At 60.3% G+C, this 54,973-nt stretch carries 55 protein-coding genes and 1 tRNA gene (1 of these 56 only partly in view); 33 read left to right on the top strand and 23 right to left on the bottom strand.

Features of this window, described 5'->3' with window-relative positions; translation table 11 throughout:
- The 3 genes in view from HMPREF1022_RS16410 to HMPREF1022_RS00630 are tightly spaced (at most 27 nt apart) and all read right to left on the bottom strand, a layout consistent with a single transcriptional unit that may run on beyond the window.
- Nucleotides 1–533, bottom strand: partial view of a hypothetical protein gene (locus HMPREF1022_RS16410; protein WP_009301430.1) — the 5' portion only. Its footprint begins 478 nt before the window's first position; only the first 533 of its 1,011 coding nucleotides appear in the window; its start codon is at nt 531–533; its stop codon lies off the left edge, out of view.
- 27 nt (nt 534–560) lie between these two features.
- Nucleotides 561–779, bottom strand: a complete 219-nt coding sequence (locus HMPREF1022_RS00635) for a hypothetical protein (protein WP_156802782.1) — start codon at nt 777–779, stop codon at nt 561–563.
- Nucleotides 752–1,285, bottom strand: a complete 534-nt coding sequence (locus HMPREF1022_RS00630; protein ID WP_009301428.1) for a phage regulatory CII family protein — start codon at nt 1,283–1,285, stop codon at nt 752–754. The genes HMPREF1022_RS00635 and HMPREF1022_RS00630 overlap by 28 nt, the downstream gene beginning before the upstream one ends.
- Nucleotides 1,286–2,323: 1,038 nt before the next feature.
- Between HMPREF1022_RS00630 and HMPREF1022_RS00620 the strand changes: the two genes are divergently transcribed.
- Entirely contained in the window at nt 2,324–3,058 is a 735-nt protein-coding gene (locus HMPREF1022_RS00620) for a LexA family transcriptional regulator (protein ID WP_009301425.1), read from the top strand.
- Nucleotides 3,059–3,102: 44 nt separating this feature from the next.
- A complete protein-coding gene (locus HMPREF1022_RS16860; protein WP_009301424.1) occupies nt 3,103–3,354 on the top strand; it encodes a hypothetical protein in 252 nt (83 codons plus the stop codon).
- Here HMPREF1022_RS16860 and HMPREF1022_RS17865 read toward each other — a convergent pair.
- Nucleotides 3,345–3,575: a hypothetical protein gene (locus HMPREF1022_RS17865; protein ID WP_035060160.1), complete on the bottom strand. Its 231-nt coding sequence runs from the start codon at nt 3,573–3,575 to the stop codon at nt 3,345–3,347. The genes HMPREF1022_RS16860 and HMPREF1022_RS17865 overlap by 10 nt on opposite strands.
- Before the next feature lie 434 nt (nt 3,576–4,009).
- Between HMPREF1022_RS17865 and HMPREF1022_RS00610 the strand changes: the two genes are divergently transcribed.
- From HMPREF1022_RS00610 to HMPREF1022_RS00520, 18 genes are all read left to right on the top strand, one after another.
- A complete protein-coding gene (locus HMPREF1022_RS00610) occupies nt 4,010–4,411 on the top strand; it encodes a hypothetical protein (RefSeq protein WP_156802781.1) in 402 nt (133 codons plus the stop codon).
- Between the two features lie 80 nt (nt 4,412–4,491).
- Nucleotides 4,492–5,364 carry a hypothetical protein gene (locus HMPREF1022_RS00605; protein WP_009301421.1) on the top strand — a complete coding sequence of 291 codons (873 nt, stop codon included), beginning with the start codon at nt 4,492–4,494 and terminating at the stop codon, nt 5,362–5,364.
- 91 nt (nt 5,365–5,455) lie between these two features.
- A complete protein-coding gene (locus HMPREF1022_RS00600; protein ID WP_009301420.1) occupies nt 5,456–5,641 on the top strand; it encodes a hypothetical protein in 186 nt (61 codons plus the stop codon).
- A 138-nt stretch (nt 5,642–5,779) separates the two neighbouring features.
- On the top strand, nt 5,780–6,334 hold the full coding sequence (locus tag HMPREF1022_RS16850; protein WP_009301419.1) for a pentapeptide repeat-containing protein: 555 nt from the start codon (nt 5,780–5,782) through the stop codon (nt 6,332–6,334).
- Between the two features lie 9 nt (nt 6,335–6,343).
- Nucleotides 6,344–6,682 (top strand): hypothetical protein, encoded by a 339-nt coding sequence (locus HMPREF1022_RS00590; RefSeq protein ID WP_009301418.1) that lies wholly within the window; start codon nt 6,344–6,346, stop codon nt 6,680–6,682.
- A 376-nt stretch (nt 6,683–7,058) separates the two neighbouring features.
- Entirely contained in the window at nt 7,059–7,727 is a 669-nt protein-coding gene (locus HMPREF1022_RS00585) for an ERF family protein (RefSeq protein ID WP_009301416.1), read from the top strand.
- Nucleotides 7,728–7,729: 2 nt separating this feature from the next.
- Nucleotides 7,730–8,152: a single-stranded DNA-binding protein gene (locus tag HMPREF1022_RS19115; protein ID WP_232221515.1), complete on the top strand. Its 423-nt coding sequence runs from the start codon at nt 7,730–7,732 to the stop codon at nt 8,150–8,152.
- Between the two features lie 9 nt (nt 8,153–8,161).
- Nucleotides 8,162–8,659: a siphovirus Gp157 family protein gene (locus HMPREF1022_RS19110; RefSeq protein ID WP_009301414.1), complete on the top strand. Its 498-nt coding sequence runs from the start codon at nt 8,162–8,164 to the stop codon at nt 8,657–8,659.
- A 123-nt stretch (nt 8,660–8,782) separates the two neighbouring features.
- Entirely contained in the window at nt 8,783–9,142 is a 360-nt protein-coding gene (locus HMPREF1022_RS16405; RefSeq protein ID WP_156802780.1) for a hypothetical protein, read from the top strand.
- Between the two features lie 393 nt (nt 9,143–9,535).
- Nucleotides 9,536–9,829, top strand: coding sequence for a hypothetical protein (locus HMPREF1022_RS00565; protein WP_035060156.1), 294 nt, complete (start codon nt 9,536–9,538; stop codon nt 9,827–9,829).
- Complete coding sequence (locus HMPREF1022_RS00560) at nt 9,819–10,199, top strand: hypothetical protein (protein ID WP_009301410.1); 381 nt, start codon at nt 9,819–9,821, stop codon at nt 10,197–10,199. Before HMPREF1022_RS00565 ends, HMPREF1022_RS00560 begins: the two co-directional genes overlap by 11 nt.
- Entirely contained in the window at nt 10,186–10,563 is a 378-nt protein-coding gene (locus HMPREF1022_RS00555) for a hypothetical protein (protein ID WP_009301409.1), read from the top strand. The genes HMPREF1022_RS00560 and HMPREF1022_RS00555 overlap by 14 nt, the downstream gene beginning before the upstream one ends.
- A 56-nt stretch (nt 10,564–10,619) precedes the next feature.
- Entirely contained in the window at nt 10,620–11,063 is a 444-nt protein-coding gene (locus tag HMPREF1022_RS00550; protein WP_232221514.1) for a class I SAM-dependent methyltransferase, read from the top strand.
- Nucleotides 11,060–11,626 carry a hypothetical protein gene (locus HMPREF1022_RS00545; RefSeq protein ID WP_009301407.1) on the top strand — a complete coding sequence of 189 codons (567 nt, stop codon included), beginning with the start codon at nt 11,060–11,062 and terminating at the stop codon, nt 11,624–11,626. The genes HMPREF1022_RS00550 and HMPREF1022_RS00545 overlap by 4 nt, the downstream gene beginning before the upstream one ends.
- A 2-nt stretch (nt 11,627–11,628) precedes the next feature.
- Complete coding sequence (locus HMPREF1022_RS00540; protein WP_009301406.1) at nt 11,629–12,087, top strand: hypothetical protein; 459 nt, start codon at nt 11,629–11,631, stop codon at nt 12,085–12,087.
- A complete protein-coding gene (locus HMPREF1022_RS00535) occupies nt 12,084–12,557 on the top strand; it encodes a hypothetical protein (RefSeq protein WP_009301405.1) in 474 nt (157 codons plus the stop codon). Before HMPREF1022_RS00540 ends, HMPREF1022_RS00535 begins: the two co-directional genes overlap by 4 nt.
- Nucleotides 12,558–12,574: 17 nt before the next feature.
- Nucleotides 12,575–13,414, top strand: a complete 840-nt coding sequence (locus HMPREF1022_RS16400; protein ID WP_009301404.1) for a phage antirepressor KilAC domain-containing protein — start codon at nt 12,575–12,577, stop codon at nt 13,412–13,414.
- Nucleotides 13,415–13,751: 337 nt separating this feature from the next.
- A complete protein-coding gene (locus tag HMPREF1022_RS00520; RefSeq protein WP_009301402.1) occupies nt 13,752–14,840 on the top strand; it encodes a tyrosine-type recombinase/integrase in 1,089 nt (362 codons plus the stop codon).
- A gap of 21 nt (nt 14,841–14,861) precedes the next feature.
- On the opposite strand, the gene HMPREF1022_RS00515 is transcribed toward HMPREF1022_RS00520, so the two are convergent.
- From HMPREF1022_RS00515 to HMPREF1022_RS00460, 12 genes are all read right to left on the bottom strand, one after another.
- Nucleotides 14,862–14,938: transfer RNA gene (locus HMPREF1022_RS00515), tRNA-Arg, on the bottom strand.
- A 168-nt stretch (nt 14,939–15,106) separates the two neighbouring features.
- Nucleotides 15,107–15,376 (bottom strand): 30S ribosomal protein S20, encoded by a 270-nt coding sequence (gene rpsT / locus HMPREF1022_RS00510; protein WP_008684500.1) that lies wholly within the window; start codon nt 15,374–15,376, stop codon nt 15,107–15,109.
- Nucleotides 15,377–15,529: 153 nt separating this feature from the next.
- Nucleotides 15,530–17,626 carry a glycine--tRNA ligase subunit beta gene (glyS, locus tag HMPREF1022_RS00505; RefSeq protein WP_009301401.1) on the bottom strand — a complete coding sequence of 699 codons (2,097 nt, stop codon included), beginning with the start codon at nt 17,624–17,626 and terminating at the stop codon, nt 15,530–15,532.
- Between the two features lie 3 nt (nt 17,627–17,629).
- Complete coding sequence (gene glyQ, locus HMPREF1022_RS00500) at nt 17,630–18,511, bottom strand: glycine--tRNA ligase subunit alpha (protein WP_008684504.1); 882 nt, start codon at nt 18,509–18,511, stop codon at nt 17,630–17,632.
- A gap of 186 nt (nt 18,512–18,697) precedes the next feature.
- Nucleotides 18,698–19,453: a DNA repair protein RecO gene (gene recO, locus HMPREF1022_RS00495; protein ID WP_008684506.1), complete on the bottom strand. Its 756-nt coding sequence runs from the start codon at nt 19,451–19,453 to the stop codon at nt 18,698–18,700.
- Nucleotides 19,453–20,484: a RodZ domain-containing protein gene (locus tag HMPREF1022_RS00490; protein WP_009301400.1), complete on the bottom strand. Its 1,032-nt coding sequence runs from the start codon at nt 20,482–20,484 to the stop codon at nt 19,453–19,455. The genes recO and HMPREF1022_RS00490 overlap by 1 nt, the downstream gene beginning before the upstream one ends.
- 40 nt (nt 20,485–20,524) lie before the next feature.
- Nucleotides 20,525–21,463, bottom strand: coding sequence for a SurA N-terminal domain-containing protein (locus HMPREF1022_RS00485; protein ID WP_009301399.1), 939 nt, complete (start codon nt 21,461–21,463; stop codon nt 20,525–20,527).
- 209 nt (nt 21,464–21,672) lie between these two features.
- Nucleotides 21,673–22,770 carry a peptidylprolyl isomerase gene (locus HMPREF1022_RS00480; RefSeq protein ID WP_232221513.1) on the bottom strand — a complete coding sequence of 366 codons (1,098 nt, stop codon included), beginning with the start codon at nt 22,768–22,770 and terminating at the stop codon, nt 21,673–21,675.
- Nucleotides 22,771–22,796: 26 nt separating this feature from the next.
- Complete coding sequence (locus HMPREF1022_RS00475) at nt 22,797–23,156, bottom strand: MmcQ/YjbR family DNA-binding protein (RefSeq protein ID WP_009301397.1); 360 nt, start codon at nt 23,154–23,156, stop codon at nt 22,797–22,799.
- A 25-nt stretch (nt 23,157–23,181) separates the two neighbouring features.
- Complete coding sequence (gene mfd / locus HMPREF1022_RS00470) at nt 23,182–26,622, bottom strand: transcription-repair coupling factor (protein WP_035060149.1); 3,441 nt, start codon at nt 26,620–26,622, stop codon at nt 23,182–23,184.
- 376 nt (nt 26,623–26,998) lie between these two features.
- Entirely contained in the window at nt 26,999–27,319 is a 321-nt protein-coding gene (locus tag HMPREF1022_RS00465) for an IscA/HesB family protein (protein WP_008684518.1), read from the bottom strand.
- A gap of 112 nt (nt 27,320–27,431) precedes the next feature.
- The gene (locus tag HMPREF1022_RS00460; protein ID WP_083823196.1) at nt 27,432–27,755 is read right to left on the bottom strand and encodes an IscA/HesB family protein; all 324 of its coding nucleotides are present in this window, start codon (nt 27,753–27,755) and stop codon (nt 27,432–27,434) included.
- Nucleotides 27,756–27,888: 133 nt separating this feature from the next.
- Here HMPREF1022_RS00460 and pyrR point away from each other — a divergent pair, with 133 nt between their 5' ends.
- From pyrR to HMPREF1022_RS00435, 5 genes are all read left to right on the top strand, one after another.
- The gene (gene pyrR, locus HMPREF1022_RS00455; RefSeq protein ID WP_009301393.1) at nt 27,889–28,422 is read left to right on the top strand and encodes a bifunctional pyr operon transcriptional regulator/uracil phosphoribosyltransferase PyrR; all 534 of its coding nucleotides are present in this window, start codon (nt 27,889–27,891) and stop codon (nt 28,420–28,422) included.
- A 284-nt stretch (nt 28,423–28,706) separates the two neighbouring features.
- Complete coding sequence (gene yedE, locus HMPREF1022_RS00450) at nt 28,707–29,801, top strand: YedE family putative selenium transporter (protein ID WP_009301392.1); 1,095 nt, start codon at nt 28,707–28,709, stop codon at nt 29,799–29,801.
- Nucleotides 29,801–30,019: a sulfurtransferase TusA family protein gene (locus HMPREF1022_RS00445; RefSeq protein WP_008684524.1), complete on the top strand. Its 219-nt coding sequence runs from the start codon at nt 29,801–29,803 to the stop codon at nt 30,017–30,019. The genes yedE and HMPREF1022_RS00445 overlap by 1 nt, the downstream gene beginning before the upstream one ends.
- A gap of 134 nt (nt 30,020–30,153) precedes the next feature.
- Nucleotides 30,154–30,759, top strand: a complete 606-nt coding sequence (locus tag HMPREF1022_RS00440) for a DUF3343 domain-containing protein (protein ID WP_009301391.1) — start codon at nt 30,154–30,156, stop codon at nt 30,757–30,759.
- Complete coding sequence (locus tag HMPREF1022_RS00435; protein ID WP_009301390.1) at nt 30,750–31,685, top strand: NAD(P)H-hydrate dehydratase; 936 nt, start codon at nt 30,750–30,752, stop codon at nt 31,683–31,685. Before HMPREF1022_RS00440 ends, HMPREF1022_RS00435 begins: the two co-directional genes overlap by 10 nt.
- A gap of 69 nt (nt 31,686–31,754) precedes the next feature.
- On the opposite strand, the gene HMPREF1022_RS00430 is transcribed toward HMPREF1022_RS00435, so the two are convergent.
- Nucleotides 31,755–33,302, bottom strand: a complete 1,548-nt coding sequence (locus tag HMPREF1022_RS00430; RefSeq protein WP_009301389.1) for a lysylphosphatidylglycerol synthase domain-containing protein — start codon at nt 33,300–33,302, stop codon at nt 31,755–31,757.
- A gap of 325 nt (nt 33,303–33,627) precedes the next feature.
- On the opposite strand from HMPREF1022_RS00430, the gene greA reads away from it, so the two are divergent.
- A complete protein-coding gene (greA, locus tag HMPREF1022_RS00425) occupies nt 33,628–34,116 on the top strand; it encodes a transcription elongation factor GreA (RefSeq protein WP_008684532.1) in 489 nt (162 codons plus the stop codon).
- A 470-nt stretch (nt 34,117–34,586) separates the two neighbouring features.
- On the opposite strand, the gene HMPREF1022_RS00420 is transcribed toward greA, so the two are convergent.
- Nucleotides 34,587–37,460 carry a glycosyltransferase gene (locus tag HMPREF1022_RS00420; protein ID WP_009301388.1) on the bottom strand — a complete coding sequence of 958 codons (2,874 nt, stop codon included), beginning with the start codon at nt 37,458–37,460 and terminating at the stop codon, nt 34,587–34,589.
- A 311-nt stretch (nt 37,461–37,771) separates the two neighbouring features.
- Here HMPREF1022_RS00420 and HMPREF1022_RS00415 point away from each other — a divergent pair, with 311 nt between their 5' ends.
- From HMPREF1022_RS00415 to HMPREF1022_RS00400, 4 genes are all read left to right on the top strand, one after another.
- The gene (locus HMPREF1022_RS00415) at nt 37,772–38,878 is read left to right on the top strand and encodes an AI-2E family transporter (RefSeq protein ID WP_008684535.1); all 1,107 of its coding nucleotides are present in this window, start codon (nt 37,772–37,774) and stop codon (nt 38,876–38,878) included.
- Nucleotides 38,871–39,797, top strand: coding sequence for a D-alanyl-D-alanine carboxypeptidase family protein (locus HMPREF1022_RS00410; RefSeq protein ID WP_009301387.1), 927 nt, complete (start codon nt 38,871–38,873; stop codon nt 39,795–39,797). Before HMPREF1022_RS00415 ends, HMPREF1022_RS00410 begins: the two co-directional genes overlap by 8 nt.
- A 124-nt stretch (nt 39,798–39,921) precedes the next feature.
- The gene (locus tag HMPREF1022_RS00405; RefSeq protein WP_008684539.1) at nt 39,922–40,131 is read left to right on the top strand and encodes a twin-arginine translocase TatA/TatE family subunit; all 210 of its coding nucleotides are present in this window, start codon (nt 39,922–39,924) and stop codon (nt 40,129–40,131) included.
- A gap of 29 nt (nt 40,132–40,160) precedes the next feature.
- On the top strand, nt 40,161–40,592 hold the full coding sequence (locus HMPREF1022_RS00400; RefSeq protein WP_008684540.1) for an ACT domain-containing protein: 432 nt from the start codon (nt 40,161–40,163) through the stop codon (nt 40,590–40,592).
- 72 nt (nt 40,593–40,664) lie between these two features.
- Here the strand turns inward: HMPREF1022_RS00400 and HMPREF1022_RS00395 are convergent, their stop codons facing one another.
- Entirely contained in the window at nt 40,665–41,882 is a 1,218-nt protein-coding gene (locus tag HMPREF1022_RS00395) for an alkyl/aryl-sulfatase (RefSeq protein WP_232221512.1), read from the bottom strand.
- A 798-nt stretch (nt 41,883–42,680) separates the two neighbouring features.
- Between HMPREF1022_RS00395 and groES the strand changes: the two genes are divergently transcribed.
- The 3 genes from groES to HMPREF1022_RS00380 all read left to right on the top strand — a co-directional run bounded on the left by groES (nt 42,681) and on the right by HMPREF1022_RS00380 (nt 47,143).
- Nucleotides 42,681–42,968 carry a co-chaperone GroES gene (gene groES, locus HMPREF1022_RS00390; protein WP_008684542.1) on the top strand — a complete coding sequence of 96 codons (288 nt, stop codon included), beginning with the start codon at nt 42,681–42,683 and terminating at the stop codon, nt 42,966–42,968.
- A gap of 42 nt (nt 42,969–43,010) precedes the next feature.
- Nucleotides 43,011–44,657, top strand: coding sequence for a chaperonin GroEL (groL, locus tag HMPREF1022_RS00385; RefSeq protein ID WP_008684543.1), 1,647 nt, complete (start codon nt 43,011–43,013; stop codon nt 44,655–44,657).
- Between the two features lie 680 nt (nt 44,658–45,337).
- A complete protein-coding gene (locus HMPREF1022_RS00380; RefSeq protein WP_009301385.1) occupies nt 45,338–47,143 on the top strand; it encodes a methyl-accepting chemotaxis protein in 1,806 nt (601 codons plus the stop codon).
- A gap of 315 nt (nt 47,144–47,458) precedes the next feature.
- On the opposite strand, the gene HMPREF1022_RS00375 is transcribed toward HMPREF1022_RS00380, so the two are convergent.
- The 4 genes from HMPREF1022_RS00375 to HMPREF1022_RS00360 form a co-directional block, all read right to left on the bottom strand.
- Complete coding sequence (locus tag HMPREF1022_RS00375) at nt 47,459–49,237, bottom strand: formate--tetrahydrofolate ligase (protein WP_009301384.1); 1,779 nt, start codon at nt 49,235–49,237, stop codon at nt 47,459–47,461.
- 143 nt (nt 49,238–49,380) lie between these two features.
- Nucleotides 49,381–51,675 carry an FAD-dependent oxidoreductase gene (locus tag HMPREF1022_RS00370; RefSeq protein WP_009301383.1) on the bottom strand — a complete coding sequence of 765 codons (2,295 nt, stop codon included), beginning with the start codon at nt 51,673–51,675 and terminating at the stop codon, nt 49,381–49,383.
- A gap of 21 nt (nt 51,676–51,696) precedes the next feature.
- Nucleotides 51,697–53,328, bottom strand: a complete 1,632-nt coding sequence (locus HMPREF1022_RS00365) for a glutamate synthase-related protein (protein ID WP_009301382.1) — start codon at nt 53,326–53,328, stop codon at nt 51,697–51,699.
- Nucleotides 53,316–54,422, bottom strand: a complete 1,107-nt coding sequence (locus HMPREF1022_RS00360; protein WP_008684549.1) for a glutamate synthase — start codon at nt 54,420–54,422, stop codon at nt 53,316–53,318. The genes HMPREF1022_RS00365 and HMPREF1022_RS00360 overlap by 13 nt, the downstream gene beginning before the upstream one ends.
- Between the last annotated feature and the right edge of the window lie 551 nt (nt 54,423–54,973).

The raw sequence follows: 54,973 nt of genomic DNA, 5'->3' as shown, positions 1-54,973 counted from the left end.
GAAGCAATTGAAGGCGTGTGCTCCGCGCCGCCGTCAGGCGGTGCGGGCTGAGGTTGCTGCGGTGCGGATGCGGTATATATATTATTATTCTTAAATTCTTTAATTCTTGTATCTAAGCTGACCGGCGGAGTCTGCTGGTCGCCTGCTGGTCGGGTGCTGGTCGACTGCTGGTCGATCGGCTGGTCATTCTGCTGGTCGCCTGCTGGTCGATCTCCGTTGTATCTATGCCAATTTACAAGAGAAACTATGGTACATTTGTTGGTCGCTTTGCTGGTCAAAATTTCGAGCTTTTCGAGCAGTAAAAACGCGGTACGAATTTGGCGCTCACTGAGGTCCAGTTTTGCGGCGGCTTTCGCGCGGCTGAAGACAACCTGTCCCGGTTGTAGGTCGAAGACTACACCGCCTACGATTTTACGATGTGGTCTGTGTGCCGCATTGAGCAGGAGATAGCCGAAGAGCTGCCAAGCCGGGCCGTTTTCAAGCAACCCGCTGTCCAGCGTCTTTCGCCATAATTTGACATATCCGCGTTCCACAGCTATTTCCCACCCGTTATTTTGATTTTACCGGCATGTGTCGGAGCCCGGCTTCCCCACAGCCTTTTTCAGCAGGTCTTCCCAAATCTCTTGCTCGTAGGCCCGCACAAACGCTTCCAGCCCTTCTCGCCTTTGGGGATCGCGTATCTCTACCTTTCCGCCCGGCAACGCCGTAAGACGCAGATCAGGATAATAGCGGACAAGAAAGGTGGCGCGGTTCATTTTTTGCAAAACAATCGCCGCCACCAAGGACGCTCCCGTTTCATCAAGCAGCACAACGGGGCGGCCTTAGTAACGTCCCGCGCCATGGCCTGCTGGTAGAGCATACCTTGGGCGTGCTGCGCTTCGGCCACCACATCTCCCAATAGGCCGCGCACATCTCTCGCGCAGGCTGGGTCAATGCCACGGCCTTCGCTGTCGGCCAGACAGCGCTGAACGTCGCCTACGCTGGCAGCTACACGAGCTAGGGCCGTCAGCACTTGCGCCATACTGGTGGCAGGCGGTACAACTCGCGGTTCAGGTTCGGACTTGGCTTGCAGCCAGTGCAAGAGAATGTTGTTGCCCAAAGCCCGCGCCAAGGGCGGGATGCGTTCCAGGCTTGGGAGATAGGCCTCTTCTGTCGGCTTGAAGTAGCGGCGCAGCACATGCACGCTGATTCCGGTGCGGGAAGCGATTTCTTCGGCTGTCAGTCCCGAGACCTCTTTGGCCAAAGCCAAAGCCTCTTGAGCACTCATGGTCTTGTAATCGGGCATCGTCTTCACCCTCAGTTTTTAGGACGCTGACGCGCGCCCATGTCCATGTCATGCTGTGTCATGGTTAATGTCTTGCTTCGACTCACCGCCCGTCCCACCTACTGGCGTATTGCCGTTATCCTTCCGGGTCGCATCCTCTGGCGCACCTACAGCCGGGATGAGTATCCGACGCCGGATGACGCTGTACGGCGGTGCATGGCGGGACTGGCCGAATCATCCCATCAGCAGCATGAGCCATGCCCACGCGCAGCCGGTCAGAATCGTGAGCTCACCCCGGCAGAAGGACATCAGTCATCCCCACAGAGTAAAACAGGCCAGCAACACGTTGAGAATGACCATACAGAACGAGTACAACGCGAAGACCGCAAATTTCTGTTGTGTCGCGCTCTGTCTAGCCGGAATCCTTCTGCGAACCCAAAGAGCCGAACAGCCCAAACAGAGAAACACCACGGCGACGATCAAGGACGCAGCAGCGTAAAACTGGTTACTCATCCGTGCCCCCTTAATTCAGTTTCGCATTATGATTCAAACAACCGCGACTATCATCGCCATTGTGGATACCCAGATGATGACTACTTCCACGATTTACCCCTTCCCAGCGGCATACAGCCACAGACAGGCCAGTGCCCCGAAGAAGGCCGCCACGGACACGCCGAACCACAGCGCGGCTTCCCAGCCGTAGAAGGCGATGAAGCTATGCAGCATCGTCTCCCCCTTCGCCAGACACGCCTGCGGGCGGCGTGGTGGGGGTGGCTGTAGGCTGAACAAGGTCCGTAAGTGGAATTTTTAACCGCTCTGCATATCTAAACGCGGAGCTCAGAGATAAGTTCCTGATGCCATAGTAGTGCGCGCAGGCAGTCCCCTTGGGAATTCCACGCGCGATAACTTCAGAGAGTGTAAGACCGTGGGCATCCAAAACCTTTTGGAAAACAGTTTTAGCTTTCATGCTTCTATTTTATACAAAAGTAAATGTAATATGCAAGAAATTTTTACATATAGAGATTTGACAAATGTATAAACATAGGGTTTTTAAAAAATATGGGAAATTTCTTTGATACCGCGATGTTAGCTATCAAGCAGGCTATAGAGAAAAACTATAATGGAAATGTTACCCAAGCGGCACGCGCGTTAAACGTCAGTGTGCCGACTCTTCATACATGGATAAAGGGAGACAGGAAGCCAAGCTTAGAAAAACTTTCCCCTCTCCTTGATGCTATCGGAGCAACAATCTCATTGCCGCAAACCGAAGCATCTCGTGACGTCTGCTTCGTCAACACTAAGATCGTACCCGCTGGGGAATACGCAGCACCGCCGGTTGCCGAAGACTATGTCGCCGCTCCACTTGTGGGCGAAGTGGGGGCCGGACCTGGCTATCTGCCGGAAGATGAGATCAAAAGCTGGTTCCTGGCCTACAAGAACCTTCCCGCTATCCGGCACCGCAGAAATTTGATCGCCGTGGAAATCGGGCCGACGTCCACGTCCATGCAGCCCACGCTGAACCCCGGCGACATCGTGCTTGTTGACCGCGATGATCGCGACGTGACCAAACCCGGCCATATGATGTTGGTGCTTGATCCTGACGACGGGTCAGGCATGATCAAGCGCGTCAGTGTCACAGAACGAAAAGATGACTTCCAGGTCACCTATTACAGCGATAACGGGTCAAAATGGCCGCCTATGATTTACAGCCTGAAGCAAGACTTCTGTGGCGACTGGGACAAGGCCATTGTGGGCCGCGTGATCTGGGCCTGGGCGGACGTGCGGGGGAAGTAACAGAACCAATGGCCCTAGTGGTGTACATTAAGTGGAGAATCGCTATGAACCAGAAAAATCATCTCTCTTCTATAGATAATGAAAAAATTCTTCAAAAATATATCAATGAAGAGAAAAGTGTATGGATTACAGATAGCAAGTGGGGAAAAAGAAAAGTGATCCCCAAGGCAATAATCAGTGATCTTATTAGTGGCAAAAATCTTTCCTGCTACGTTTTGTTGGTTGAGAAACTTGGAGATCACGGCAATAGAATGGACACCATTCCTTTTCATTCTATTCAGAACATTCAAGAATGATTGATTTGTTTTTCTGCCTCCTGCCAAGTCTGATCATTTTGCTCTTCACGGTCCATAAGGCCTGTGTAGTTGTGCCCATGATATCTTTCAATCAGTCCGTATACACATTCAACAGCAGTGCGCAACGCCCCAAACGGTGTCATGCCGTTTTGTTCAAGAAATTCTGTCAATTCCTGAACTTCCTCAACCCGCATTGATACAGTTTTTTCTAATTTCTTCATAAAGTTTTCCTTTCCTCCCGCCCCTCGTTTGAGGGGCTTTTTTGTGCCCATTGACCGGGGCGCCATCACGCTGAAACTTGCGGCGTGATTTTTTATAAGACATATTTATACTCTTGTAAATTTTTATTGACTCATATTCTACGTTTGTATATTCTGACTTTGCCAACGGGGAAGAGCAGCGAACACGGGCCACGGCCCAGAGTAGCCACGAAGCCCGGACCCGGAGGCGACCGCCTGGAGCAGGATTCCAGAGGCCCGAACGACGCGGAGCCCTATACGGAGGACGTGGATCAGTAGGAAACCGCGAGAGAAGCTCAGAAAGGCGGAAGGATCGAAAAAGAAAGCTGGCCCGGCAGGAAGGGGCAGGGGCGAAAAGATGTCGTCGTACACCGCCAGCGCGGAACGGCGTCACCAGAAATGGCGCAAGGTAGCTGTTGACCGACCATAGCAGCGACGACAACAAATTTTGTTTCACACCGCCACGTTCCCAAGAAGGTGGCGGAAATGGAGCAGAATTACCTGTCAACCAACAAAACGGAGAAATTAAGATGAGTAATGGCCTGAAAGAACTTTTTGAAGGTCTGGCCGACGGCGGAAAAAAAAAGTTTGATGCCTGCGTAAAGTTCGACACGGAAGACGAGGCGATTGCCCACTTCAAACGGTGCTCCACCTTGAAGATGGGAGATGAGGTCAAGTTCTACGGAATGGATAGTGAGAAAAAACGTGGGGTGTTTTGGGGATGGGACAAAGGGCGCGCCCAAATCATGTTAATAGATAAAGACGGAGATTGCTGCCGCGCACGGATGGCTCTCTCCGAAATTATTTTCAGCGACTAGTGGAGCAATACCAAATTTTGTTTCTGACCAGTCGCCAATTCTGGCGGCTGGAACTGAAACAAAAAGAGGGAGCGGATAACATGAATTATGAAAAATTGACCGCTGAAGATTTTGACTATGAAAGAATTCGCCGCTCATACTGTGGCACAAGTTTTATGCCTGAAAAACGAGCACAAAATGAAATTGCAATGTGTGTTGAATGGTTCAATGCACAAGTGCAGAAATTTGAGCAGTTGTGTACCAACAACGAGCAACGTACCTATCTGGCCGAGCAATTGACCAGGTTCAAGGTGCGTTTTCTCGAACTTCGTCGCAGACTTACTGCGGCCCGTAGCAACTGTATCTCAACTATGATCGCCGGTCCTTCCAACTTTCCTGTACGGCGAGCAGAGAAAGCGAACAGGGCAGAATTAAGATGCATGAACGAATGCGAGGCATGGGCAAATAAGGCCATTGCCGCCATTCAAAAAGGCATCTTTGCCCGTAAAACTGCTGTTCAGATTGAACAAGAAAGTATGGACGCTGTAAAAGATATGATCATGCGATCTTATCTTGATACACCATTCGGCCGCCAAAACTGCTATGGCCGCTTGCAGACCTGGGCCAAGCACAATACTCCTGAAATGGTTCAGAATACACTGAATTTTCTGAAAAAATGGCAGTCTGAACACCTCGACGGGAAAGGTTTTACGCAACGCCATAAGGTATGGTCTCTCACCGGTATGATGCCGCAGGAACCACAGGAAAGCACCAGCGAAATCCATGATGGTATCGAAATCATGAGAAATGTTGAACTCGACCGAGTGCAGATATTTTTTCCCGGTAAACCTGATTCGGATACCATCACCACGCTTAAACAGTATGGCTGGAAATGGAGTCCGAAAAACGGAGCGTGGCAAAGAAAAAATACAGCTAACGCCTACATTTCAGCAAAAGAAATTATTTCAGCGTAGTTGCGTGCGACTATGCAGATTCGATATTGCAGGCCCCTCGGAATCCGGGGGGCCTTTTCTTTTGACCTCAGTAGTTCTGGAGGATTTTTCAATGCTCAGAGTGTGCATCTACCTCTACGACATGGGCGCGTTCCGCCGTGCATGGATTGAGTCCGTCACTCCGGCCGAACTTGCGAAGCTTCAGAATTCCAAGTTTCGCCGCGTCATCATGCTGTCCGAGGATGACTGGTACGGCGAAAAAGCGCCGTCCGTGCTTGTCGAAAGGTACACATGGTGAGTGGTGATCAAACAATCGTAAATATCAGGGCGGTTCTTTGAGCCGCCCTTTTCTTTCGCCCTCTCAACCCGGCAGCCCATGCTGCCTCTTCCACACCCGTCGCCACTTAGGTGGTGGCTGGGAATGGAGGAATTTACCATGCGAGAACTGACCAAAGACGAAATTGCCATTTTGCAGCGTCATGCGAACTGGATTCAATCGAACGGAAAATACGGCGAAAGGGCCAACCTGCGCTGTGCCAACCTGCGCGGTGCCGACCTGTGCCGTGCCGACCTGCGCGGTGCCGACCTGCGCGGTGCCGACCTGTGCGATGCCGACCTGTGCGATGCCAACCTGTGCGATGCCAACCTGCGCGGTGCCAACCTGCGCGGTGCCAACCTGCGCGGTGCCAACCTGTGCGATGCCAACCTGTGCGATGCCAACCTGTGCCGTGCCGACCTGTGCCGTGCCGACCTGCGCGGTGCCGACCTGTGCCGTGCCGACCTGGACTTTTCTTGTTGGCCGCTTTGGTGCGGGAGCAAAGACGTCAAAGCTGATGACAGACTTGTGGCGCAACTATTTTTTCACGTCACAAGACTTGATGTGTCGCAGTGCTCCGGCGGCGTGAAAGAAGCTATGGAGCATGTCCGGGAAATGGCCATCAGCAATCTGTTTTGCGAGTATCGTAACGATATCTTAAAAATCGAAGAGTAGGAGGCCATCATGCCCATACACGACACATTGCTGGCTAAGCTGGCCGAGGCCGAAGAGCGCATCCGACAGCTTGAGAGCGACAACCGCAAGCTGCGGCGTATGCTGCTGGCCCATGAACAGGAGCTTGGAATGCTGGAATGCGGCCACTATGTCGTCACGAGCGACGGCTGGAACGGCCCCTATCACAACCAGAAGCAGGCCCTTGAACAGGGCAAGGACTTTTCCCAGGAAGATTTCAGCCTGACGGTGGAGATTGTGGCCCGGCATGAGGCTCAAGAGCAGCCTGACGACAACGCTGGGCTGTATACGCCCTGGACCATGACCCCGCCCGCCCGCGTGGCCGCGTGATGTGGGCCGAAATATCACCGTGCCGCAACTGGCGCGGCTGGCTTTGGGCCGTTGGCACTGTTCTGGTGCTGGCGGCTTTCAACTTTTTGGAGGCTGTGACATGGCCGTAATCACTCATTTCAGCTTCAGGTGCCGTCGCGTGATCGGCGTGCTGCCCATGCCAGATGGGGCGCGCAGGGCTTTTCAGGGAACCAGTGTGGCCCAGGTGTTACGGCAATGGCAGGAGGCAATGATATGTGCAGATTCGCGGGCGAATGCCCCAGTGTGGATATGGGATGCGGGCGGGCAATGATATGCCCCCTGATTCCAGACGATGACAACGCCTATGTCGGCCCCGTGCAGGGGTCGTTTTTGTTCCAGCAAGGAGGCTGTGAAGATGGACAACATGATGAGCGCGTCTATCGGGACGTTGGCCAAGGCATTGGCACAGGCGCAGGCAGAGCTTTCCCCGGCCGTTAAAAATTCCACCAATCCGCATCTCAAAAACAGGTATGCGGATATCGCGGCGGTATATGAAGCCATCCGGGAGGTACTCCCCAAATATGGGCTTAGCGTCGCGCAAATGATCCTGCCTGCCGACGGCAAAGCCCATGTGCGTACAATACTGATGCACGAAAGCGGGGAATGGCTGGCCAGCGAATGCGTTTTGCCCCCGGATAGAGCCGGGGGCCCGCAAGGCATGGGGAGCGCCATTACCTATGCCAGACGCTACAGCTTAAGTGCCATGGTCGGTGTTGTCAGTGAGGAGGACGATGACGGAGAGGCGGCGCAAGGCAAAAACAGGCAGCGCTCGGCATCCGTGCCCAAGCAACAAGCGCCGCAGACGGAAAGTTCAAATCCTGACGCCATGACCCCGGCTCAAAGTAAAATGCTCATGGCCTACCTGACCAAACGTCACGGCAATGACCGCACAGCATACCTTGCCGAATTGTCCAGCTTCTTTGGCCGCGAAGTCAAAAGCTCCCGCGAGCTGACAAAAGCGGATGTTTCCGACTTTCTCGACGCCGTGAACAGCGGCAGGGAGACAGCGCAATGGCGTCTTTGAACATGGTCCAGATTATTGGCCGCCTTGGCCGTGACGTTGACCACCGGTACAGCCAAGGCGGCACAGCGATATCAAATCTCTCCATCGCCACGGACGAGTCCTACACGGACCGCGACGGCAACAAGGTGGATCGCGTGGAATGGCATCGAATCGTTGCCTACGGCAAGACCGCTGTGAACTGCGCCAACTTCCTGGCAAAGGGCAGTCTTGTCTATGTGGAGGGAAGCCTTCAAACCCGCAAATGGACTGATCAGCAGGGACAGGAGCGCTTCACAACGGAAATCAAGGCCCAGCGCGTGCAGTTTCTTGACCGCAGGGGCGACGGACAGCCCCAGGGCGCGGGACAACAGGGGCCGCCACGGCAGCAGGCGCGGCGGCAAAGCAATCCGGCCCAGGATGGTGACATGGATACTATACCATTTTAGGAGAGTCTGATGCCCTCATTCGACGCCATCCAACAAGAAATTGCCGGGATGCTGTCTGTCCCAGACGAAGAGCTTACCGATGAACAACAGGCCATGATGAACGCTTACCTTGACGAACTCGGCCAGCAGGAGGCCGCCAAGGTTGACGCCTTCGGGCAGTTCCTTCGTATTCAGTCCGCCACGGCGGAAGCCTGCAAAAAAGAGGCTCAACGCCTTGCAAGCAAGGCCAAGACCGCAGAAAGCCGCATAGCCTGGCTTAAGGCCAAATATCTGAACATCATGCAAACAAATGGGCTCCGGAAAGTGCAAGGTAACTCCTACACCCTGAGCGTGAGGGAAAGCGAAGCCGTGGCCGTGCCACAGGATGTCAGCGGGCTACCTGAACTCTATCTGCGTCGCAAAGAAACCATCGAAGCGGACAAGGCTGTCATCAAGGAAGCCCTCGCGGCCGGTCAGGAAGTACCCGGGTGCGAGCTGCGAAAGTCGTACAGCCTGCAAGTACGCTGACATATCTCCCCCCCCTCATCCCGCGCCCGCCCGGCGAAAGGCTGGTAAAACAAAATGGCAGACCGCACGCCTAAGGCCGCGTCTATTTTGCTCAAAAAAGATGGCAAAACGCGGTCAATTTTTTTGTTTAATTTTGAGCGTTTTTCCGGGCAAAGCGAAGATGCCGGAACTTTCCGCGCCAAGATAGACGGCTGCTGGCACTGCCCGGACGGCAAGTACACGGCCATCGGTCCGGACGCCGTAGCTGAGCTCGTGCGGGGCTGGCTGACGGACGACAATCCAGCGCCACGCCCCGAAGGCCTCGACAAGCCCGTGCGCGTCTTCGCTCACTGGGAGCCTGATGAGGAAGATCCCGGCTGCGGGAGGGCATGGACAAAAACGCCGCCGCATCTGGGCGCAGACGGGCGGTGGTGGATATGGATAGACGGCCCGCGCCTGGTGCGCTGCGAAGACGTGCGCGTGCTGGGGCGTGGCGAGTTGTAGCCCGGCTTTACGGCAGGCGCGGCGCGGGCGAACCGCGACGAACTGAGCAGATAGAGTCCACGGCTAAGCCTGCTCTAGCGCGCGTAGTTAGGCTTACACGACGTGGTGCCGTGCGAATCGGCAGCCTGCCATTCAAAATCACATAGGGAGCAACCATGCGAGGCGCAATTGAACAATGGAGAGACGCCGCCGAGTTTGAGGCGCGAGTGACGGAAAAGATGGCTGGAGGGGAACCCTTCTGTCCACCACCTAGCGAGCCGGTTAAATGCGCCTGGGATATCTGGGGGGAGTCATACGAAAAAGACTTCCCCGAAGAAAAAGCAATACAGGTTTGCAGATGGTGCTCGCTTAGAGCTGGCCGCCTTGCGGTGGAAGCAGAAATGGAGGCTGAAAATGATGTTTGATGAATTTATACAAACGAAATTCTTTGGATTTCTGTCCTGCTGTCTCGCCTTTGCTATGCTTTGCTATTTTATTTGGAAAACTGGTTATGCAAGTGGGTATCAAAACGGAATTAAGGATAACCCAAAGAACAGAGAGATCCACACATATGTATATGAAGATGGCCGGATGTTGCGCTTTATCCCCGGAGTAGATCGCCCAGTCCTCATCAATCTAAATAACAATAGCGTCATATTTATTGATATAGAGCCGAAGCAAAATCATGAGGCTGAAAATGACCGTTGAACAATGGCTGGCCGACCTGGAGGGCAAGGCGAAGGCTGCGACGCCGGGGCCTTGGGAAATCGGCGTATGTTTGGATATGGGAACGGTTCGGCAAATAGACGGCAGTATCCTCGCTGACTGTCGCTTAACGACGGATGACGGCATACACAATGCCGCTTTCATCTCCTCCGCCGACCCCACCACCGTCCTACGGCTCGTGGCTATGGTGCGCTGGCTGGCGGACTGCATCCCCGATGAACTTCGTCCCTGTGCTGGATTTTCTCGTAAATGCTCCCGTGGAGACATTACCAAATGCGAAGGCGACGCAGACGCGGAATGCTGGATTACAGCCGCCTACGTCGCCACGGAGGACCGCCATGATCAAGACTGACCTTTCCACAGAAGCCCTGCTGGCCCGCCGTGAGGTGGCCGAAAAGGCCGCAAAAAGAATGCCATTTGAAGTTGCTCGTATAGTATTATGTATGGGCGAAGAAGAGCGCGAGGGGAACCACAAAGATGAAGACGACTTCCTCACAAGCAACGATCCTGAGAAGGTCATCGCCACCATCGACGAACTTCTACGGCTGCGGAAAGAGAACGAGCGGATGCAAAGCATGATTGCCGCTCTGGCGAGAAAGGTTGCAAATCTTACTCGGGAATGGGCCAAGGCGGGCAACGTAGACAATAGTGCAGAATATTGGGTGTCATGGGCGAGACATGACGCCAAAGCCGCCCGCCGGGCCGTGGAGGAATGATGCTGACACAATGCTCTTTACTGCCTCAAATTCTCGATCCCTGCTGCGGTGGCCGCATGTTCTACTTTGATAAGCATGATCCTCGCGTCATGTGCAGCGACATACGCTGTGAGGAACATGTGCTTTGCGACGGGCGCGTGTTCACCGTCTCTCCTGACTCCATAGTCGATTTCAGAGCGCTTCCCCACCCTGACGACAGCTTTCATCTTGTGGTCTTTGACCCTCCCCACCTCGAACGGTGTGGCCCCCGATCATGGCAGAGAAAGAAGTACGGAAAGCTCACAAAGGGCACATGGCGCAAGGATCTGGCCGATGGTTTTTCCGAATGCTGGCGGGTACTCAAGCCAGGCGGGACTCTGATTTTCAAATGGGCTGAAACGCAAATCAGCGTGCACCAAGTCCTGGCGTGCTTTCCGCAACGCCCGATTTTTGGGCACACGACCACGGCGAATCTAAAAACGCATTGGATGGTATTTTACAAGGCCTTGGAGAAAGCATGAAAGAGCGCCCCATCCTGTACAACAGCGACATGGTTCGGGCCATCCTGGCCGGGCGGAAGACGCAGACGCGGCGGCCTAGATTGAGAGGGAGTCATGTGCTCCCCTGCCCATTCGGGCAACTAGGCGACCGCTTGTGGGTCAAGGAAACTTTTTACAAATACTACCCGGAAGAAGGATGGCCATCGCCCAAAGCCCTTTACAAGGCTGACGGGCTTACTCTCGCCAAAGTGGACAGCGAAGGCAAAAAACAGCTCTGGACGCCCTCCATCCACATGCCCCGCATCCTGTCCCGCATCACCCTGGAGATTACCGATATCCGCGTGGAGCGGCTGAGGAATATGACAAGCGACGACGCAATTGCCGAGGGCGCATATGAGGTCAGCCGCGTCGGTGATGGACCGGCAAGCGCCACATGGGCAATGGGCGTGAGTCAGGAATGGCGCTATGATTCCCCTCTGCAAGCATTTGAGGCCACGTGGAATTCCATTTACGCTCGGCGCGGTTTTGGCTGGGACGTAAACCCGTGGGTATGGGTCATCATTTTTAAGCGTGTGGGAGATTAGAAATGCCCGAAGAATTGAAACCATGCCCGTACTGCGGTAATGATTATCCAGCCAAATGTTTCGATCCATCCTTGGGCTGGAAGTACTCCATCATATGTAATGTCTGCGGGATGCAAGGGCCACGAACGAAAGCCAGCGACGAAGCACATGCCGCATGGAACGCCCTTCCCCGCTCCCCGCACATCACCCCCAACGACGCCGACTGCAAGGGCTGTCCTGAGCGCAGGCCGCTGGTGTGGCGCAAGGAGCTGCCCACATTGCCGGGCTGGTATTGGTGGCGCTACGACCGCGACACTTTCTCACACATGGTCTATGTGGTTCAGGAAAGCACCCTGCGGAAAACTGACAATGACCGTTTCCTGATGCTGTATCCGAATTGCATGGATAAGGAATTTCCGGTCAGTGAAAGGGGCGGTGAATGGGCTGGCCCCATCCCCATGCCGGAGGAACCCGTATCATGACCTACGCGCCCACCTACCCCAATCCCGGCGTCCAACACACGCGCGCCGTCTTGGCCTTGACGGCTACCCAGGCTTGCCTCGAAGTCTTTCGACCAGCTGCGAATTGCGGAACGGCCCTCAAGCGTCAGCTGGACAAGATCAGCCGGTGGATCGCGGACTGTGCCCAGCAGACCAGAAAAAAACCGCTGTCCGCAGGGGCCAAACGCGATCTAGACAAGAGATTCCACGCCCTCGAAGAGTACATGATCACTGAGGACATGGACGACGAAACACGCTTCCGCAGATGGGCCGCTCTGGTATGGGCGGCACTTACTTTTGTGGAGGACGTTTGCAACACCTGTCCGGTCTATGCCCGGTGCCCTGAGTGGAGATACCTACGCCAGACGGTCAACACGCTGGCTGAAGGGCTTCGGAAACTAGAACCGGGCATGGATGAGGAAGGGACACGAATCTATGAGGAGGCGGCATGACCGTCGAAGGATAGCTTATGAACGAACTGAAAATTTTCCAGAATAAGGCTTTCGGCGCGGTTCGCGTGGTTGAGCACAACGGCGAACCATGGTTTGTAGCGAAGGATATTGCCAGGGCGCTGGACTATGCCGAGCAGAGCAACCCCGCACGCCTATTTCGGTCCGTGCCCGAAGAATGGAAGGGGGTGAAACAGATTCACACCCCTGGAGGTGAGCAAGACATGCTCATCATCTCCGAGCAGGGGCTCTACTTCTTCCTTGGCCGCTCCGACAAGGAAGCCGCCCTTCCCTTCCAAAAGTGGGCGGCTGGCGAAGTCTTCCCTACTCTCCGGCAAAAGGGCTTCGTCGGCACGCCGCCCGCCCTCTCCCGTGAAGAAATCCTGTCGCAGGCCCTGGAGATCATCGGCGGCGAAAACGCGGCGCTGAAACAGCAGCTTGCCATTGACGCCCCCAAGGTTGAATTTGCCGAAGCCGTCAGCGAAGCCGAAGGTGGCATGAGCGTCAATCAGCTGGCAAAGGTTCTCCGGCAGCGCGGCATCAAGCACATGGGACCGCACAATCTGTTTCAGGAGATGCGCAAGCACGGCTTTCTCATGCGCCAGCGCAAGCACTGGAATGTCCCCCGGCAAAAATATATCGAGAAGGGCTGGTTCAAAATCACGGTGCATCTGTCGCCGGAAGACGACGGCATACAGTATGAAACAACCGACTTTGCCATCACCGGACCGGGCCAGCTTGGACTGCTGGCCTTTTTCATGGATAAATACGGTATCAGCCGCCAGCTTTCTTTGCTGGACGGAAGACGGAGCAGCGGGGCAAGGACGGTCCCGGCTCCAAAGGGAGGCATGCCGCAGTGACAGACCACCTCCTGAGACGCAAAGACATCGCGGCCATGCTGGGCACAAGCCCCGGTGTGGCCGCTTCGATTTTGGCGCAACGCGGCGTCCATCCTATCGACTTCGGCTTGGGGCGTGGCCGTGGGCCCCGCTGGCTAGAATCCGCTGTGCGTCAGGTCATCCTTGAGATGCACCAAGACGCCCAGCCCAAGCCCAAAGAGGCACGGCAGCCCAAGCGGAATTCTACCCCGCCCGTTTCGCTCACGTCCATGTCCATCAATGACATTTACCAATTGACCCAAGGCCCATGCGTCCAGTAGCCTGTTCCGGGCACATTTGGCGCATGATGGAGGACATCATGGCCATACGGTACCGGAAAGGCCGCGCGTCGCCGTGGCAGTGCTACTGGAACAATCCGCTGACCGGAAAACGCGAGTGCGCGAATTTTATCACTCAGCACGAGGCGGAAAAGCACGACTCCCTGATCAAACATCGCATCAAGTTTGATAGGGAGTCGTTTAAAAAGGGGGAAATGGAATCTGAAGAACCGCAGACAATAACGCTTGAAGCATGCTACCTACTCTATCTGCGCGAGAAACAGTTTAGCAAAAAGAGTTTATTGTGGCAAATGGACAGCATGCGCAGGCCGTTGGAGCAATTCGGTATGCTACCTATCGCAGACATATCACGGGAGCACATAACCAAGGTCATGGACGACATGGCCAAGACGGGAGTCAAGCCCGTCACCGTGCGTAAACGTCTATCCGTCCTGAAAACCGTTTTTCGCTGGTGTGCCGGGAATGGATATTGCTCCATGCCGGATTTTCCTAAACTTCCCTCCGGGCATTATGAAAAATTCATACCGCCAACTCCTGAGGAAATCACTGCAATTCTGTCTGTTGCATCACCGCATATCGCGCGGACTGTGGTTCTTGGAGCGCAACTTGGCGTCCGCGTCGGTCCGTGCGAGCTATTGCAACTAACATGGGATGACGTTGATCTCGAGCAGCGCATTCTACGTGTACATGGGGCCAGGAAGAATCTACAAGCACTGTGGCGCGAAGTACCGATCCGAGAAAGTTTACTTCCGATATTTAAGACTTGGAAAGTACAGGACATACGAGATGGAGCACAGCACATTATCCACTATCGAGGGAAGCCGGTTCAGAGTCTCAAGACGGCCTGGCGCGCTGCCCTGCGCCGTGCTAAAATTACACGGAACATCCGCCCCTATGACCTTCGTCACGCATTCGGAACGGAGATGATTGCTGCGGGAGTGGATGTCGGTACTGTGGCAAAACTCATGGGGCACAGCACTCCCATCATGCTCTTAAGCCACTATCAGTATGTCATGGACCGGCAGAAGAGGGCTGCCGTTGAAAGCCTCCCAGACATCGGACATGTGCCCAACGGTATGTGCCCAATAGAAAAGGCACCCACGGAGTAGTCCGTAAGTGCCTGAAATCTATGGTGCGCCCGAAGAGATTCGAACTCCTGACCTACAGGTTCGTAGCCTGTTGCTCTATCCAGCTGAGCTACGAGCGCGTAACAAAGGAAACTATACTAAGCGGCATGCTTCGTCAAGAATTTTTTGTAACTATTTTTGCTTGCATGCCGGATAAATTTTCAAATCTACTACCGCCTTGGCGGCATCCACATAAACCATGCCCTGCCAAAAGCCCAAAGACAAACGGCAAAAGACATCACACCGTTTTATTCAGCTTCAATGCCGTTAACGGCGCGGGCCAGACGCGAGATCTTACGCGCGGCCTTTTTCCAATGCAGAGCACCCTTTCCGGCGGCTTTGGCCAACACAGAAGTGGCGAGAGTCAGGGCGTTGTCGGCCAGGCTCTTGTCCTTGCCCTGGATGGCGGCGCGCACGTCCTTGATGGCGCTTTTCACGCGGGTACGGGCGGCACGGTTGCGGGCGGCCCTGTTGAGGCTCTGCTTGTGACGTTTGATGGCTGACTTATGGTTGGCCACGGTATTCCTCCACTATGTTGGGCTTGCCCGCGCAAGCCATGATCCCGGATCAGCGGCACTGCCGCCGGATGACAGCAACAGAGATGTTGTGAATCAGCGTTATTAGCGCAAGCCTCGCTGCCTGTCAAGCAATTTTGCCGTCGCCGACGCCATTTACAACTGCAAGGCCGCGAAATCGGCCAGCCGGGCGAAGCGCGATCCCAAGGCCTGGAGCATGGCCAGGCGGTTGCGGCGCAAGGCCGCGTCTTCGCACATGACCATCACGCCGTCAAAAAAGGCGTCCACAGCCGGGCGCACCTCTCTGAGGGTCGCCAGAGCCGCGTCGTGATCGCCGGAAGCCCGGAATGCGTCCAGACGGGGCAGCAAGGTTTCCAGGGTCTCGGCCAGAGCCTTTTCCGGCGCTTCGCGCAACAGGGCCGCATCCCAATACTCGGGCAGAGTTTCTGCGGCGGCCTGCTTACGCACGATATTGGCCACCCGCTTAAAGGTCTGCACGGCCTCGGCATAGCCCGGTTCACGGCTGAAGGCCGCCAGCGCCGCCAGGCGCGCGCCGCTGTCGGGCACCTGGGCCGCGCCAGCGTTCAACGCCGCGTCCACCAGCAGGGTATCCTGGCCCCGGCTCAGGAAATAATTGCGCAGCCTGGCCGCGAAGAATTCCATGAGTTTGTCCAAAGCCTCGTCCGGCGGCAACTTCCACTGCCGTGTGCCGTAGAGTTCCCGCGCCTTGGCGAAGAGCTCGCGCACGTCAAGGTCAAGGCCGAAGTCCAGCAGAATACGGATGATGCCCAGCGCGCAACGCCGCAGACCATTGGGGTCCGCCACGCCGGTGGGGATCATGTTCAGGCCGAAGCAGCCCACAAGGGTATCGGCCTTGTCCGCCATGGAGAGCAGCGCGCCCACAGGGCTTTGCGGCAGCGGCGAATCCGGACCGGCGGGCAGGTACTGCTCTTTCAGAGCGTCGGCCACAGCCTGGGCTTCGCCCTTCTGCACGGCATAGATGCCGCCCATGATGCCCTGAAGCGTATCGAATTCGCCAACCAGACCGGTAACCAGGTCCGCTTTGGACAGCCGTCCGGCCCGCGCGGCTTCCGCCGTCAGGTCCGCGCCCAGCCGAGGGGCGCAACGTTCGGCCAGCCAACGGCAGAGGGCCCCCAGGCGGCGGGTTTTGTCGCCCATGCTGCCCAACGCGCCGATAAAGATGACATGGTCCAGCTTTTCCAGCCAGAGGTCGAAGTTCTCCCGCAGATCCGCGCGCCAGAAAAAGCGGGCATCGTCCAGACGGGCGCGCAGCACGCGCTCCCAGCCGTGTTTGACCACTTCTATGTCTTCGGGGCTCAGATTGAGCACAGTGAGAAAATGCGGCATGAGCTTGCCGTCCGGCCCCTCAATGCCGAAGCTCTTCTGATGGCTTTCCATACTGGTCAGCAGCACCTCACGCGGCACTTCCAGGTAGGCGGGATCAAAATCCGCCAGCAGGGGCACTGGATGCTCGGCCAGACCCTGCACCTCGTCCAGCAGGCCGTCGTTCCAGAGGACCCTGCCCCCGGCCCGCGCGGCCTGGGCGTCGCCGCCTTCCACGATGACGGCACGGCGCGTGGCCGGATCAAGGGTCACGGCACAGGAATCAGCCGCAATTTCCAGATAGGCGTCGGCATGAGCCACGCTGAAGGGACCGGAACCGTGCACGCGGTGGCCGCGGGTTTCGCGGCCCGAAGCCACGGGCCCGAGGTCGAAGGGGACCACTTCCTCATTCAGCAGAGCCAGAATCCAGCGGATGGGCCGGGCATAGGCCAAGGCATACGCGCCCCAGCGCATGCGCTTGGCGAACGGCAGGGACGTGATCACGGCAGGGCAGATCCCGGCCAGCAGAGCTTTGGCCGCCGCGCCGCCGGTGCGCTTGCGCACGGCCACATATTCGCCTTTTTCCGTTTCCAGGCGAAAGACGTCCGCCACGCTCAGGCCGTGGGTGCGGGCGAAACCCTCCAGGGCCTTGGTGGGCGCGCCGTCAGGCCCGTAGGCCACGCGCGCCGGAGGTCCGGGAATCACTTCTTCCTTTTCCCGCTGCACGGGATTGAGATCCTCCACCAGCACCACTGCCCGACGCGGCGTGCTCATGACGCGCACCGCGCCGTATTCCAGACCGGCCTCGTCCAGGGCGGTGCTGAAGCGGGCCCGGAGTTCCGCCTCTTCCGGGGCCAGAAAACGGGAAGGCAGTTCCTCGCTGCCGATTTCAAGCACAAAGGTCGCCATGCCTTACCTCGCATCCTTGTTGTCGAGCATGGGATAGCCCAGTTCCTCGCGCTGCGCCGCGTACAGACGGGCCACGCCCGCGGCCAGAGCCCGCACCCGGCCGATGTAGCCGGTGCGCTCCGTAATGGAAATAGCCCCGCGCGCGTCCAGAAGATTGAACGTATGCGAGCATTTCAGGCAATAATCATAGGCGGGCCAGGGCAGCCCCAGTTCCAGCATGGCCTTGCATTCCCGCTCGAAGTCGCTGAACTGGCGCAACAGCATTTCCGCGTTGCTGGCTTCGAAGTTGTGCCTGGACTGCTCCACTTCGTTCTGATGATAGATATGGCCGTAGGTCACATCCTTGTTCCAGCGCAGGTCATAGACCGATTCCACGCCCTGCAGATACATAGTCAGGCGTTCCAGGCCGTAGGTCAGCTCCACACTGATCGGCGAAAGGTCAATGCCGCCCACCTGCTGGAAGTATGTGAACTGACTCACTTCCATGCCGTTGAGCCAGACCTCCCAGCCCAGGCCCCAAGCGCCAAGGGTGGGCGACTCCCAGTCGTCCTCCACAAAACGGATGTCGTGGCGGCCCGGATTCAGGCCCAGCGCTTCCAGGCTTTGCAGATAGAGATCCTGCACATTGTCCGGCGAGGGCTTGAGCACCACCTGAAACTGGAAATAGCGCTGCAGGCGGTTGGGATTTTCGCCGTAGCGGCCGTCCGTGGGGCGACGCGAAGGCTCCACATAGGCCACCTTCCAGGGTTCGGGACCGAGAACCCGCAAAAACGTGCTCGGATTGAAGGTACCGGCCCCGCACTCCACGCCCGAAGGCTGCTCAATGACGCATCCCCGGCTTGCCCAGTAGTTTTGCAGGGTAAGAATGACATCCTGAAAGTACATGCGCTGTCCTTTGTTGTGCCGCCACAAAAAACAAAAAAGCTGAGGCAGCCCTGAAAAGATGGATTTTGTTCCCTGGCAAGGAAGAAGCCGTTCGCTGACCAGGGATAGTACTCTTCCGGTACAGACCTGGACAGCGAACGGCTTCTGACGCGGCCCAGGGGACAAAAGACGCTTTTCAGGGCTGCCTCACACGCGGCGGAAGTAGCCGCCTTCCCAGGCCAACCCCAGATGATACTGCACAAATCCGTCAATAGCCCTGGCACAGGCCCGGCGGTCCATGGACGGCAGATCCTCCACCGGCCAGGCAGAGGGAAATTCTTGCTGCACGCGGCGTAAAAGGTCAAGCCCCGCCATGGAAAGCTCCACGCCATAGCGCGCGGCCAGGGCGGGTTCCCGCGCCCGGCAGGCGGCACAACGCATCTGCCCCTCGTCCACCACAAACAGCGCCCTGTCGGCCAGGGGCGCGCCGCACGCGCCGCACTGGCCCAGATTGGGCGCAAAACCCAAGGCACCGGCCAGACGCAGACGGAAAAACAGCGGCAGCAAAGACGGCAGGCGGGGTTCTTCCTCCAGAACGCGACGCAGATCCTCCACCAGGGCGAAGGTTTCGTCCGCGCCTTCCTCATTGACGCCCAGAGCCTCCACAAAGCGCAGGCAGTTGGCGGCCAGCCCCATGCGCTGCCAGTTGCCGCGCAGGCACTGCGGCCCGGACAGCAGCACGGCCTCTTCCAGATTAAGAAAATTTTCCCTGCCCGAGGTTTTGACCCGGCATTGCAGGGTGTTCAGCACGTCCAGACAACCGCAGAAACGCCGACGGCTGCGGCTGCCGCCGAAAGCGAACAATGTCAGCAGGCCGCGCCCGCGGCAGAGCAGTTTCAACCAGAGATCAGACTCGCGAAAATGCCCGATGCGCAGCACCACGGCCTGATCGGCCCACTCCATCACTGCCGGGCCACAGGCGGGAAGGTCAGAGTCCGCACCTGGCCAGACTGGCCGGGCGCGGGCATGTCCTCCCCGTTGTAGCGGATGCGCACGCCGCCGGCATTGCCCAGCTTCAGTTCCAGACTTTTGGTGAAGGTCAGGGCAAAGGTGTCGCCCTTGCGCAGGGAGAACTGCCGGGTATCGGTATTATCGGCATTGGAATGGATCCAGCATTCTTCCGTGGCGGTGATGATGACCTTATGCTGTCCGGGGGGCAGCGCGCCGTCCGCCGGCTGGGCGGGCTGGGTCGCGTTCTGCCCGATCGCGGGCTGCGCCGGAGCGGCCGTTGTGGAGCTCAACCCCCAGGCAGAGGCCGGGGCCGCATTCTGCGCGCTGCCGCCCGCGCCGCCGAAGGCCGGGGCTGGGGCGGATGAGGGCGTATTCACCCCGCCGGTGGACGCGGCAGACGCGGCGGAAGCCTGAGCCGCCACAGGCGCGGCCTCAGGAGACGGAGAAGCCGCCGGGGCAAAAGCCTCGGACTTGGCAGCCGGGGTTTGAGCCGAATCCGCAGCCGGAGCGGAAGTCTCCCTGCCCGGCACGCTTTCGGCGGAATCCGGCGTTTGCAACGGCGGCGAGGGCTGGGCCAGACGCCGCGTCTGACGGCTCAGAATTTCCAGAGCGCCCTGTTGCCAAGCCACATACGCGCCTCCGGCCACCAGGGCCAGCACAATAAGCACGCCCAGCCATTTCAGGCTTCGGCCGGGGGCCAGGGATTCCTCGGGCGTGTATACGGGCTGGGGTACGGCCGGGCTCGTGCCGCCCAAGGCGCAAACGGCTTCGTTCACTTCCTCGGCGGCCATGCCGAGATAGGATGAATATGAACGGATAAAGCCCTTGGCATATGCCAGATGGGGCAAAGACGAGGCGTCGCCTTCCTCCAGAGCGCGCAGAAGACGGGCCCCGATTTTCAGATGGTTGGCCACATCTTCGATGCTCAGGCCGCGCTTTTCGCGTTCGGCGCGCAACGCCGCGCCCAGTTCCTCTAAAGTCATGTAAGCCTCGTGCATGGTCCGCCGCGCGGGGCGCGGCGGCTTACAGCCGGATGTCGATAACGGCTTTGTTCCGCAGCTGGCTGGTGTAGTCCTCAAAGCGCTCCATGGCCTTGGGCTGACGCAGGATGGCGTCGATCTGCGGAGTGGCCTGTTCCAGGGTAAGCTGTTTTTCCGCGTTGTCGCCGCCGGGCCGGAACAAATGGACCTGAGCCTTGCGGCCCTGCAGGTCGAAAATGTCGGTCACATCGCCGGGTTTCATTTTGATGAGCCGCCCTTCCCATTCCGGATTCAGGCGGTCCCATTCCACGGGCCCCATGTCGCCGCCCTTGTCTTTGTTGGGGGCGATGGAATACTTGGCCGCCGCCTCCTCAAAACTCAGCTTGCCGGATTTGATCTGGGCGGCGATGGATTTGGCATTGACGTTGGGCGCATAGACCAGCACGCCCATGTGCAGGCCGCCGCGATCATAGAGATTGTCTTTATGGGCTTCGTAATATGCCTTGATTTCGGCGGGGGTCACCACCACCTTGCGGCCCACTTCCATGCCCATGATTTTCTGGCGCAACAGAGATTTTTCGAAGTTCTGGCGGATTTCATCAATGGAAATCTTCTGCTGGGCGAGCTGGGCTTCGAACTGCTGCTTGGTCAGATTGCGGGCCTTCATCATCTTGGCGATCTCGTTGTCCACCTCGGAGGGGGAAACGCTGATCTTGAGACGCTTGGCTTCCTGCCCCAGCAGGATGTCCATGATCATCATGTCCAGCACTTTGCGGAAGACCTTGTCCACTTCCTTGGCCTGCGCGGGGTTATTGGGATTGAGTCTGGCGCGTCCCAACTCCGGCAGGGCCGTTTTCTGCAGGTCGAACATGGTGATGACCTGACCGTTGACCACCGCCGCCACCTTATTGAGCTGAGCGGCCTGCACGCCGCAGACGCCGCAAAGCCAGATTGCCAACAGCAGAATAAACGTTTTCTTCACTGCGAGTCTCCCTTTGAAGCAAGGAAATTACCGAAAGCGACGCTGACGGCGCAACATCCGACCCCCAAAACACAGGCGGGCGCTCTCTCCCACGCCGCCGACCACGGGCGGCACGCGGGCTTTGTCTAGAGATTTGCAAAATCGCTGTTATGGGCATCTGCCTACCGTAAAACGGCCTGAGATGCAACGCCCGGCGGCTCAGACGGAAATCAACGCCGCCCGGTACCGGCCGCGTCGTCCTGTCGCGGATTGCGCGCCATGTCCCGCTCCGACTTTCGACCACTTTTTTCTTCCCGCCCCGCCTGTCCGCCGGACACGGCATCCGGGCCCGGAGACGCGTCAACGGCATCGGTCCGGGCCTCTTCGTCATCATTCTCATCCGGCTGGGCCTGTCGGCCCGAGGCCGGGGTCAGCAGCTCTTCCTTGAGCAGGGGCGAAACCTTGATTACAGCCCTGGACAGACTGCCTTCCAGCCATTGCTCAAAGGCCGCGTTCTTTTTCCGCTCCAGCAGAATGTGTTCTATCAGCGGATAGGCGTCGGCCATGTCCAGGCTGTGGGCTTTCTGCCGTTCCACCAGCGCCACGGTCTGCCAGCTTCCGTTCTGGGGGCGGGCCGGGGCGCAGGCGCCCGGTTTGAGCGCCGACGTATCTTTGTTCCAGGGGGGCGGCACTTCATCGCCACGGACTTCCAGGCATTGTACCAGCAGGTCGGAACGCGGCGTTTTTCTGCCCGCCGGAAAGGCCGCGCAAAAGACATCCAGAGCCGAGCGCTCTTCTCCGGAAATCAGACAGAGGTCAAGCGTTTCAGGCAGCTGAAAATCCGCCTGATGCTCCCGGTAATAGGCGCGCACCTCATCCAGACTTACCCGGATGCCGGGCAGCAGCACCCGCTTTTCAAAGGTCAGCATGGCCAGATGGTCGCGCATCAAGGCCTGCCAATCCGCTTCGTCCAGGGATTCGTCGGCCAGAAACTTGGAAAGGCCGCCGGGCTCATAGTCCCCGCGCACCTGGGCCACGGCCAGCTCCAGAGCCGCGTCGCCCACGGGAATCTGGCGGTGTTCCAGTTCCTGGCGCACCAGGGCATGGATGATCAGCGTGCCCAGGGCTTCGCCATATCGGCGTTTCATATTTTCCAGGGAAGAGCTCTGCAAAGTGCCCAGCGCGGCGGAACGGCTGTCCAGCAAAGACTGCACGGAACGCAAATGGACAGGTTCGCCGTTGACCGTGGCCACCACCCCCTCGGGCAGACGGCTCTCCAGGCAGGCCGCGAGCAGGAAGCAGCAGAAAAACAGCGGAATGAACCGCACAGGTCGCGCAGGCCGCAAGATGCCCCTCACCGGGTCAACCCGTGGCTTTCATCAATAAGCCCGTACAACTCGCCTGCCGGAAATTTACCGTCCAGCACAATGGTAAGCCAATGTTTCTTATTCATATGATATGCGGGTAATACAGCGCCCGGCTCACTGTTTAAAAGCACATCCAAAACATGATCGCATTTCAGATTGACGACCTCGACATCGCCCTTGCCTGCCAGGCCAAGCGTCGCCCTGGGCAGATTCATGATCACGCCGTACCACTTGCCGCTTTCCGCATGACGCAGCACGGCGTATTCCGGATACTGACGCCAGGGGTAGTCCGGTTCCGTCTGGAACTTCCTTTTGACATAGGCCAGTATTTCTTCACGGCTTGCCATACCATACCCCCTTCACGCGACCATCTCAGGAAGCCGCTGTGCGGATTTCCTCCAGGGCCACGCGCACTTTTTGCAGACCTTCGCTGAAAGGCAAGTCAGCGGCCAACGGCAAGGTCAGGCCCGCCGGGGGATGCAGGCGCGCGCCCGGCATTTTGGCCGCCAGTTCCACAATGCGCTCCGGTTGCACGGCGGTCTGGCCTTCGGGCCAGAACATACGCAGATGGTCGCGGTGCACGTCGGCCCGCTGCACCTGCAGCTCCGTAAGGAACTGCTTGAAGTCCAGCACGGCCAGAAAGTTGGTCAATTCCTCGGGGAAGGGACCGAAACGGTCGCGCATGGAAAGCGCGGCCTCTTCCCTGGCAGCGCCGCCCACGGCCGAGGTCAAGGCCTTGTAGCAGCGCAGACGCTCTCGACCGTCATCAATGTACGACGCGGGAATATGGGCAGGCAAGCCCAGAGTCAGTTCGGTTTCCACGGCCAGGGCCGAGGGCGTGCCTTTGAGGCGGCCCACGGCTTCCTCCAGCATTTCCAGATAGAGCTCCAGTCCCACCCGGCTCATATGCCCGGACTGCACCTCGCCCAGGATGTTGCCCGCCCCGCGCAGGCGCAGGTCCTCCATGGCCACCTGAAAACCCGCGCCCAGATAGTCCATGTCCATGATGATACGCAGGCGTTCCTCGGCCACGGCCGTCAGGCGCTCGGCATCGGGCACCACAAAGAAGGCATAGGCCTGCCGGTCGCTGCGGCCCACGCGGCCCCGCAACTGATAGAGCTGGCCCAGGCCGAACATCTGGGCCTGATCCACCACCAGGGTGTTGGCGCGCGGAAAATCCAGGCCGGATTCCACAATGGAGGTACAGACCAGCACGTCCAGCTCGCCATGCCAGAATTTGTGCATGGTGGTTTCCAGTTCGGTTTCGGACATCTGGCCGTGAGCCATGCCCACCCTGGCCTGAGGAGCGAGTTTGCGCACGTATTCCACCACGCGCTCCAAGCCCTGAACCCGGTTGTAAACCCAGAAAACCTGCCCTTCGCGCTCGATTTCGCGCTCAATGACCTTGCTCAGAACCGCGTCGTCGCGGCGCAGCACCGCCGTGGCTACCGGCTTGCGGTCTTGCGGCGCGGTTTCGATGATGGACAGCTCGCGGATGCCAGACATGGAAAGCTGCAAGGTGCGCGGAATGGGCGTGGCCGTAAGGGTCAGCACGTCCACATTTTTTTTCAGGGCTTTGAGCTTTTCCTTGTGGCGCACGCCGAAGCGCTGCTCTTCGTCCAGCACCAGCAGGGCCAGATTGGGCAGTTTCACGTCGCTGGAAAGAATGCGGTGGGTGCCGATGAGAATGTCGATCTGCCCGGCGGCCGCGGCCTTGAGCACTTCCTTCTGCCGGAGCTTTGTCACAAAACGACTCAACAGCCCCACATTGACAGGGAAACCGGCCAGACGCGCCCGGAAGGTCTGGTAATGCTGCTCCGCCAGCACCGTGGTGGGACAGAGCAAAGCCACCTGCCGCCCCTCGGCGGCGGCGCGGAAGGCCGCGCGCAGGGCCACTTCGGTCTTGCCGAAGCCCACGTCGCCGCAGATCAGGCGGTCCATGGGCTCGCCTCTGTCCATGTCGTCCAGCACGTCCTGGATGGCCTTGGCCTGGTCCGGCGTTTCCTCAAAACCGAAGGTGGCCTCGAACTCGTGGTACAGCTCGCCCGGAGGATCGTAGCGGAAGCCCTTGGCAACCTTGCGGTAGGCATACATTTCCACCAGATCGGCCGCGATTTTTTCAATGGCCTTGCGGGCCTTTTCCTTGCCCGCGGCCCAGGCCGGGCCGCCCAGACGGTCCAGGGCCGGTTCCACGCCCTCGGTCCCCTTGAAGCGCTGGATCAGGCCCAGACGGTCGGCGGGCACATAGAGCTTATCCCGCCCGGAATATTCAATGAGCAGGAAATCGTTGGCCGCGCTGTTGAGGTCCAGGTGGTGCAGACCCGCAAAACGGCCGATGCCGTAATCGCGATGGACCAGCAGGTCGCCTTTCTTGAGGTCGTCGAAAGTGTCCAGGCCCTTGAAGGCCCGGGACGCGGCGCGCGGTGTTTTTTCCGCGCGGGGATAGATGATGTCCTCGCCCAGAACCAGACTGTTGTCCCAGACCAGCTCCACGCCGGAACGGAAGGGAGAAATCAGGGCGAACAGGCCGCGCCCTTCCGGTGCGTAGCGCAACGCCGGAATGATGCCGTCCTGCTCGGCCAGTTTCAGAAATTTGTTGCGCCCCCGCTCGGAGGAAAAGCTCAGAATAACCTGGCGGCGTTGGCTCTGCCATTCCTTGAGCCCGGCGGACAGATGCTGCCAGGGACGGTCCTGAGCGGCGGGCAGAGGGAAAAGGTCACTGAAGCCGTGCAGAGCGCGCTCCTGAAAGTCCGCCCCCCGCTCTTCCACGCCCATGACCAGGGGTTCGGCGAAGGCGCACTGGAAATTCCGCCAGGGCGCGGGCTGCGAATGCTTGCGCAGGGCCAGGGCCGCCGGTTGCTGCAAGGGCGCGTCCTCAGCCTCCAAAGCCTCCTTGAGCGCCAGCCGCCCGTCGCGCAGAGCTTCAGCGCTGTCCGCTTCGCCGGGGAGCAGCCAAAGGCTGTCGGCGGGCAGCCATTCTTCCAGCAGGCTGGGCGAATCGCACAACACGCCGGGCAGGATGCCCGCGCCGCCCCCGTCCAGGGTTTTCTTGAAGGAATAACACTCGTTTTCGTTGATCCGGCCCTCGCTGAACAGCTGATCGCAGCGCTTGCGGGCCGCCGCCAGGCCGTTCTTATCCAGAGCCAGCGGGCTCACAGGCAAGAGGGTCAATTCGTCGAGAGGACGCAGGGAACGCTGGCTTTCGGCGTCAAAGAGGCGCATTTCCTCAATGGCGTCGCCGAAAAATTCCAGCCGGACGGGCTTGGCGTAACCGGGAGGGAATATATCCAGAATATCGCCGCGCCGGGCCATGTCGCCGGGGCGCGTCACCAGGGAAACGCGCTCATAGCCCCATTCCACGGCCTGATCCAGGATGAGCTCCGGCGAGTATTCGCCGCCGCGCGAGAGGCCCAGACTGCGCGAATCAAAAAAATGCAGGGGCATATAGCGCAGCAGCACGCTTTCCACCCCGGCTACCACGCAACGCGGGCCGCCCTGGGCCAGAGCGTACAGCGCGGCCATGCGGGCGGCCCAACTGTCCCTGTCCCGCCACTGGCTCATGGCGGGCAGGCTCAGACAGGGACTTTCCCATACGGCCTGACCGATAGGGATATCGCCCAGGGAAAGCTGAGGCAGAAAAAGCGTCAGCAGGGCGCGGGCCGCGTGGAATTCCTCACGGTTGCGGGCGAGCAGCACCGCGCCGCGCCCTTGGGCCAGAGCCTCGCAGGCCAGACGGCAACGCGTGGCCATGCCGCTGCGCTCCAGATAGAGTTGTCCGTCCCGGCTTGCAAGCAGTGCGCTGAAATTTTGCATGGGTCACGCCAAGAAAAGCGCTGAGTAATGAAGATTTTTGTTCTCTGCCAAGGGCATCGGCCGTTACCGCGTCATCGGCTTGCTTGAGCCGTTCACGGCAAAGCCGTGTTGCCTTAGCTGTAGCCGCAAGGCGGCGTACAGACAGGGGCAGTTCTGCTACGAACCAAGACAGCATCGCTACGGATAGTGACAGCTATTTCCTTGGCCAGCGTTTTGCGTAACCAGATGCCGTCTTTATCCATAGGCTCGCAAGTTCGCCTGCGGCTACAGAGTGAGCCGGACGCGGGCAGAGGACAAAAAGACCATTAATCAGGGCTTCCCCAAGAATGAGGGCGGCCTTGCAGCCGCCCTCCATTTGAAATCATCGGGCCGAAGCCTAATGCGAACCGCAGCCGCCAGAGCAGCCACCGCACCCGCCGCCGGTTTCCGGCAGCGGCACCGTGGGTTCCACAGTGAAGCCCGTCTGGCCCACATCAATTTTGACGCCTTGTATCCGGGCCAGCAGTTCCTTGTTGAGGCAAAAGGTAAAGCCGGCCTGTTCTTCGCTCTGGTCCTCGTCTGTGGCGGCGTCCAGGGCCAGCATGAGCTGGGGGCCGCAGCAGCCGCCGGGGGCCAGATAAATCCTGATATCGCTTTTTTCCTTGTCCGCAAAATAGCTTTCAAGCTCTTTACGGGCGCTGTCGGTCAATTCGAGCATGCTTCCTCCATGTGGGGCTTGCCGTCAAAATGTTTTCGCGATGATGGGCGAAAAACGGATGCCTGGAGACCAAGGCGCTTTGACGGAACTCCACAGGAGGTGCGGCCTGAAATTAATGGCTGCCGCAGCCGCTGGAGCAGGAACCGCAGGCGCTGCCGCCGTCAGCGGCGGCCAGGGGCACCGTGGGTTCCACCGCAAAGCCCATATAGGTCAGGTCAATTTTGACCCCCTGCACCTGGGCCAGCAGGTCTTTGTTGATGCAGAAGGTAAAACCGCCTTGTTCCTCAGTCTGATCCTGATCATTTGACTCATCCAGAGCCAACGCGAGCCGCGGCCCGCCTCAGCCGCTGACTGAGTAGATCCGGATGTTTTCCTTTTTCTTATCCGCAAAGTACGCTTCGAGCTCTTTGCGGGCGGTATCCGTCAATTCGAGCATTATGTCCTCCATAGTTGTAATCTCAAAATATCTAAGGACAAGCGCGCGGCTTGTCAATTGGCGGAGGGGCTTTTCTTGGGCGGCGAAAACGTCTATCTTTGCCCACGCGGCGCTGACGCCGCCCGGAGGAGACATGAGTTCGACACTGCTGCTGGAAAAAAACGAGATGGCGCGCATTCTGGACCGCCTGGCCTCCCAGGTGCTGGAACGGCACGCCCGTTGCGAAAACGTGATGCTGGTGGGCATCCAGCGACGCGGCGCGGACCTGGCCCGCCGCCTGGGCGCCCTGATCGAAGCCCGGCTCGGCGCCCAGGTGCCGTTGGGCACGCTGGACATCAATCTGTACCGCGACGACTGGACCAGCCTTGAGGGCAAGCCGCACATCGGCCAGTCCAATATTCCCGGCAGCGTGGACGAACGCGTGATCCTGCTGGTGGACGACGTGCTCTTCAGCGGACGCACCGTCCGCGCGGCCCTGGAGGCCCTGCTGGACTACGGCCGCCCCAGGGCCGTGGAACTGCTCGTGCTCATTGACCGGGGCCACCGCGAATTGCCCATCCACGCCGACTATGTGGGCCGGGTGGTCAACACCAGCCGCCACGAGCATGTGGACGTGCTGCTGGAAGAACGCGACGGCGAGGACGCGGTCCGTCTCGGCGACAATTAACCCCGTTTTGACGCTTCTTTTGCACTTCTTACGGAACGGCGTCCGCTGTTCCCACACGCCCCGGCGCGCAAGCCTGTGAGGAAACGGCCATGTTCCTGCACCAGACCTGACGCAAAACACTGTGCTTCACGGCGTGGAGCGTATGCGGACGGCGGCGCGGGAAATTGCGTTTTCTCCTCACCCGGCAGGCCTGATTTTCCGAAATCCCCGTCCGCGTAGCCGGTCAGTATGGCTGACCGGCATTCGCAACGGGCGCGTGTGCGCCCATAACCTGGGGGGTTTTCATGAAATCGGGATTCAACATTCTTTCCACCACCACGGGCATTGCGGTCACGGGCCTGATTTTCGGCGCGCTGGCGATTCTGCTCCAGCATTCGGGCAATCCGGGCAATATGGGCATCTGCGTGGTCTGCTTCAACCGCGACATCGCGGGGGCGGTGGGCCTGCATCGGGCCGCCGTTGTCCAGTATCTGCGTCCGGAAATCCTGGGCATGGTTCTGGGGGCCTTCACGGCCGCGCTGGCTTTCGGCGAATACAAACCGCGCGGCGGCTCCTCGCCCATCCTCCGTTTTCTGCTGGGTGCCATCGCGGGCATCGGCGCTCTGGTCTTTCTGGGCTGCCCCTGGCGCGTGATCCTGCGCCTGGCGGGCGGCGACGCCCATGCTCTTTTCGGCCTGGCCGGGCTCATCGTGGGCGTGGGCATCGGCGTGCTCTTCTTCAGCAAGGGCTTTTCCCTGGGCCGCAGCCAGAACCAGGACAAAATTTCCGGCCTGGTCCTGCCCTGCATCATGCTCAGCCTGGTTGTCCTCTATCTCATGGACCCTCAAATTCCCGGCCAGCCGCAAAGCGGCGTACTTTTCTACTCCATCAAGGGACCCGGCTCCCAGCATGCGCCCTTCCTGCTTTCCTTGGGCGCGGGTTTGCTTGTGGGCTTTCTGGCCCAGCGCAGCCGTTTCTGCACCATGGGCGCGCTGCGCGATGTGATGCTGTTCAACCAATGGCATCTGGCCTTGGGCTTCCTGGCCATGCTGGTCGCAGCCCTGGTGCTCAACCTGAGCCTGGGCTCCTTTCACTGGGGCTTTGAAAACCAGCCCATCGCCCAACCCGACGACCTCTGGAACTTCCTGGGCATGGTCACCGCCGGGCTGGCTTTCGCCCTGGCCGGAGGGTGCCCCGGACGCCAGCTCTTCATGGCCGGTGAAGGGGACAACGATGCCGCCGTGTTCGCCGTGGGCCTGATCGTGGGCACGGCCATGGCCCACAATTTCGGCATGGCCTCCAGCGGCGCGGGCATCGGCCCGCACGGGGCCGCCGCCACGCTCAGCGGCCTGGCCATCTGCCTGTTCATCGGCTTTTATAACTGCAAGCGAGGTGCCTGATGTCCACTCTTATTGATACGCGCGGGCTTTCCTGCCCGCAGCCGGTTCTGCTTTTTCTGACCGCCGTCAAGGAAAACGCCGACGGCCCGTTCAGCGTGTTGGTAGACAACGACGCCAGCCGCGAGAACGTGAGCCGCGCGGCCCGCAATCATGGCTTCAGCGTGGAAACCCTGGATGAGGACCAGGGCGTGACCCGGCTGAACGTCGGCAAAGCCTGAGCTTCTTTTGCAGCATTTTGCATCTGAAATGTTACATCAAACGTGAATTGCTCTGGACCCGGCAGGGGGAGGCGTGCAATCCGCACCCTCCCCCGCCGGAACATTCCCCAAGCGAATCCAGCCCGAAGGAAACTATGACGCAGACACGAAATTCATGGTTCGCCCGGCTGTGCGGCGGCCTGCGGCGCGCCTGGCGCTCCGGGAAGTCCGGCGAAGGTGACGGTAATGCCGGGCATGGCCTCAACGACCGGGGCCTGCTGGTCTTCGCCCACACCGGCGAGGTGATCAGGGCCGAGCGTGCGCTGCGTGAGGCCGGTTTCACGGTGGAAGTCAAGGGACCGCCGCCCCGATTGCGTACCGGCTGCGACATGGTGGTGGTTTTTCCTCTGCTCAGCCAGGCGGCGGTGCTGAAGCGCCTCAAACTGGCCGACATTGAGCCCGAGCAGGTCGTCAGCGCCCATGACGTGCTGCTGGAGCCCGTATCCCTGTTCCAGACCAAGCGCCTGGGCCGTTGGCTCATGGTGCGCGCGGCCAATATGAAAATCACCATTGACACGGCGGACGAACGCATCGTCAATATTTCCGGCGGCGGCTGCCCGGACGTGCCCTGGCTGGCTCAAAACCTGTGCTGCTTGCGGCTTTCCGAAGCGCCGGAACCCCTGCGCCTGGGACAGACGCTCTGCTGCTACAGTTTGCAAAAGGCTTTTGAGGAATTACGGAGGCAACGCGCATGTGGCTGATCGTGGGCACTGTTCCTGATGCGGATTTCGCCCTGACCCCGGACGCCGTTACAGCACAAAGCCGGGTGGACGGCGACGCGCTGCTTCTGCCCGACGGACGCCGCGTGCCCGTGCGGCGCGGCACAGCGGCTCTGGCCGCCACGGCGCTGCTGGCCTGTGCATCCTGCGGTTTTCCCGCGCCGGGCCTGCTTTTGGCCGGGGATACCGGCTCGGGCACGGGCAGCCGGGCAGCCTACGCCTGGCTGGAGGAACATCTGCCGGAACTGGCCGCCGCGCCGGGCAGCCGGACAGACTGTCTGGCGGGCGGGCTGGCGGGTCTGACCTTCCACTATCTCTTCCCGGATCTGGATTGGCACAATCGCGTGCTCATGGCCCTCCAGGCCCTTGAACACAAACCACTGCTGGCGGCCGACGCGGGTTTCATGTACGTGGCCAAGATGAGCGGCTATGCCGACGCCTACGACCTTTTCACGCCGGATCCGGGAGAACTGGCCTTCCTTGCAGACGAAAAAGCGCCCCACCCTTTCTATACGCGGGGCTTTCTGCTGGCCGAAGAGGAGGATATCCCCGGTCTGCTGGCACGCGCGCGGCAACACGGCAATTGCCCGTCGAACCTTATTATCAAAGGGCAGGCCGATTATATCGTCTGTAATGGGGAAATCCGGGCTACGGTAACGGACCCGTCGGTAGCGGCCATGGAATGCATCGGCGGTACGGGCGATCTGGTTACGGGCCTGGTCACGGCTTTTCTGGCCGGGGGCCTGCCCCTCTGCCGGGCGGCGCTTTCCGCCGCGCGGGCCGCGCGTCTGCTGGCCCGGCACTGCGCGCCCACCCCGGCCACCCAGGTCGGGGAGCTGATCGCCCGCCTGCCCGAGGTGTTGCAAGCCGAACGCGAGGCCGTTTTCGCGCCGCTGAACGCAGAGTAGCCCGGCCCATTGCGGCCCGGAACGGGATTTGCTCCAAGGTCAAATCCCAGTAAGCCGCCTCTGAAACGCCTACTTCTTGCGACGCTGTCTGCGCCGCAGCGTCACCCGCCAGACCCAGGAAGCCAGCAGAGCCACGATAATGCCCAGAAAGGCCCGCAAGGTCCGCGAGGCGTTGAAGGGCCGTTCAAAGCCCCAGCTCGCCGCCCGGTCCCAGGCCGGGTGGTAGATGGCCCAGCCCAGAAAGAAGATCAGTCCCAGCGCGCCCAGAGCCCCGACCAGCCAGTAGAGGGGAATGGGCTCTTCCCCAAAAAAGGACGAGCGGTAAAAACGCCGCCGCGCCAGACAGACGGCCAGCAGCACCACGCTGACCATCAGGGCCACTTCCCAGGAAAAGCCCTTGAGCAGCGCACCCGCAATGCCCAGAATCAGAAACGTCACAACCAGCTTGAAGGCGCGGGCCTGCCGCCGCTCCAGTCCATAGGAGAGAAAAAGCAGAGCAGCGCCGGAAAAAGCGCAGATGAAGTGCCCCACGGCCAGCGCACTTTTGGGCAGATACGTGGTGAGCAGGGCCACGCTGTGCGGCAGAGTGGGCAAGGTGGACGACACCAGCAGAATCAGACCACCCACAAAAGCCGTATAGGCCGCGATGGAGTGCGAGAGCACCGAAAGCCAGCGCCCGGCCTCGCGCAGCATGTGGCGGCGCTGGCGGGCCTCGTATACGGCCAGCAGCACCGCTGCGGCCAGGAGCGGTATAATATAGTAGATGAGCCGGAAGAGCAGCACGGCGGCAAAGACCATCTGCTCGTGGGACGTGTGGGTGAGATGCAGGATGACCAGTTCGAACACGCCCACGCCGCCGGGGATGTGGGTCAGCACCACGGCCACCTGGGCCATGAGATAGCTGGGCAGAAAATCAAGGAAGCTGACGCCCATGTCGCCGGGCAGCAGCACGTACATGCAGGCCGCGGCGGCAACGATGTCCACCCCGGCCACAATGAACTGGGCCACGGCGATGTGCGGCGCGGGAAAGACGAACTCCTTACCGAAAATATGTACCGGCTTGCGCACCGTGAAACAGAGCACCAGGTAAGAACAGGCGACCATAAACAGAATCACGCCCAGAATGCGCACATCCGCGATGGGCATGTGCCTCAACAACTCGTCGGGAATCACCGGCGGGGCGATCATGAAGATGATCCCGCACAGGCCCAGCGCGCCCACCCAGAAGGTCACGGCCAGCATGAGCACCAGACGCACGATGTCCGTCAGGGAAAAACCCCAGGCCGAATAGAAACGGTAGCGCACGCTGGTGCCGCCCAGCAGCGCGCCGAAATTATAGCTGACGGCCTGGCCCACAAAGGAAACCAGGGCCACGCGCGGCAGGGGCAGTTGCTTATGGATGGCTTTGAGCGCCAGCCAGTCATAGCCCACCAGGATCATATAATTGATGACCATGAGAACCAGAGAGAGGCCGATACGGCCATAGGAAATCTGCAGGATGCTCTCTCGGATCTGGGCGATGCTGTAGGCTTTGAGCTTATTGTACAGAAGATAGACCGCCAACAGAAAAATAGCGGTGATCAGAATGGGCCCCAGGTAACGCAGGTATTTTTTCATGGCATCCCGTGAGCTACGATAACGCGCCGGAGCGCGGTTCTTACATCCTTTTCAGCATATACGCCGCGCCCCCGGCGTGCAAGCCCGGAAGGCCACACCGGCCCATCATCCTTCATTGTTGTGAAAAAATCTTCCGGAGCTTGACCACAACGCGGGCAACGGTTATGGTGAGTCCGCAGTCACGCTGATGTCCCTCAATCGGTTTTAGCCGGTGAGGGTTTTTGCTGCGTCTGCCGCACTCCAAAAGTTTTTTTCAGCAAAAAAATCGCACAGGTGCTCCGCTGCCCGGCAGCGGAGGCTTTTTTTGTGCGCTGTGAGGTTGGACATGACAAGTATTCCCATTTCCGTGCAAGGCTATAAAAAACTGGAAGAAGAGCTGGCCCGCCTGAAGAGCGAGCGCCCGGCCATCATCCAGGCCATCAAAGAAGCCAGGGAAGAAGGCGACCTGCGCGAAAACGCGGGCTACGACGCCGCGCGCGAGCGCCAGGGCATGGCCGAGGCGCGCATCAAATATATTGAATCGCGTCTGGCGCTCTATCAGGTCGTTGACCTGGACAAACTCAGCGGCGACAAAGTCATCTTCGGCTCCACCGTGGAAGTGGAGGATGTGGACAGTGGCGAAAGCCGTAACTTTACCATCCTCGGCCCGGACGAGGCCGATCCAAGCAAGGGGTCCATCTCTTTTCTCTCGCCTGTGGGCCAGGCTTTGCTGGGCAAGGAAGAAGGCGACGAGGTTACGGTGGAAATCCCGCGCGGCCGCGTTACCTATGAAGTGGTGAGCATCGCCTTTAACGGCAGCAAGGTGCTGGGCTGAACAGCTGACGGCTCTCGAAGAACGGATCCGTTCCACAAACAAAAAGCGCTCATGGACCAAGACCGGCATGCCATATGCCGCAGCCTTGGTCCATGAGCGCTTTTTAGAGCGTTTTGATATTGAAAATATCTCAACGCTCTGTGCGGATTTTCCATGAAAATCCGCACCGCGAAATTATCGCAAGGCTAATTTACTTCGCCGTTAAGCGATAATTTCAGGCGCAAAACGCTCTGAAAGCCCGCCGGGACTTATGCCCCGTCCATATCCAGGGCAATTTCACTTTGAAATTGCCCTGGCGGCTGCGTAAGCAGACGCCCGCGCCCGAAAGCAAGGAGCCTTTAGCCGTTCGCGAGCAAGGCGAGCGTTGCTTTAGCTGTAGGCGACGCAGGAGCCGTACAGATAAGGACAGCAGTGCTACGGATAAAGAGAGCAAGGATGGACCGCGTTCCCGCCGCAGAGTGAGGGCAGCGTCAACTTTCCAAGGTCCAGCCGTAGTCGGGCGCGGCGCGCAACTGCGGATTCCTCAGCCCGTGGCCGCGCACAATGTCGCCCCAGCGGCGGAGAAAGCATTCTTGTGCCTGAGGCGTCAGTGTTTCCTCTCCGACCCCCCCTGCCCCATTCTCCAACACCCACTGGCCCCAGGGCGAGATCAGGGTAAACAGGCCCTGCCCTTCCCGGCGCAGGCCGTAGTCCGCCCCGGCCAGCGCTCCTGACGCGGGGTCAAAGCCGCCGCTCTCCAGAAAATCCTTTCGCCGGACGGCCATGCAGCACCAGGAAGACGCCAATGCCCGCCGCGTCAACAGCAACTGTCCCCAGCAGAGCGAGGGCAGCAGCTCGAGCGCGGCTCCACGTTGCAAGGGAAACGGCAGGCCCGTCACATCGGGATAAAGCCCCGCGTGCCGAAGCCGCCCGCCTTTCCAGACACAGCCGCCCACCAGGGCCAGATCGGGCCGCAGCGCCAGTGCCGCCAGCTGTTCGGGGCGGCAATCCCCCACCGGCGTCAGACCAGCGTGCAGAAAAAGCAATACATCTCCCGTGGCGGCCTGGGCGGCCGCCCGGCAGGCTATGGCCCAGTGCGGCCCGGCGAACGGCAGGACGCGCATGTCCTGACGCAGCCCGACACCGGTTTGTTTCGCGGGCTGCGCCGACGGATGCAGCGGCTGCCAGAGCGTTTCCAGGCGCAACTGCCGGGCCAGCCCGTGCAGGGATTTCGCCAGGCCCGGCGTCAGAGGCCCCGGCGCGTCGGCCAGCAGAATCACGCTGCAATGCAGTTCCGGCGGCACGGCCAAGGCCAGCTTGAAAAAATTGTTTTTGCCCGCGGGCATAACAGTGGCGGCAAGGCCCCGTCGTTGCGCGCTTTCGGCCAGAGCCCGGCGTGTGGCTTCCAGCACGTAGGGCTTGGCACCCACTCCGGCAGTGGTGCTGCCCGCATGAATCCGCCAGTGGTAAAGAATGCGCGGGATGTGGGCGATTTCCTCCGGCCTGAGTCTTTCGGTCACGCGCAGGCTCAGATCAAAATCCTGCGAGCCTTCAAAGCCGGGGCGCAGGCCGCCGACCTCGCGCAGTGTCTCGACGGCATAGGTCGAGAGATGGCCGGTGCGATGCAGGTCAAAATCAAATGCCGCCTTGAACACCGGCGTGCGCCGCACGCCGTGGACGTCGATCTTGTCCTCATCGCTGTACAGAAAGCGCAGGCCGGGACGTTCCGCCGTGTGGCGGGCCACTTCCAGCAGGGCGTCCGGTGCCAGTAGATCGTCGTGGTCCAGAAAGGCCGCCCACGGCGTGCCCGCCAAAGCCAGGGCGCTGTTGCTCGCCCGCGAGATATGCCCGTTCCGTTCCCGGAGGACCAGCCTGATGCGTTTGTCCCGCGCGGCATAGGAACGCAGCAGTTCCGGCACTTCCGGTCTGGTGGAGGCGTCGTCGGCCAGGCAGAGCTGCCAGTGACCGTAGCTCTGGGCCAGTACGGAATCCAGGGCCGCGCGCAGAAACGCGGGTTCGGGATTCCAGACCGGCATGAGCACGGCGATTTCCGGCCAGGCGCGTTCCACGCGCAAATCTTGTACGCCTGGGCCTTCAGCCGGGGACGCATTCTCGCGCAGTTCCAGCCAGGCGTCATACACGGAAGGCGCGTTATCCAGAGAACAGGCGTAAAGCCCCGCCCCGGCCAGGGCCCGCAGGCCCGGTCTGAGCAGGCCGTGATGAAAACGCCGGGCCCGGGTCCGCCAGGCGCGGGCCTCATCCCTGAACCGTGACAGATTTTCACGCTCGCCGAAGGCCTCCAGCCGGGCCGCCAGGGCTGTATACCAGGCAAAAACGCGCGGCAGGCTGGACGGCAGTTCACGGCAGAGGCACACAGCCGGGGCGCGTTTCTCCGGCGGCAGAAGGCGCAGCAGATGCAGGAGCGCGGCGGGTTCCGGCGCATGCCGCCAACGCAGCCAGGCCGCGTCAGAGGAACCTTCCGCCGCTTCCAGGGGCAGACCGCGAGGACCTTCCGCCAGCCAGGGCGTAAGGCCGTATTCCAGGCCGTCAGCCTGAACCTGGCAATGGTAGTCCGGTTGCAGCAGGCCCGGCTCCAGGCGACCGCGTTGCAGCAGGCTGTTCCACAAACCACAGGTTTTCCAGGAGTCGAAAGCGTCGCGCAGTACGGCCCTGGACGCGGGTTCCGTGGAAAAGCCGCCGCACGCGTCCCGCAGGCGCAGGCAGAGATCCGGACCGGCCAGACCTTCCAGGGCCGGCCTGAACCCGCCCACAGCCAGAAAATCCTCTCGCCGCACAAGCAGAGCAGCGTCATGGGCCAGTTGAAAAACGCGCCGCCGCGCGGCCAGAGGATGGGCGGCCGGCAGGCCTTCATATAAATAGTGCAACCGCCCCTGGCTGTCGGCCACGCTGCCCAGATGGCGAACCCGGCGCGGGCCGTTATTCTCCGGGCCGCCCTCCGGCGCAAGCAGCAGGGGATTGAGCCCGGCCAGGCCGGAATCCGCCGCCAGCCTCTCCAGCAGGGGAGCCAGAGAGCCGGGTTCCAGGAGCACATCCGAGGAAAGAAAAAACAAAAAAGGACTGCCTGCCGCGCCCGCAGCCGCGTTGACGGCCATGCGCCAGTCTTCTCCCGGCGTCGGCGACAGGCAATCAAAGCCGGTCAGGGCTCCCCGGCGCAACAAACTTTTTCCCATGGCCCGCACCGGACTTTCCAAGCCCGCCGGGCAACAGCAGAACACCGCCGTTTCTCCGGCCCCGGCCTGAACCAGACCCTCCAGACAGGCAACGGGCGGCTCCTCTCCCCGGCAGATCAGGATTACCGTCAGGGTGGCCGAACCGGACGGCTGTGTGGGCAAAACGGCGCTCATGCGGGCATGGTACGGCAGGGGCGGACGCAATGCAACGCGCGGCCCGGCAAGGAGGGCGCCGCGCCCCCTCGCTCTTGGGGCTTGGCAGAGCCCGGCAAGGTCTGCTAGGTTTGCACGTTCTCTAAAGCAGATTACGCTTGAGATTTCCGCTTAACGACGAGCAAAGCCCGCCTGCGGAAATCTCGCGGGCCTTGTTTCACAAGGCTGAGCATTCTAACAGTACAGAGTAATTTCATTGTGAAAATGCTCTAACGTCGCACAAGACCGCCCGGTGCCGCGAAAGGTGCTCGGGCCCCACAAAGGCTTGATATATGACCGTATTTTTGCCGCGCCTGCTTTACCTTCTGGCTGCGCTGGCTTGGTATCTGCTGCTCTGGCCCAACCCCATCACCATCTTCATGGCCGCCTGTTTTTCCTGCCTGACCCTGCCCTTTTACCGGCGCCTCCGGCAGAGGGCCAGTGCTTGGCGCGTCCGCCTGGAGCGCCGCGAGCCTGACTCGCGCGGACGGCGTTTTCTTATCAGGTTTTCGCACCACATGCCGCTCTGCAGCTATATCGCGGCCATTTTCTCCGGCCTGTTCGTGCCCATCGCCATCCTGGCCCTGCTGGTGTCGCCGCAGGCCGTCGCCGGGCTGGCGCGGCTGCGCGAACTCCAGGCCAACAATTTTCAGCTGCCGCCCCAGTGGGTGGAGCATATCCAGCACTGGCGGCTGAGCCTGACCGAATATCCAAGCATCGAAAAGGCGGTCAACGACTTCCTGCACAATCTGGACACGCTTTTCGGCGACGCCGTGACCATGCTGGTCAGCCGGAGTTTCGGCTTTCTGGGCGGCACCATGACCGCGTTCTGGACCACCTTTCTCTTTCTGACGCTCACGGTGCTGTTCACGGTCTATTCCCGGCGCATCCGCAAAGTCACCTGCCGGATATTCCATCTGCCGCAGGCTCTGCTGCGGCGCTTCATCAGCGCCATTCACCGCGCCCTGCGGGGCATTATGCTGGGCATCGTGCTGGTGGCCCTGGCCCAGGGCTTTCTCTGCGGCATCGGCTTTGCCGTGGCCGGTTTCAACCAGCCCGCTTTCTGGGGCATGCTGGCTACCCTGGTGGCCCCCATCCCCGTGGTGGGCACGGCTCTGGTCTGGCTGCCGCTCTGCCTTTCCCTCTGGTTCACCGGCAAAACCATGGCCGCCGTGGGCCTGGCTCTCTGGGGCATGCTGGCTGTGGCGGGCGTGGACAACGTGCTGCGGCCCCTGTTTCTGCGCCAGGGCATCAAGGCCCCTTTCTTTGTCCTGATCCTCGCCATCCTCTGCGGCCTGGCAAGTTTCGGGCCGGTGGGACTCATTGCCGGGCCCGTCCTGCTGGCTTTTGCCATGCAGGCGGTGGAAGAAGCCAACTATTTTTACAGGACCCATGAGTAATTCCCGCAGCACAGCGCTTCAGCAGCAAACGAAGCGGCTCCAGCGAGGGCCGTGCGACGCCCTTTCCGGCCGCCCGCGCAGGGCGCTGTTTTGCCTGCTGCTCTGTCTGGGCCTCTCCCTGTCCCTTTGCATCCCGGCACGGGCCGCGCTGCCCGTGCGCTCGGCCATTCTGGTCAATCTGAACACGGGCCGCGTGCTGTATGAGCAAAGCGCCGACACGGCCATTCCGCCCGCCTCGCTGACCAAGCTCATGAGCATGTTTCTGACCCTGGACGCGGTCAAGGCAGGCCGTATTTCCCTCAACCGGAAGGTGAAGGTCAGCCGCCAGGCCGCCGCCACGGGCGGCTCGTCCATGCATCTGCGCGCCGGTGAACGCGTGCCCTTGGTGCGCCTGCTTACCGGCATGGCCGTGGCCTCGGGCAATGACGCGGCCATGACCGTGGCCCAGCACGTCCACGGCAACAGCCGGACTTTCGTGCGCCAGATGAACCGCAAGGCCCGCGCCCTGGGCATGCGCCGCACGTTGTTCAAGAATCCCACCGGCCTGCCCGCCGCAGGGCAGAAAACCACGGCCCGCGACATGATGACGCTGAGCCGCGCCTACCTCAAGGCGCACCCCGACGCCATGCGTTTTCACGGCACACGTTTCTTCCTGCACAGGGGCCGCACCATGCGCAATACCAACGCCCTGCTGGGCAGCGTGGCCGGTGTCAACGGCCTGAAAACCGGCTGGACCGTGGCCTCGGGCTACAACATCGTGATCACGGCCCAGCGCGGCAAGACCCGCCTGCTGGCCGTGGTGCTGGGCGGCAACAGCAAGGACAGGCGCGACATCTCGGCCCGGCGTTTGATTGAAGCCGGTTTCCGACATCCCTCCTCTCCCAAACAGGTGCAGCGCGCCCTAGGACGGCGGCGCTGAACCTCCGGGAGGGGGGGCGAGAGACAAGCCCCGCCGCGAGCCCGCCTTGACCTCATGCCTGCGGCGGCTTATGCTATAACAGTAGACTGGCTTTACAGCCCAACATCCAACGGAGGCTTGCCGCATGTTCGGCATTGGCATGCAGGAATTATTACTTATTCTGGTAGTTGTGCTGCTCATTTTCGGAGCCAACAAACTGCCGGAAATAGGTGGCGGGCTTGGCCGGGCCATCCGCAACTTCCGCCGCGCATCGTCTGAACCCGATGAAATCGACATCACCCCCAAGGACAAAAAAGACCAGTCCTCTTCCGGTGATGACTCCCACAAAGCCTGAGCCCCTTACGACTGATAAAGGATTCCGCCATGAAAGCTGAACAATTATCCGTTTTTCTGGAAAATCGGGCCGGTCGTCTGGCTGAAGTCACCCACACTCTGGCCGAGGCGGGCATCAACATCCGCGCCCTTTCCTTGGCGGACACCTCTGACTTCGGCATTTTGCGCATGATCGTCTGCGATCATGAAAAGGCCAAAACCGTGCTCAAGGAAAAAGGCTTTACTCTGGGCCGCACCAGCGTGGTGGCCGTGGAGGTGGCCGATACGCCGGGCGGCCTTGACGCCGTATTGCAGCTTGTTTCGCGTAACGGCATCAATGTGGAGTACATGTACGCCTTTGTGCAGCGTGACCAGGAAAGCGCGGTGATGATCTTCCGCTTCGACAAGGTGGATCACGCTGTGGACGTGCTCAGGGACAACGGCTTTACCATCATTCCGGCGGACCAGCTCTGCGAGTATTAGCAACCGCCGTTTCAGGAATTCCCGAAAATGCCTCCTGAACAGGAGGCATTTTTCATTATGGAGAAACCGGAGTTACTTGCGTAGGTCCAGGACTGAGCGCAAAAGGTAATTCTTGCCCGCCACCGGCAGGATGTCGCGGCTCAATCCTTCCAGTGCCGCGGCTTTGACGGCTTTTCCGTTTTCAGTTTCACCAAGTTGCAACAGGTAATCAGCGAGCCTGGCCGCCCAGCGGTAATCCCGGCCCGCCAGGGCATTTTGCGCGGCCCGGAGAAGCTGCCCACTCCCACCGGCCAGAGCCGCCATGCGCTCAGCTTCTTCCAACGGCGTCAACGGAACCAACGTAGTGGGATTGCCGTCAAACCAGCCCAGTTTGTGGGCGTAAATGGAACGGACAGCCCAGGGAACAGCGCCGTAAAACTCCCCCAGATACGCCTGATCCCGCAAATGTCCGGGCAGGCGCAGGCTTGCGGCCAGTTCGTCGGGAGTCTTGCCCTGATTCATGCCCTTAAGGGTCTCGGCGTACACATATTCAATGGCCTCCGCATATCCGGACAGCATGGGAAGGATTTCATCCGGGACCGGGACGGCATTGTGGCCGAACATCATTGCCTTGGGCCTGAAGTCCATTAGGCGGCGCACAGCTTTGGCCCACTGCTCCACATCCCGGTAAACGCCGCCGCGTACCGGATAGATATTGGGGAAGCTGCGGTAGACGTGATCGCCGGAAAAAAGCACCTGCCGTTCAGGCAGCCAGACAACGAGATGGTCCGTGCTTTCGCCGGGAATCCTGTGGAGTTCGAGGTTGACCCCGTCAATGCGCACGGGCATGCGGTCTTCCGTCACAAAAATATTGGGCGACAACAGCGGCCCGGACTTTCCTCCGGCAAACCTCGGGAGCATAAAGTTGACCGGATAGTCGGCGTCAGGGATGCCCGCGCCGAACTGCCTGGCCGCGCGTTCGGCGCTGACCCGCTCAAGCCCCCTGCCCGCTCTTTGCTCGGCCCCGAAGTCCGCGTGGCCCCAAACGGGGACATCCCGCCGCCCTTCAAGGAAAATCTCGGCTCCGCCCCGATGATCCGGATGGCTGTGTGTAAGAATGACGGCCTGAACCCCGCCGGGAATCAGATTTTTGATTTCCCGCAACGCCTCGGCCGCGCCGTTCAAATCGTCACCGGCGTCAATGAGAATATAGCCGTGCTCAGAGGCGATGACGCCGAAATTGGAGGAACTGTAGCCCACAAAGGCGTATACGCCGGGGGCCAGTTCGTTGCGCTTGCGCTCCGGCGCCATGTGACGGTGTTGCGGAGGATACGTAAAACCGGGATACCCCCCGCCATCAGGCAGAGGTGGAACACACGACATTTCGGCGCTCCGCTCCCGCCGGGGCTTGAACATCGTCTCGAGGGTAAAACCCTCAGGCAGGCTTACGGTGCCGCTTGCGGAACAGCAGCGTATGGGGATACCGGAATTTTTCAGTATGCCTATGTCATTTTTGATGGCATCAACGGAAACGGAACAGTGTTCTGAAAGTTCTCTGAGCGTGCCGCATCTGCCATGCAGCAGCAGAAGTATAATTTCAAGAAGACGCCTTACTTGCATTTTTCTGTCTCCTGATGCGTTTTGCGCCGGAGAAAATGTGCGGGAAAATTCGCACGGAACAGGGCGGCTTTTTTCATAGGCAACGTACCTGAACTGCGGATGGTATCCCAGGGACGGAACGGATGCAATTTTCCTCATCGACAAAGGACGGGAAGAACACAGCGGATTTTTTGACCGGCGCGCCGGGAGCGCAATGCGCCGACCGTTACGGAGCGTCCATTGAGGCTCGCTGAAGCGAAAACGGGGACAGGCGTTAACCTGTTAAAATAAAATAATTTTTAAATTTTACAGGAAAAAAATTAAAAAAAATCGCTCCAGCCCCTTTTCAAGCCGCCAGACTGTCTTATCTGTATGCCCGTGCGGGGCGGTGCAACGGCACAACGCCCGTTGTGGCCCATTACGCGCAATATTTCCGGCGCGTCCGCTGGTTCGGCCGCCGCCCGTGCCCGTAAGGGCAATAAAAAAACTTTTCCGGGAGGATTTGACGTCATGAAGCTGAAACCCCTCAACGACCGTGTGCTGGTCAAGCGCCTTGAATCTGAAGAGAAGACCGCCGGCGGTCTGTACATCCCCGACACGGCCAAGGAAAAGCCCTCCAAGGGCCAGGTTGTGGCCGTGGGCCCCGGCAAGATCGCGGAAAACGGTTCCCGCGTCGCCATGGCTGTGAAGAAGGGCGATGAAGTGCTCTTCAACAAGTATGCCGGTACGGAAATCAAGCTGGACGGCGTCGACCACCTTGTGATGCGCGAAGAAGACATTCTCGCCATCATCGACTAATCCCGATCTCTGCCGAATCACCATCCAGGAGGAACTCTGAAAATGTGCGCTAAAGAAATCTTTTTTGACGTTAAAGCTCGTGAAAAACTCGCCCGCGGCGTGGACAAGCTTGCCAATGCCGTTAAAGTCACTCTCGGCCCCAAAGGCCGCAATGTCGCTCTTGAAAAGTCCTTCGGCGCGCCCGTCATCACCAAAGACGGCGTGACCGTGGCTAAAGAAATCGAACTGGACGACAAGTTTGAAAACATGGGCGCCCAGCTCGTGAAGGAAGTGGCCTCCAAGACTTCCGACGCCGCCGGCGACGGTACCACCACCGCCACCATTCTGGCCCAGTCCGTATACCATGAAGGCATCAAGCTGGTGGCCGCCGGTCGTAATCCCATGGCTATCAAGCGCGGCATCGACAAGGGCGTGGAAGCCCTGATCACCGAGCTCGCCAATCTGGCCAAGCCCACCCGCGACCAGAAGGAAATTGCCCAGATCGGCACCATTTCCGCCAACTCCGACGCCACCATCGGCAACATCATTGCCGAAGCCATGTCCAAGGTGGGCAAGGAAGGCGTCATCACCGTTGAGGAAGCCAAGGGCCTGGAAACCACCATGGATGTGGTGGAAGGCATGCGTTTCGACCGCGGCTACCTCTCCCCCTATTTCGTGACCAACGCCGAAAAGATGATCTGCGAGATGGACAATCCCTACATCCTCTGCACGGAAAAGAAGATCTCCAGCATGAAAGACATGCTGCCCGTGCTTGAGCAGGTGGCGAAAGTCAACCGTCCGCTGATGCTCATCGCCGAAGACGTGGAAGGCGAAGCCCTGGCCACCCTGGTGGTCAACAAGTTGCGCGGCGCCCTTCAGGTTGTGGCCGTGAAAGCTCCCGGCTTCGGCGACCGCCGCAAGGCCATGCTTCAGGACATCGCCGTCCTCACCGGCGGCCAGGTGGCTTCCGACGACACCGGCACCAAGCTGGAAAACATGACCCTGGCCGACCTGGGCACCGCCAAGCGCGTGGTTGTTGACAAAGACAACACCACCATCGTGGACGGCGCCGGCAAGAGCGAGGACATCAAGGCCCGCGTGAAGCAGATTCGCGCCCAGATCGAAGACAGCACCTCCGACTACGACCGCGAAAAGCTGCAGGAACGCCTGGCCAAGCTGGTGGGCGGCGTGGCCGTGGTGCATGTGGGCGCCGCCACTGAAGTGGAAATGAAAGAAAAGAAAGACCGCGTGGAAGACGCCCTCAACGCCACCCGCGCCGCCGTGGAAGAAGGCATCGTGCCTGGCGGCGGCACCGCGCTGATCCGCGTGTCCAAGGTCCTCAACGACATCAAACCCGCTGACGACGACGAACTGGCCGGTGTGAACATCATCCGCCGCGCCATTGAGGAACCCCTGCGCCAGATCGCCCACAACGCGGGCTTCGAAGGTTCCATCGTGGTGGAAAAGGTCCGCGCCGGCAAAGACGGCTTCGGCTTCAACGCGGCCACCGGCGAATACGAAGACCTGATCAAGGCTGGCGTCATCGACCCGAAGAAGGTGACCCGCACAGCCCTGCAGAACGCCGCTTCCGTGGCTTCCCTGCTGCTGACCACCGAATGCGCCATCGCTGAAAAGCCCGAGCCCAAGAAGGACGCCCCGGCCATGCCCGGCGGCATGGGCGGCATGGGCGGCATGGACGGCATGTACTAAGCCGTTCCCCGCTACGGGCTTTGCCCGCATTGCTTTGAGACAACAGCTCCCGCCTCACGGCGGGAGCTGTTTTTTTATGGTCCGCGCCCTCCCCGTAACAGGGTCATTCTGTTCTCCGTCCGTTGTTTTATTCTGCCTTCCGGGCATTCTGGTTTTCGCTTCGTTGCCGTTTGGGCCGCCTATCTTGTTGCTGTTTTCATCCGTAAAGCGGCCCAAAGGCGGGGAGGCATAAAAGGCACTGCGCCCGCAGGGCCCGGAATACCTCATCCATATGACAAGTTCATAGAACAATTCCTGCGGCACTGGAAAAATTTTCCCGAAGGGATTAAGATAATTTTAATTATACCGACAAATACATATGTCCGCCCGCATACGGGCATTTGCATATCCGCCGCAGGTCGCTCTTTGCATGGCCTGCGGCCTCTTTCGGTACTGCGGCGATCCCCAGGAGGTAGAGGTTCCCGTGCGTACCGGGGCATATTAGAGCAGTTTAACGTTAAAAATTGAACGGCCCCGGCGGTCACGAGAGTGGACGCCCGCGCCGGAGGCCAAGGCGCCTGTTATCAATTTTCAAAGTTAACCTGCTCTTAGGACGGAACGCCTGTCCAGCGTTCCATGGTTGGTTGCCGCCGGTTGGCATCAACAGATGCGCGATACGGATGCTAGAGAGGAGAACATCCATGAATGTCAGAATGTGGATCATCGTACTGTGCGGCATCTTTTTGCTCGGCATAGGGACATTGTTCACCGCCAATTTTCTAATATCGCAGCGGGTATTCAATGATGTCACCATGCCGCAGATCACCGACGCCCTGCGCCAGAAATATGAATACGGCGTGAAGAGCGCGGTGGAAGTGGAAGCGCAGAATCTGGCCAATCGACTCAAAAACGTCTCGGACAAGAAAGAACAATACGCCATCATCGAACAACTCACCGACTATCAGCGCTTTTTCCCCAATAACGAAGGCTACTACTTCACCTACACCACCGACGGCATGCGCATCAACGTGCCCATCAACAAATCGTTGAACGGCAAGGATTGCAGCAACCTCAAGGACGCCAACGGCGTGCCCTTTGTCCGGAAATTCATGGAAGTCGCCAAAGCCGGCGGCGGCTTTGTGGAATACAGCTTTGAAAAACCCGGCGCGGGCATCCAGCCCAAACTGAGCTATGTCTGCCTGATCCCCGGCACCGACGCCCTGATCGGCACCGGCGTGTACATTGACAGCGTGCAGGCCGAGCAGCAGCGTATCGCCGCCCTGGTGACCGAAAGCAATGATCGCTATGCCATGTATCAGGCCTGGATCTGCCTGGGTATCGTAGTCCTGATGATCCTTGTGGCCTGGTACGTGACGCGGGTGATCTGCTCGCCCCTGCGCCAACTGACCGGCGCGGCGGATGAAGTGGCCAAAGGGCGGCTTGACGCGAAAATCAAGCTGCATCCGCGTTGCCCGCGCGAAATCCGCGCTCTGGACGCCTCTCTGGGCCAGATGATCGGCAATCTGCGCGAACGCATTGACGAGGCAGCACGGAAAAGCGAAGAAGCCACTGCGGCCGTGGAAGAAGCCACTGTGGCCCAGCGCGAGGCCGAGGAAGCCCGGCAGCAGGCCGAAAGCGCCAAAAGGGACGGCATGCTGGCCGCCGCCGGCCAACTTGAAGGCATTGTGGAAATTCTTTCCTCTGCTTCCACGGAGCTTTCGGCCCAGATTGAACAGTCCGACCGGGGCGCGCATGAAGCCGCGGAGCGCGTTTCCGAAGCGGCCACCGCCATGAACGAAATGAACGCCACCGTGCAGGAAGTGGCCCGAAACGCCACATCCGCCTCGTCCGCTTCCGCCGACACCAAAGAAAAGGCCCAGACCGGTTCCGCCATTGTGGAAAAGGCCGTGCACGGTATTGAGCAGGTACGTCAGCTCTCTCTGGAGCTCAGGGACGACATGGGCCAGCTCAACGAGCACGCCCAGGCCATCACCCAGATCATGAACGTCATTTCGGATATTGCCGATCAGACCAATCTGCTGGCTCTGAACGCGGCCATTGAAGCGGCCAGAGCCGGAGACGCCGGGCGCGGCTTCGCCGTGGTGGCCGATGAAGTACGCAAACTGGCTGAAAAAACCATGGCCTCCACGAACGACGTGAGTAACGCCATCCGGGCCATTCAGGAAAGCACGTCCAAGAGCATGGCCTCCGTGGACAACGCCGTGCGCCAGATTGAAGAGGCCACGGACTACGCCAGCCAGTCCGGTTCGGCCCTGGAGGAAATCGTCGCCACTGTGGATGCCACGGCCGACCAGGTCAATGCCATTGCCACGGCCAGCGAGGAACAGTCCGCCGCCAGCGAAGAGATCAACCAGTCCATCCTCCGGGTCAACGACATGGGGCGGCAGATCGCCGAAGCCATGGGCGGAGCCTCCAAGGCTGTCACGGATCTGGCCGTCCAGGCCCAGAAGCTCACCGATCTGATTCAGGACATGAAGCGCGGCTGAGCACGCGAGCGCTATAAACAGCAACACCCCGGCAGAGCGTCAGCTCTGCCGGGGTGTTTTGTGACGGACAGCGCGCCGGAACATGCGCCGCATAACAGCTGGAGCAGATTAACTTTGAAATGCTGGGCATTCCAAAGCTAAAGACACGCTTACTCCGCCGCTTAGCTCTGCTGTCCTCGTCCGTAAAGCTCGAAGGCTTGCTAACGGGAGAGGCAACAGCGCAAATAAATTGCGCTTACGGCTTCGTGGCGCGAGGCTGCCCTCGCAGCCTCGTTGGAGCATTTCAAAGTTGAAATGCTCCAAATACTATAAGCCTTAAAAAAGGCCGGTCACCTTGCCCGTGTTCACATCCACATCAATGTTGCGGAACGAGGGATGCGACCCCGTGCCGGGCATCAGGCTGATGTCGCCGGAGACCGGGCAGACCAGACCCGCGCCGCCGAACAGCAGCACGTCGCGCACATGCAGCCGCCAGGAGGCGGGCACGCCCTTGCGGGACGCATCATCGGACAGGGAATACTGGGTTTTGACCATGCACACGCCCAGTTCGTTCACGTCGGGCCGTTCCTGCAAGGCTTTCAGGCGCTGAGCCGCCAGAGGCTCAAAATCCACGCCGTCGGCTCCGTAAATTTCGCGGGCAATGCAGGTGATCCGCTCGGTGAGGGGCAAATTCCAGTCATAGAGCGGCGTGAAATGCCTCTTGCCGGAATTGCAGGCGTCCATGACCGCGTCGGCCAGTTCCAGCGCGCCCTCGCCGCCCTTTTCCCAGTGTTCGGACACGGCCACGCGGGCTCCCGCCGCTTCGCAGATGCGGCGTATGGCGGCGATTTCCGCCGGGCTGTCGGTATGGAATTTGTTGATGCAGACCACGGAGGGCACGCCGGAGCGGCGTACAATGCCGATATGGTGCAGCAGGTTGACGCAGCCCGCTTCCACCAAGCCCACGTCCTCGCGGGTGTAGGCTTCGGGCAGGGGACGGCCGGACCGGGGCTGGGGCGCGCCGCCGTGGCTCTTGAGCGCCCGCACCGTGGCTACAATAACCGCCGCGTCGGGCGTCAGGCCGCTGTAGCGACATTTCAGGTTCCAGAATTTCTCGTAGCCCATTTCCGCGGCAAAGCCGGATTCCGTCACATGCACGTCGCTGAGTTTGAGGCCCACCCGGTCCGCGATGACCGAACTCTGGCCCAGGGCGATATTGCCGAAAGGCCCGGTATGCACCAGTACGGGCTGGCCTTCAATGGTCTGAATCAGATTGGGTTTGACCGCTTCCACCAGCCAGGCGGTCATGGCCCCGGCCACTTCCAGGTCCGCCGTGGTCACGGGATTGCCGTCGCGGTCCAGGGCCAGCACCATCCGCCCCATACGTTCGCGCAGATCGCGCAGATCACGGGCCACGGAGAGAATGGACATAACCTCCGAGGCCACGGTAATGTCAAAATGCGAACGCATCATGAAACCGTCGTTGCGACGGCCGTCGCCCTCAATGCCGATGATCACGTTGCGCAGGGCCTGGGCACAGAAATCCATAACCCAGCCCGTGCCCACCCGCGTGGGGTCCACGTTCAGGCGGCGCATGCCCGAAAGACGCGCCAGGGTGGCGTCGTCGTAATTGCGCTCGTGCTGCATGCGCGCGGTCAGGGCGGTCATGGCCAGATTGTGGGCCGCGCCCACGGCATGGATGTCGCCGGTGAAATTGAGCGAATACGGCGTCAGCGGGATGCACTGGGACAGGCCGCCGCCTGCGGCCGAGCCCTTCATGCCCATAGTGGGGCCGCCCGAGGGCTGGCGGATGGCCGCCGAGGAGCGCAGTCCGCGCCGGGCCAGCCCCTGGACCAGGCCGATGGTGGTGGTGGATTTGCCCTCGCCTAGCGGCGTGGGCGTGATGGCCGTGACGTCCACGTATTTGCCGTCGGGCCGCCCGGACAAGCGTTCCAGCACGGCCTGCTGCTCGATTTTACCCATATAGTGCCCATAGGGCAGCAACTCCGAGGATTCCAGGCCCATTTCAGCGGCCAGGGTTTCCACGGTCTTCATGCGTGATTCGGCATCCTGCGCGATTTTCCAGTCAGGATTTTTGGTGGGATCAAGCGTCATGGGATCTCCTTGAAATATGAACTAGCCGGAATGTACGGCCCGCGCCGGAACCCGTCAAGACGGGAAAGCGACCGGCGCGGCGCATGAAAAAAGCCCGGAACCGAAGTTCCGGGCTTGCGCCGAAAAGAGGCTTTTTCCGCCGGTCAGGCCACGGCCCGATTGTCCCGCATGGCCCAGACGCCGCAGGGGCAGACGCCCGCGCAGATCCCGCAGCCGATGCAGCGCGCCGGATCGGAGACATACTCAAAGCCGCCGCTCAGCTCATTGCGGTCAATGGCCTTTTCCGGGCAGGACTTGAGGCACATTTCGCAGTCCCGGCAGGTGCCGCAACTGACGCAACGCGCGTGATCCTCTAGGGGCCGGGGCAGTTCCCGGCTGTGATATTTGGCAAAATAGGCCGTATGCAGCCGCGGCGCGGGCACTTGCTCCCTGAGCTCGGCCGCGTACCTCTCGCCGCGCAGCCAGGCGTCGGCGGCCAGGGCGGCTTGGCGGCCCGTGCCGATGGCGTGGACCAGCAGTCCGGGGCTGATCACGTCGCCCACGGCGAAAACGCCGTCCATCACGCTCAGATCGGCCCCGGGCGCCAGCCGGTCGCGGAACTTCTTCAGCCCTTCGGGCAGAAAGGAGAGATCCGGCGATTCGCCGATGGCGATGATGACCATCTCGCCGGGAATCAGCGTGCCGTCCTGGGCGATCAGGCCTTTGTCCGTGATCTCCCTGGTCTGCACCGGCCAGACCAGCCTGCCGCCAAGGCTTTCAATATGGGCGATCTCATGAGCGAAAGCCGCTGGCCGCTGCACGTCAATGCAGGTCACCTGACGCGCGCCCATGGCAAAGGCCCCGGCGGCCGCGTCCATGCCCGCGTTGCCGCAGCCGATGACCACCACGCTTTCCGGTACTCTTGGCTTTTCACCCCGGTTCACGGCCTTGAGGAAGTCGATGCCGCCCACGGCCTTTTCATGCCCAGGCCAGGGGAAAATGCGCGGCACATGGCCGCCGGTGGCCACAATCAGGGCATCGTGCTTTTTACGCAGTTCCGCGAAGCGTTTGGCATCCACCGGGCAATTGGTGACAAAATGCACGCCCATCTCCTCAATGCGCTTGAGTTCCTTGAGCAGCAGATCATGATTCAGGCGCTCGCGCGGGATGACCTGTTCCAGCTTGCCGCCCATATGGGCATCAGCCTCATAGACCGTGACCTCATGACCCATACGGGCCAGCTGCCAGGCCGCCGTGAGGCCCCCTACGCCCCCGCCGATGACGCCCGGATGTTTGCCGCTGCGCTTTACGGGGCTCTCCAGCCTGATGTCCGCCGAACAGGAGCCCAGCTTGCCGATCTGCACCGGACTGTCCAGTTCGTTGCGCGTGCAGCCCTCCATGCAGGGATTGGGGCAGACGCCGCCGCAGACCGAGCCCGGAAACGGCGTATAGTCCAGCACCAGACGGCAGGCTTCCTCCACCTTGCCTTCTCGCAGCAGATTGAAGCGGCGCTGGCTGGGGATGGAGGCCGGACAATGAAATTCGCAGGGCGCGGCAAAACGGGCATTTTCCCACACAGGCACATGCAGGCGGCAATCCCCGCGCGCCACCAGGCCGTTGACCGCGAAGTCGTCGGGGCAGACGTCACTGAAAATACCGTCCTTGACCCATTCCGTGGCCCGGAACTGAGCAAGGCTGGGGATTTCCTCGTGTTCCCGCTCCTCAAACGGCAACGGCTCGATTTTTTTCCAGTGTTTCCAGACCGAAAGCTCCTCGCGCAGTCCTGGCCTGTCAATGGCCGCAAGAAAATCATCCAGCCCGGCATCAAGCCAGACCACGTCGCCCTCATCCAGAGGGCGCACCCGCACGTCCGGCGGCAGAGAGCCCAGCGGCCCGCGAAAATAGACCACACCGCCCACCATGCCCACGCAGGGCCGCTCGCCCAGCACCGAGGGCAGGGTCCGGCTTTCGCAGCCGCAGACCACAGCCCTGCCGCCGCCCATGAACTCAAAGGAAAAGCTGCCCACGCTCTTGAGCACCCAGAGTTCCGGCGGCTCGTAGAGCGGATCGTGCTTCATGAGCGAGCCGGAGCGCGCGCCCGCCCGGCCCCCGATATAAATACGCCCGGCCGCGGCGCAGTGCCCGGCCGTGTCTCCGGCGTCGCCGCGCACCACAATGCGCCCTCCGGCGTTGAGCCAGCCCACGTCGGCCGGGGCCGGTCCTTCCACCAGTATTTCCGTGTCGGGCAGGCACATGGAGCCCACCCGCTGGCCGGGATTGCTGACCGTGAAGCGCAGCTTTTTGCCCTCCCGGTTCCAGAGCGGGCCGCCGATGTCGTGCTGGCCCGACGCCTGAATATAAAAATCAGTCTCGCCCCGCTCCACCGCCGCCTCAAGGGACAGCAGCAGATCCTGGGTGGACATGCGTTCGTGATCGTGCACCGTGCTTACGCGCAGCATATTCCATTCCTCATCGTATGGTTAGCAGGCATACTGAATGCCCAGCTTGTCGGCCACCGCCCGATCCATGGACACCAGGGCGTCGGAACGCCCCACCGGCAGGGAGCTGTTGCCCACCGGGGCCAGCAGCTTGCGCAGTTCCGCGTCAAAAGCCAGCATATAGTCCACGATGTTCTGGGCCCCCCGGTCCACGTCCAGGCGTTTGACCAGACGCGGGTCCTGGGTGCAGATGCCTGTGGGACACTTGCCCGTGTTACAGGCGTTGCAGCGCCCGTGCTCGTTGCCCACACAGCCCAGCAGCTGGATCAGGATCTTGCCCAGAATCACGCCGTTGGCCCCCAGGCAGATCATTTTGAAGGCGTCGGCCGCCGCATTGCCGGTCATGCCGATGCCGCCTCCGGCCCAGAGGGGAATCTGTCCTTGGAGCCCCTGGGCCACGGCGGCCTGATAGCAGTCGCGCAGCTTGGAGACGACGGGATGTCCCGTATGCTCCAGGGAGACCTCATTGGCCGCGCCGGTGCCGCCCTGGATGCCGTCAAGGAAGAAGCCGCCGCAGATCTTGTAGGGATCGCGCAGCAGATTGTTGTAGACGGATACCGAAGTGGCCGAGGCCGCGCACTTGATGGCCACGGGCACGCGGAAGCCGAAGGCCGCGTTGAGCGAAAGGTGCATTTTCTGCACCGATTCCTCAATGGAATACAGGCCCTGATGGTTGGGCGGGGAATGCAGGGTGGCCTTGGGCACGCCCCGGATGGCCTGGATGTGCGGGGCCACCTTGGCGGCGGGCAGAAGCCCGCCGTCGCCGGGCTTGGCTCCCTGGCCGATCTTGATCAGCACGCCCGCCGGGTCGGTCTTCATCCGGGGCATGGCCTTGATGATGCGGTTCCAGCCGAAATGGCCGGAGGCGATCTGCAAAATCATGTACTTGAGCCGTTCCGACTCCAGCAGCTTGATGGGCATGCCGCCCTCGCCCGAGCTCATGCGCACGGGCATGCCGCACTTCTCGTTGAGATAGGCCGTGGCCAGGGCCAGAGCCTCCCAGGCCCTGGTGGACAGCGCGCCGATGCTCATGTCGCTGAAAATGGCCGGATAGATCCAGCGCACCGGCGGAGTGCGCCCTTCGAGCACCAGGCTTTCGCCGTCCACGCGCAGGGGCAGTTCCCTGGCCAGCATGACGCGGCCCAAGGGCGAGCGGATGTCAAAGGTGTGCCGCTCCGAGTCCAGGGCCGGATCGGTCATCTGGCTGATGCGTCCCACCACGACGGCGTCCAGGGTGCGCGGCGTGGCGAGATTGCTGCGCCCGCCGCGCTTGACCGGGCCGTGGGCGCGCGCCAGCACGGGAAAGCGGTTATCCGGATTGCGCACCGGCCGGATGGCCCTGTTGGGACAGACTTTTTCGCACATGCCGCAGCCCACGCAGGCCTGTTCGATGCGGGTCTTCTGCCTGATCACGGGCAGGGCGAAATGCTCGGCTGCGGGCTCGGGAAAGGCTTTGCGCGAAACCGTCACGCTGCGGTGCGAAACCCCGGCCTCAATGGCATTGAAGGTGCACGCCGCCACGCAGGAGCCGCACATGGTGCAGCGTTCCGCGTGATATTCGATGGTCCAGCGCAGATCGTTGACGCTGACGTCCTGGGTTTTTACTGATTCCATCGCCGCACCGCCAGATCGTTGTCGATGACCACCATTTCCCGTTCATGGGGGTAAATGTCCAGAGCCGGATCGCGGTCGGGCAGAACGGCGTTCAGCCCGCAGACTTCCGAGGCCACGGCCACCATGTTGTCGTCGCCGCCCACCACCACGGGCCGCAGCTTCTTGGAATCGCAGCAGGCGAGCATCCGTCCGTCGGGCAGCAGGCCGATAACGGCGTTGGGGCCGTTGATCTCCAAATGGGCCAGGGATTCACGGATCAGGCCGAGCACCTCGCGGTCCGCGCGCTTTTCCGCCTCCACAAAGGGCAGGGGCGTAATGACGTGCTTGTAGTAGGTGATGGGCCAGTGCAGCTCATGCAGCACGTAATGCAGGGTGTAAAGGAAGTTCTGCGAGTCGGACTCAAAACCGATGTAGCCCCGGTGCAGGGACTTCTGAAACTCCGTATTCTTGGTGAAAAAGGTATTTTCGCCGTTGGCGCAGAGGGTGTAGCCCTGCAAAAAGAAAGGATGGGCCGCGTAACGCACAATGTCGTAATTGGTGTTCTGGCGGCACTGGGTCACGATGTTGCGGGCCGTGAGGCGGCCGTCGTCGTTCCAGAGTCGGAAATAGGCGGCAATGTCCGCCGGGTCGCCGATTTCCTTGAGGGTCAGCACGTCGGGCCAAAAAGAATAGACGAAACCGTTGTTGCCCTCGTCCAGCAGACGGCGCAGGGCCAGACGGGTGTCCAGCAGCAGGTCTTCGCGCTCTTCCCGGCTGCGGTAGCGGTAGATTTCGGGATAATCATAATTGCGGAAGACATAGCGCGGCATGGCCTCGATTTTCAGGCCCGGCTGTCTGTCCACTTCGGGCACCCACTGGGCCACCTGCACGAACCCCTTTTCCTCCATATAATCGTTGACCAGCTGCACGCCCTGCGGGGTACAGGCCAGAGACAGCAGGGGCTTGTCCTTATAATGGCTGAAAACGCCGTCCAGATCCTGCATGACCATGGCAAAACCCGAATTGTCGTGCCCTTCCTGCTGGGGCAGCATCAGATTGAGCGCCACGGAAGGATGCACCGGCGTCCTGCTTTTGACGGAACCGATTCTACACATAGTTTTCCTACCTCGAAAAAGCGCCACAGCCGCAGGCCGGTCCGCAATACGCGGCCCGCCGTAACGCTGGCATAAGCTCCCGGGTAAGGGGGGCGTGGATTCACACGGCTTCGCGGCCGCTCCGCAAAGGAGGCGCGAATGCCTGTCGCCGGAGCTCCGGCCGGCCGAACACGGTCTGAAAGACCGTGGAAACCGTTCTGGCGACAGTTTCCGGCCTATAAGGGGGGGGAAATAATTCTGCAACAAAGCGGATTGATGGGCAAGCCCAAAATGGACTTCCGGGCCTCAAAAAATCCCGCATGGACTTAAGAAGTAAAATGGCCTACCGATAAGTAATATAGGCTATCGGTACGCCAATGGAAGCCGGGTCATGGGGCTCGGCGCAAAACCTCAGGTTCTCACCGCTCTTTACCCGGATGACTGCCATGTTTCTTGCCCGCAATTCCGGTATCTCGATTCTTTCAGAGCCGCGCGTTTGCGCCGAGAGAGAGAGAGAGAGAGAGAGAGAGAGAGAGAGAGAGAGAGAGAGAGAGAGAGAGAGAGAGAGAGAG

It is taken from the genome of Desulfovibrio sp. 6_1_46AFAA, from assembly GCF_000224635.1.
Lineage (GTDB): Bacteria > Desulfobacterota > Desulfovibrionia > Desulfovibrionales > Desulfovibrionaceae > Desulfovibrio > Desulfovibrio fairfieldensis.
Note: the sequence above shows the minus strand (reverse complement) of the source record. Positions and strands in the feature narration are given on the sequence as shown.

What these genes read in the sequence shown, in the direction of transcription:
- HMPREF1022_RS19115 (WP_232221515.1), top strand. Translation starts at nt 7,730, where the DNA reads ATGGTCCAGATTATTGGCCGCCTTGGCCGTGACGTTGACCACCGGTAC.
- recO (WP_008684506.1), bottom strand. Translation starts at nt 19,453, where the DNA reads ATGGAGTGGGCCGATCAGGCCGTGGTGCTGCGCATCGGGCATTTTCGC.
- HMPREF1022_RS19110 (WP_009301414.1), top strand. Translation starts at nt 8,162, where the DNA reads ATGCCCTCATTCGACGCCATCCAACAAGAAATTGCCGGGATGCTGTCT.
- HMPREF1022_RS00630 (WP_009301428.1), bottom strand. Translation starts at nt 1,285, where the DNA reads ATGCCCGATTACAAGACCATGAGTGCTCAAGAGGCTTTGGCTTTGGCC.
- HMPREF1022_RS00550 (WP_232221514.1), top strand. Translation starts at nt 10,620, where the DNA reads ATGTTCTACTTTGATAAGCATGATCCTCGCGTCATGTGCAGCGACATA.
- HMPREF1022_RS00415 (WP_008684535.1), top strand. Translation starts at nt 37,772, where the DNA reads ATGACCGTATTTTTGCCGCGCCTGCTTTACCTTCTGGCTGCGCTGGCT.
- HMPREF1022_RS00440 (WP_009301391.1), top strand. Translation starts at nt 30,154, where the DNA reads ATGACGCAGACACGAAATTCATGGTTCGCCCGGCTGTGCGGCGGCCTG.
- HMPREF1022_RS00365 (WP_009301382.1), bottom strand. Translation starts at nt 53,328, where the DNA reads ATGGAATCAGTAAAAACCCAGGACGTCAGCGTCAACGATCTGCGCTGG.
- HMPREF1022_RS00380 (WP_009301385.1), top strand. Translation starts at nt 45,338, where the DNA reads ATGAATGTCAGAATGTGGATCATCGTACTGTGCGGCATCTTTTTGCTC.
- HMPREF1022_RS00400 (WP_008684540.1), top strand. Translation starts at nt 40,161, where the DNA reads ATGAAAGCTGAACAATTATCCGTTTTTCTGGAAAATCGGGCCGGTCGT.
- HMPREF1022_RS00590 (WP_009301418.1), top strand. Translation starts at nt 6,344, where the DNA reads ATGCCCATACACGACACATTGCTGGCTAAGCTGGCCGAGGCCGAAGAG.
- groL (WP_008684543.1), top strand. Translation starts at nt 43,011, where the DNA reads ATGTGCGCTAAAGAAATCTTTTTTGACGTTAAAGCTCGTGAAAAACTC.
- groES (WP_008684542.1), top strand. Translation starts at nt 42,681, where the DNA reads ATGAAGCTGAAACCCCTCAACGACCGTGTGCTGGTCAAGCGCCTTGAA.
- HMPREF1022_RS00620 (WP_009301425.1), top strand. Translation starts at nt 2,324, where the DNA reads ATGGGAAATTTCTTTGATACCGCGATGTTAGCTATCAAGCAGGCTATA.
- HMPREF1022_RS00490 (WP_009301400.1), bottom strand. Translation starts at nt 20,484, where the DNA reads ATGACTTTAGAGGAACTGGGCGCGGCGTTGCGCGCCGAACGCGAAAAG.
- HMPREF1022_RS00565 (WP_035060156.1), top strand. Translation starts at nt 9,536, where the DNA reads ATGATGTTTGATGAATTTATACAAACGAAATTCTTTGGATTTCTGTCC.
- HMPREF1022_RS00465 (WP_008684518.1), bottom strand. Translation starts at nt 27,319, where the DNA reads ATGCTCGAATTGACCGACAGCGCCCGTAAAGAGCTTGAAAGCTATTTT.
- HMPREF1022_RS00445 (WP_008684524.1), top strand. Translation starts at nt 29,801, where the DNA reads ATGTCCACTCTTATTGATACGCGCGGGCTTTCCTGCCCGCAGCCGGTT.
- HMPREF1022_RS00555 (WP_009301409.1), top strand. Translation starts at nt 10,186, where the DNA reads ATGATCAAGACTGACCTTTCCACAGAAGCCCTGCTGGCCCGCCGTGAG.
- HMPREF1022_RS00600 (WP_009301420.1), top strand. Translation starts at nt 5,456, where the DNA reads ATGCTCAGAGTGTGCATCTACCTCTACGACATGGGCGCGTTCCGCCGT.
- HMPREF1022_RS00375 (WP_009301384.1), bottom strand. Translation starts at nt 49,237, where the DNA reads ATGACGCTTGATCCCACCAAAAATCCTGACTGGAAAATCGCGCAGGAT.
- HMPREF1022_RS17865 (WP_035060160.1), bottom strand. Translation starts at nt 3,575, where the DNA reads ATGAAGAAATTAGAAAAAACTGTATCAATGCGGGTTGAGGAAGTTCAG.
- HMPREF1022_RS00535 (WP_009301405.1), top strand. Translation starts at nt 12,084, where the DNA reads ATGACCTACGCGCCCACCTACCCCAATCCCGGCGTCCAACACACGCGC.
- glyQ (WP_008684504.1), bottom strand. Translation starts at nt 18,511, where the DNA reads ATGTACTTTCAGGATGTCATTCTTACCCTGCAAAACTACTGGGCAAGC.
- pyrR (WP_009301393.1), top strand. Translation starts at nt 27,889, where the DNA reads ATGAGTTCGACACTGCTGCTGGAAAAAAACGAGATGGCGCGCATTCTG.
- HMPREF1022_RS00410 (WP_009301387.1), top strand. Translation starts at nt 38,871, where the DNA reads ATGAGTAATTCCCGCAGCACAGCGCTTCAGCAGCAAACGAAGCGGCTC.
- HMPREF1022_RS00420 (WP_009301388.1), bottom strand. Translation starts at nt 37,460, where the DNA reads ATGAGCGCCGTTTTGCCCACACAGCCGTCCGGTTCGGCCACCCTGACG.
- HMPREF1022_RS00520 (WP_009301402.1), top strand. Translation starts at nt 13,752, where the DNA reads ATGGCCATACGGTACCGGAAAGGCCGCGCGTCGCCGTGGCAGTGCTAC.
- HMPREF1022_RS00395 (WP_232221512.1), bottom strand. Translation starts at nt 41,882, where the DNA reads ATGGCGCCGGAGCGCAAGCGCAACGAACTGGCCCCCGGCGTATACGCC.
- HMPREF1022_RS00585 (WP_009301416.1), top strand. Translation starts at nt 7,059, where the DNA reads ATGGACAACATGATGAGCGCGTCTATCGGGACGTTGGCCAAGGCATTG.
- HMPREF1022_RS00560 (WP_009301410.1), top strand. Translation starts at nt 9,819, where the DNA reads ATGACCGTTGAACAATGGCTGGCCGACCTGGAGGGCAAGGCGAAGGCT.
- HMPREF1022_RS16400 (WP_009301404.1), top strand. Translation starts at nt 12,575, where the DNA reads ATGAACGAACTGAAAATTTTCCAGAATAAGGCTTTCGGCGCGGTTCGC.
- HMPREF1022_RS00405 (WP_008684539.1), top strand. Translation starts at nt 39,922, where the DNA reads ATGTTCGGCATTGGCATGCAGGAATTATTACTTATTCTGGTAGTTGTG.
- HMPREF1022_RS16850 (WP_009301419.1), top strand. Translation starts at nt 5,780, where the DNA reads ATGCGAGAACTGACCAAAGACGAAATTGCCATTTTGCAGCGTCATGCG.
- HMPREF1022_RS00540 (WP_009301406.1), top strand. Translation starts at nt 11,629, where the DNA reads ATGCCCGAAGAATTGAAACCATGCCCGTACTGCGGTAATGATTATCCA.
- HMPREF1022_RS00435 (WP_009301390.1), top strand. Translation starts at nt 30,750, where the DNA reads ATGTGGCTGATCGTGGGCACTGTTCCTGATGCGGATTTCGCCCTGACC.
- glyS (WP_009301401.1), bottom strand. Translation starts at nt 17,626, where the DNA reads ATGGCGACCTTTGTGCTTGAAATCGGCAGCGAGGAACTGCCTTCCCGT.
- HMPREF1022_RS00545 (WP_009301407.1), top strand. Translation starts at nt 11,060, where the DNA reads ATGAAAGAGCGCCCCATCCTGTACAACAGCGACATGGTTCGGGCCATC.
- HMPREF1022_RS00475 (WP_009301397.1), bottom strand. Translation starts at nt 23,156, where the DNA reads ATGGCAAGCCGTGAAGAAATACTGGCCTATGTCAAAAGGAAGTTCCAG.
- HMPREF1022_RS00605 (WP_009301421.1), top strand. Translation starts at nt 4,492, where the DNA reads ATGAATTATGAAAAATTGACCGCTGAAGATTTTGACTATGAAAGAATT.
- mfd (WP_035060149.1), bottom strand. Translation starts at nt 26,622, where the DNA reads ATGCAAAATTTCAGCGCACTGCTTGCAAGCCGGGACGGACAACTCTAT.
- greA (WP_008684532.1), top strand. Translation starts at nt 33,628, where the DNA reads ATGACAAGTATTCCCATTTCCGTGCAAGGCTATAAAAAACTGGAAGAA.
- HMPREF1022_RS16860 (WP_009301424.1), top strand. Translation starts at nt 3,103, where the DNA reads ATGAACCAGAAAAATCATCTCTCTTCTATAGATAATGAAAAAATTCTT.
- HMPREF1022_RS00430 (WP_009301389.1), bottom strand. Translation starts at nt 33,302, where the DNA reads ATGAAAAAATACCTGCGTTACCTGGGGCCCATTCTGATCACCGCTATT.
- HMPREF1022_RS00360 (WP_008684549.1), bottom strand. Translation starts at nt 54,422, where the DNA reads ATGTGTAGAATCGGTTCCGTCAAAAGCAGGACGCCGGTGCATCCTTCC.
- yedE (WP_009301392.1), top strand. Translation starts at nt 28,707, where the DNA reads ATGAAATCGGGATTCAACATTCTTTCCACCACCACGGGCATTGCGGTC.
- HMPREF1022_RS00370 (WP_009301383.1), bottom strand. Translation starts at nt 51,675, where the DNA reads ATGCTGCGCGTAAGCACGGTGCACGATCACGAACGCATGTCCACCCAG.